General features: G+C 66.0%; 50 protein-coding genes (2 of these 50 cut by a window edge). 35 read left to right on the forward strand and 15 right to left on the reverse strand.

Features of this window, described 5'->3' with window-relative positions:
• The 4 genes from BMZ02_RS14865 to BMZ02_RS14880 form a co-directional block, all read right to left on the reverse strand.
• On the reverse strand, positions 1-259 hold the start of the coding sequence (locus BMZ02_RS14865) for a porin (protein ID WP_171909943.1). Its footprint begins 803 nt before the window's first position; only the first 259 of its 1,062 coding nucleotides appear in the window; the start codon lies at positions 257-259; the stop codon falls past the left edge of the window.
• Between the two features lie 318 nt (positions 260-577).
• Positions 578-1,207, reverse strand: a complete 630-nt coding sequence (locus tag BMZ02_RS14870) for a TetR/AcrR family transcriptional regulator (protein WP_171909944.1) — start codon at positions 1,205-1,207, stop codon at positions 578-580.
• Positions 1,188-2,051 carry a crotonase/enoyl-CoA hydratase family protein gene (locus tag BMZ02_RS14875; protein WP_091645312.1) on the reverse strand — a complete coding sequence of 288 codons (864 nt, stop codon included), beginning with the start codon at positions 2,049-2,051 and terminating at the stop codon, positions 1,188-1,190. The genes BMZ02_RS14870 and BMZ02_RS14875 overlap by 20 nt, the downstream gene beginning before the upstream one ends.
• A gap of 131 nt (positions 2,052-2,182) precedes the next feature.
• Positions 2,183-3,103, reverse strand: a complete 921-nt coding sequence (locus tag BMZ02_RS14880) for a methylenetetrahydrofolate reductase (protein WP_091645314.1) — start codon at positions 3,101-3,103, stop codon at positions 2,183-2,185.
• A 287-nt stretch (positions 3,104-3,390) separates the two neighbouring features.
• Between BMZ02_RS14880 and BMZ02_RS14885 the strand changes: the two genes are divergently transcribed.
• From BMZ02_RS14885 to BMZ02_RS14905, 5 genes are all read left to right on the forward strand, one after another.
• The gene (locus tag BMZ02_RS14885) at positions 3,391-3,912 is read left to right on the forward strand and encodes a DUF5943 domain-containing protein (protein WP_091645315.1); all 522 of its coding nucleotides are present in this window, start codon (positions 3,391-3,393) and stop codon (positions 3,910-3,912) included.
• 37 nt (positions 3,913-3,949) lie between these two features.
• Entirely contained in the window at positions 3,950-5,200 is a 1,251-nt protein-coding gene (locus BMZ02_RS14890) for a sarcosine oxidase subunit beta family protein (RefSeq protein ID WP_091645317.1), read from the forward strand.
• A gap of 100 nt (positions 5,201-5,300) precedes the next feature.
• Positions 5,301-5,588 carry a sarcosine oxidase subunit delta gene (locus tag BMZ02_RS14895; RefSeq protein WP_091645319.1) on the forward strand — a complete coding sequence of 96 codons (288 nt, stop codon included), beginning with the start codon at positions 5,301-5,303 and terminating at the stop codon, positions 5,586-5,588.
• A complete protein-coding gene (locus BMZ02_RS14900) occupies positions 5,585-8,548 on the forward strand; it encodes a sarcosine oxidase subunit alpha family protein (RefSeq protein WP_091645320.1) in 2,964 nt (987 codons plus the stop codon). The genes BMZ02_RS14895 and BMZ02_RS14900 overlap by 4 nt, the downstream gene beginning before the upstream one ends.
• Positions 8,549-8,552: 4 nt before the next feature.
• On the forward strand, positions 8,553-9,164 hold the full coding sequence (locus BMZ02_RS14905) for a sarcosine oxidase subunit gamma (RefSeq protein WP_091645322.1): 612 nt from the start codon (positions 8,553-8,555) through the stop codon (positions 9,162-9,164).
• Here BMZ02_RS14905 and BMZ02_RS14910 read toward each other — a convergent pair.
• Positions 9,139-10,242 (reverse strand): GlxA family transcriptional regulator, encoded by a 1,104-nt coding sequence (locus BMZ02_RS14910; protein ID WP_091645324.1) that lies wholly within the window; start codon positions 10,240-10,242, stop codon positions 9,139-9,141. The two genes, BMZ02_RS14905 and BMZ02_RS14910, sit on opposite strands and share 26 nt — an antisense overlap.
• Positions 10,243-10,529: 287 nt before the next feature.
• Between BMZ02_RS14910 and BMZ02_RS14915 the strand changes: the two genes are divergently transcribed.
• From BMZ02_RS14915 to cysQ, 6 genes are all read left to right on the forward strand, one after another.
• Positions 10,530-12,266: a formate--tetrahydrofolate ligase gene (locus BMZ02_RS14915; RefSeq protein WP_171909945.1), complete on the forward strand. Its 1,737-nt coding sequence runs from the start codon at positions 10,530-10,532 to the stop codon at positions 12,264-12,266.
• A 96-nt stretch (positions 12,267-12,362) separates the two neighbouring features.
• Entirely contained in the window at positions 12,363-13,370 is a 1,008-nt protein-coding gene (locus BMZ02_RS14920) for an NAD-dependent epimerase (RefSeq protein ID WP_091645325.1), read from the forward strand.
• 16 nt (positions 13,371-13,386) lie between these two features.
• Positions 13,387-14,730, forward strand: a complete 1,344-nt coding sequence (locus tag BMZ02_RS14925; protein ID WP_091645327.1) for a UDP-glucose dehydrogenase family protein — start codon at positions 13,387-13,389, stop codon at positions 14,728-14,730.
• A 101-nt stretch (positions 14,731-14,831) separates the two neighbouring features.
• Positions 14,832-16,598, forward strand: a complete 1,767-nt coding sequence (locus BMZ02_RS14930; protein ID WP_091645329.1) for an SLC13 family permease — start codon at positions 14,832-14,834, stop codon at positions 16,596-16,598.
• Between the two features lie 54 nt (positions 16,599-16,652).
• Positions 16,653-18,383, forward strand: a complete 1,731-nt coding sequence (locus BMZ02_RS14935) for a bifunctional sulfate adenylyltransferase/adenylylsulfate kinase (RefSeq protein WP_091645330.1) — start codon at positions 16,653-16,655, stop codon at positions 18,381-18,383.
• 142 nt (positions 18,384-18,525) lie between these two features.
• A complete protein-coding gene (gene cysQ, locus BMZ02_RS14940; RefSeq protein WP_091645332.1) occupies positions 18,526-19,290 on the forward strand; it encodes a 3'(2'),5'-bisphosphate nucleotidase CysQ in 765 nt (254 codons plus the stop codon).
• A 90-nt stretch (positions 19,291-19,380) separates the two neighbouring features.
• On the opposite strand, the gene galU is transcribed toward cysQ, so the two are convergent.
• Complete coding sequence (galU, locus tag BMZ02_RS14945; protein ID WP_091645333.1) at positions 19,381-20,253, reverse strand: UTP--glucose-1-phosphate uridylyltransferase GalU; 873 nt, start codon at positions 20,251-20,253, stop codon at positions 19,381-19,383.
• Between the two features lie 72 nt (positions 20,254-20,325).
• Complete coding sequence (gene pgi, locus BMZ02_RS14950; RefSeq protein ID WP_091645335.1) at positions 20,326-21,990, reverse strand: glucose-6-phosphate isomerase; 1,665 nt, start codon at positions 21,988-21,990, stop codon at positions 20,326-20,328.
• A gap of 194 nt (positions 21,991-22,184) precedes the next feature.
• On the opposite strand from pgi, the gene BMZ02_RS14955 reads away from it, so the two are divergent.
• A complete protein-coding gene (locus BMZ02_RS14955) occupies positions 22,185-22,787 on the forward strand; it encodes a hypothetical protein (protein ID WP_139209228.1) in 603 nt (200 codons plus the stop codon).
• A 37-nt stretch (positions 22,788-22,824) separates the two neighbouring features.
• Positions 22,825-23,553 (forward strand): proteasome-type protease, encoded by a 729-nt coding sequence (locus BMZ02_RS14960; protein ID WP_091645338.1) that lies wholly within the window; start codon positions 22,825-22,827, stop codon positions 23,551-23,553.
• A gap of 11 nt (positions 23,554-23,564) precedes the next feature.
• Here BMZ02_RS14960 and BMZ02_RS14965 read toward each other — a convergent pair whose 3' ends face one another.
• A complete protein-coding gene (locus BMZ02_RS14965) occupies positions 23,565-24,608 on the reverse strand; it encodes a zinc-binding metallopeptidase family protein (RefSeq protein ID WP_091645340.1) in 1,044 nt (347 codons plus the stop codon).
• Positions 24,609-24,973: 365 nt separating this feature from the next.
• Here BMZ02_RS14965 and BMZ02_RS14970 point away from each other — a divergent pair, with 365 nt between their 5' ends.
• Together BMZ02_RS14970 and BMZ02_RS14975 are read left to right on the forward strand one after the other, a co-directional pair.
• Entirely contained in the window at positions 24,974-25,477 is a 504-nt protein-coding gene (locus BMZ02_RS14970; protein WP_091645342.1) for a DUF411 domain-containing protein, read from the forward strand.
• Between the two features lie 97 nt (positions 25,478-25,574).
• Positions 25,575-25,940 carry a PilZ domain-containing protein gene (locus BMZ02_RS14975; RefSeq protein ID WP_091645343.1) on the forward strand — a complete coding sequence of 122 codons (366 nt, stop codon included), beginning with the start codon at positions 25,575-25,577 and terminating at the stop codon, positions 25,938-25,940.
• A gap of 59 nt (positions 25,941-25,999) precedes the next feature.
• On the opposite strand, the gene BMZ02_RS14980 is transcribed toward BMZ02_RS14975, so the two are convergent.
• Positions 26,000-27,448 carry a glyceraldehyde-3-phosphate dehydrogenase gene (locus BMZ02_RS14980; protein WP_091645345.1) on the reverse strand — a complete coding sequence of 483 codons (1,449 nt, stop codon included), beginning with the start codon at positions 27,446-27,448 and terminating at the stop codon, positions 26,000-26,002.
• 131 nt (positions 27,449-27,579) lie between these two features.
• On the opposite strand from BMZ02_RS14980, the gene BMZ02_RS14985 reads away from it, so the two are divergent.
• Positions 27,580-28,089 (forward strand): SRPBCC domain-containing protein, encoded by a 510-nt coding sequence (locus BMZ02_RS14985; RefSeq protein ID WP_091645346.1) that lies wholly within the window; start codon positions 27,580-27,582, stop codon positions 28,087-28,089.
• Here the strand turns inward: BMZ02_RS14985 and BMZ02_RS14990 are convergent.
• Complete coding sequence (locus tag BMZ02_RS14990) at positions 28,031-28,621, reverse strand: methyltransferase domain-containing protein (RefSeq protein WP_091645348.1); 591 nt, start codon at positions 28,619-28,621, stop codon at positions 28,031-28,033. The genes BMZ02_RS14985 and BMZ02_RS14990 overlap by 59 nt on opposite strands.
• A gap of 99 nt (positions 28,622-28,720) precedes the next feature.
• Here BMZ02_RS14990 and BMZ02_RS14995 point away from each other — a divergent pair, with 99 nt between their 5' ends.
• From BMZ02_RS14995 to BMZ02_RS15020, 6 genes are all read left to right on the forward strand, one after another.
• The gene (locus tag BMZ02_RS14995; RefSeq protein WP_091645350.1) at positions 28,721-30,382 is read left to right on the forward strand and encodes a BCCT family transporter; all 1,662 of its coding nucleotides are present in this window, start codon (positions 28,721-28,723) and stop codon (positions 30,380-30,382) included.
• A 152-nt stretch (positions 30,383-30,534) separates the two neighbouring features.
• Positions 30,535-31,902, forward strand: coding sequence for a tRNA (N6-isopentenyl adenosine(37)-C2)-methylthiotransferase MiaB (gene miaB, locus BMZ02_RS15000; RefSeq protein WP_091645352.1), 1,368 nt, complete (start codon positions 30,535-30,537; stop codon positions 31,900-31,902).
• A gap of 16 nt (positions 31,903-31,918) precedes the next feature.
• Positions 31,919-32,914 (forward strand): PhoH family protein, encoded by a 996-nt coding sequence (locus BMZ02_RS15005; RefSeq protein WP_091645354.1) that lies wholly within the window; start codon positions 31,919-31,921, stop codon positions 32,912-32,914.
• Entirely contained in the window at positions 32,911-33,378 is a 468-nt protein-coding gene (gene ybeY, locus BMZ02_RS15010; RefSeq protein WP_091645355.1) for an rRNA maturation RNase YbeY, read from the forward strand. The genes BMZ02_RS15005 and ybeY overlap by 4 nt, the downstream gene beginning before the upstream one ends.
• Positions 33,379-33,404: 26 nt before the next feature.
• Positions 33,405-34,295, forward strand: a complete 891-nt coding sequence (locus tag BMZ02_RS15015; protein WP_091645357.1) for a CorC family transporter — start codon at positions 33,405-33,407, stop codon at positions 34,293-34,295.
• A 63-nt stretch (positions 34,296-34,358) separates the two neighbouring features.
• A complete protein-coding gene (locus tag BMZ02_RS15020) occupies positions 34,359-35,210 on the forward strand; it encodes a methylated-DNA--[protein]-cysteine S-methyltransferase (RefSeq protein ID WP_091645358.1) in 852 nt (283 codons plus the stop codon).
• A 17-nt stretch (positions 35,211-35,227) separates the two neighbouring features.
• Here the strand turns inward: BMZ02_RS15020 and BMZ02_RS15025 are convergent, their stop codons facing one another.
• On the reverse strand, positions 35,228-36,301 hold the full coding sequence (locus tag BMZ02_RS15025; RefSeq protein WP_091645360.1) for a porin: 1,074 nt from the start codon (positions 36,299-36,301) through the stop codon (positions 35,228-35,230).
• 176 nt (positions 36,302-36,477) lie between these two features.
• Between BMZ02_RS15025 and BMZ02_RS15030 the strand changes: the two genes are divergently transcribed.
• Complete coding sequence (locus BMZ02_RS15030) at positions 36,478-37,266, forward strand: MipA/OmpV family protein (RefSeq protein WP_091645361.1); 789 nt, start codon at positions 36,478-36,480, stop codon at positions 37,264-37,266.
• 210 nt (positions 37,267-37,476) lie between these two features.
• Here BMZ02_RS15030 and BMZ02_RS15035 read toward each other — a convergent pair whose 3' ends face one another.
• The 3 genes from BMZ02_RS15035 to BMZ02_RS19045 form a co-directional block, all read right to left on the reverse strand.
• On the reverse strand, positions 37,477-38,427 hold the full coding sequence (locus tag BMZ02_RS15035) for an alpha-L-glutamate ligase-like protein (protein WP_091645363.1): 951 nt from the start codon (positions 38,425-38,427) through the stop codon (positions 37,477-37,479).
• Positions 38,424-39,965, reverse strand: a complete 1,542-nt coding sequence (locus BMZ02_RS15040) for an inactive transglutaminase family protein (protein WP_091645365.1) — start codon at positions 39,963-39,965, stop codon at positions 38,424-38,426. The genes BMZ02_RS15035 and BMZ02_RS15040 overlap by 4 nt, the downstream gene beginning before the upstream one ends.
• 230 nt (positions 39,966-40,195) lie before the next feature.
• A complete protein-coding gene (locus BMZ02_RS19045) occupies positions 40,196-40,348 on the reverse strand; it encodes a hypothetical protein (protein WP_171909946.1) in 153 nt (50 codons plus the stop codon).
• 213 nt (positions 40,349-40,561) lie between these two features.
• Here BMZ02_RS19045 and BMZ02_RS15045 point away from each other — a divergent pair, with 213 nt between their 5' ends.
• On the forward strand, positions 40,562-41,041 hold the full coding sequence (locus tag BMZ02_RS15045; protein WP_091645367.1) for a tellurite resistance TerB family protein: 480 nt from the start codon (positions 40,562-40,564) through the stop codon (positions 41,039-41,041).
• A gap of 49 nt (positions 41,042-41,090) precedes the next feature.
• On the opposite strand, the gene BMZ02_RS15050 is transcribed toward BMZ02_RS15045, so the two are convergent.
• Positions 41,091-41,543: a DsrE family protein gene (locus BMZ02_RS15050; protein ID WP_091645368.1), complete on the reverse strand. Its 453-nt coding sequence runs from the start codon at positions 41,541-41,543 to the stop codon at positions 41,091-41,093.
• A 214-nt stretch (positions 41,544-41,757) separates the two neighbouring features.
• On the opposite strand from BMZ02_RS15050, the gene BMZ02_RS15055 reads away from it, so the two are divergent.
• The 11 genes from BMZ02_RS15055 to BMZ02_RS15100 form a co-directional block, all read left to right on the forward strand.
• Positions 41,758-42,870, forward strand: coding sequence for an efflux RND transporter periplasmic adaptor subunit (locus tag BMZ02_RS15055; protein ID WP_139209229.1), 1,113 nt, complete (start codon positions 41,758-41,760; stop codon positions 42,868-42,870).
• Positions 42,871-42,900: 30 nt separating this feature from the next.
• Positions 42,901-46,011: an efflux RND transporter permease subunit gene (locus tag BMZ02_RS15060; protein ID WP_091645371.1), complete on the forward strand. Its 3,111-nt coding sequence runs from the start codon at positions 42,901-42,903 to the stop codon at positions 46,009-46,011.
• Positions 46,012-46,029: 18 nt separating this feature from the next.
• Positions 46,030-46,788 (forward strand): SDR family oxidoreductase, encoded by a 759-nt coding sequence (locus tag BMZ02_RS15065; RefSeq protein ID WP_091645373.1) that lies wholly within the window; start codon positions 46,030-46,032, stop codon positions 46,786-46,788.
• A gap of 167 nt (positions 46,789-46,955) precedes the next feature.
• A complete protein-coding gene (locus BMZ02_RS15070) occupies positions 46,956-47,618 on the forward strand; it encodes a nicotinamidase (protein WP_091645375.1) in 663 nt (220 codons plus the stop codon).
• 35 nt (positions 47,619-47,653) lie between these two features.
• Positions 47,654-48,880: a patatin-like phospholipase family protein gene (locus tag BMZ02_RS15075; protein WP_091645377.1), complete on the forward strand. Its 1,227-nt coding sequence runs from the start codon at positions 47,654-47,656 to the stop codon at positions 48,878-48,880.
• A 206-nt stretch (positions 48,881-49,086) separates the two neighbouring features.
• Positions 49,087-51,246, forward strand: coding sequence for an adenosylcobalamin-dependent ribonucleoside-diphosphate reductase (locus BMZ02_RS15080; RefSeq protein ID WP_091645379.1), 2,160 nt, complete (start codon positions 49,087-49,089; stop codon positions 51,244-51,246).
• Between the two features lie 20 nt (positions 51,247-51,266).
• A complete protein-coding gene (locus tag BMZ02_RS15085; protein WP_091645380.1) occupies positions 51,267-51,989 on the forward strand; it encodes a TSCPD domain-containing protein in 723 nt (240 codons plus the stop codon).
• Positions 51,990-52,359: 370 nt separating this feature from the next.
• On the forward strand, positions 52,360-53,469 hold the full coding sequence (locus tag BMZ02_RS18860) for a site-specific integrase (RefSeq protein ID WP_171909947.1): 1,110 nt from the start codon (positions 52,360-52,362) through the stop codon (positions 53,467-53,469).
• Positions 53,451-55,016: a tyrosine-type recombinase/integrase gene (locus BMZ02_RS15090; RefSeq protein ID WP_091645382.1), complete on the forward strand. Its 1,566-nt coding sequence runs from the start codon at positions 53,451-53,453 to the stop codon at positions 55,014-55,016. Before BMZ02_RS18860 ends, BMZ02_RS15090 begins: the two co-directional genes overlap by 19 nt.
• Complete coding sequence (locus BMZ02_RS15095; protein ID WP_091645384.1) at positions 55,013-57,202, forward strand: hypothetical protein; 2,190 nt, start codon at positions 55,013-55,015, stop codon at positions 57,200-57,202. Before BMZ02_RS15090 ends, BMZ02_RS15095 begins: the two co-directional genes overlap by 4 nt.
• Positions 57,186-57,292: the beginning of a hypothetical protein gene (locus tag BMZ02_RS15100; RefSeq protein ID WP_091645385.1), read on the forward strand. It continues 427 nt past the right edge of the window; 107 of the gene's 534 nt are visible here — the first part of the coding sequence; the start codon lies at positions 57,186-57,188; the stop codon falls past the right edge of the window. Before BMZ02_RS15095 ends, BMZ02_RS15100 begins: the two co-directional genes overlap by 17 nt.

The following is a 57,292-nucleotide window of genomic DNA, read 5'->3' on the forward strand; positions in this document are numbered from 1 at the left end:
GGAACGCTTCCAGTGCGCCGACGACGGCGAGGCCGTCATTGACCTGGTGCCGGGCGGAGATGCCCCAGTAGGAGGTGTCCTTGCCCCCGGAGCTCAGCTTGCCGGTCCACTCGTCTTCGCCGACCGGGTTCTCGGCGCCGCCGTAGACGTCGATGATGCCGTGGATCTCCACTTCGGTGTCCGCGTGGGCCACGCTGCCGCCCGCCAGGCAGAGGGCGCCGGCGCCCAGCGCGAGGGTTTTTCTGATCTGCTGTTTCAATGGATTGTCCCCTATGTCGTGATTGCCGCTGACGAATCCGTGCGGATACATCGGTGTATACGGTCTTCACGAAGCGTGCCAGTCACCGAAGCATGGCCAAATTGGCGTTAAATCAAGGGGATGGGGTGTGGGGCAGGCAGGGTGATGCAAAAAGGCAACACCTGTTGCTGCATCGTGGTGCATGGGCGGGGTGTTTGTGCACCGGTATGGGGAGGTCGCGGCGGTGGTGCGGTGGTGTTGTGTACGATTCTTCATTGTGTAACACGTGCACCCGCCCTGCCGCCGGGTGACCGGTGGCAGGGCGGGTGGCGTGGTGTTTCAGAGCTGCTGCAGGAAGTAGGTCATCTGCTCGTCCACGTTGCTCTCGAGCAGGCGCAGGCGACGGGTCTGATGCAGGATCAGCAGCCCCACCACCTGGGCGACCCCGTTGGTGGTGCGCAGCGCCGTGTCGTCATAACCGTCGTTGGCCAGTCCGTCCGCGATCAATCTGAACACGGTTTGCAGGCTGCAGTTGAGCGAGCGGTCCAGCTCCTCGCTCAAGCCGACGGGACGAGCCCCCTGGTAGAGGTAGAGGCCCAGGGTCAGCTCCAGTGGATAGGCGCGGTAGTAGTCGTAGAACGCCTTGATGCCGGCACGCCCCTGACTGCCCACCGGGGCGATGGCAATGGCGTCGCGGATGGCCTGTTGCAAGGATGCCAGCGACTGGGCCAGCACCTCTGCGTACAGCGACTCCTTGCCGCCGAAGTGGGGGTAGATCGCACCGGTGGTGCAGCCCGCCTCGCGGGCAATCAGCCGCATGGACGCGCCTTCCAGCCCACGCTCCTTGAAGACCCGCGCCGCGGCGGCAACGATGGCCTCGCGTTTGTCCTCGCGTTGCCCGTCGCCGTTGTTCCGCGGCGCTGGCGCCTCGAGCCCGCCCGTGCTGTCGTCAGCGCGGTCCTTCGTCATCGAACGGTCGGTTTTCTGTCCAGTCATAGCTTCCCTGATCGCGCTCCCTAACTGCCTGTTTCCAGCCGACGGATTCCGCCCGCTGCTTGAAGTTGAGGCCTTCCGGTGAATGCCTCGTGATGCCATCGAACACCGTCGCCATCATCTGTGTTGTCTCGAGGCCCATGTTCTCATAAGCCTGATTGATCATCAGCTTTTGCATCATCAACTGGTTCACGGGAACGGTCGCCATGCGCGCAGCCAGGGCCTCCGCCTCGCGGTCCAGCTTATCGGGTGGCGCGGCGCGATAGATGAGTCCCAGCCGTTCGGCTTCCGTGCCGGTGATACGGTCGCCCGTGAACAGCATGCGCTTGGCCCGTTCGGCGCCCAGGCGGTAGACCCACATGGCGGTGGTGGGGCAGCCCCAGACCCGCGTCGGCATATAGCCGATCTCCGCGGCGTCTTCCATGAGAATGATGTCGGAGCACAGGGCGATATCGGAACCTCCGGCCACGGCGAACCCGTGCACCTTGCAGATCACCGGGCGGTAGGAGCGCCAGAGCGTCATGAACAGCTCGGTGTTGCCCTTCATGAAGGCGTAATCCTTCATCGGATCCCACGGCATGGCCTGGGTGACGTTGCCGGTGCCGTTGGCCTCGGCGTAATAGGCCAGGTCGTAGCCGGCGCTGAAGGCGCGGCCGGCGCCCGAGAGCATGATCACGTGCACGCCATGGTCACCGTTGGCCCGGGCCACGGCGTCGGCCAGCTCCCGCGGCAGCTCGTCGTCGATGGCGTTGAGCACCTCGGGGCGGTTCAGGGTGATGCGGCCGATGCGGCCGTCTTTCTCGTAGAGCACCTTGGACATCGGACACCTTGTCAATAACATTGTTACGGATGTAACGCTGTTATAATTACAGGTGTCCAACACGGTCACAACCTGTCAGAAAAGACAGTGTAATCAGCGGCTCCTCGATCCCGGGGCACCCCCGGGCGGGGCTAGTAATAGCCCGCCGGCGTGCCTGCGGCCGTGTGCGCCTGGCCGGCGTCCCGGGGAGGGCAGGGGTGCAGCGTTGCGGCGGTGGCTTCTGCCCACGTTGCGGTCTCGGCGATCTGATTGAAGGTGTTCAGGTGGAACCCCGCCAGTGCGGGCGCCAGGGGGCCGTCGAATGCCGGCACCAGCGCCTCGGCCAGGGCGTCGGGCCGGTAGGTGCTGCCGCCCAGCAGTCGCGATGCCAGCCCGGCCTGCCGCCGCAGCACACGGGTGGAGGCACCGAGGCCGATGCGCATGGCCAGGCCCATCAGTTTCATCCGGTCGATGACGCCGGGCAGGCCCATGTAGACCGGCAGCCGCAGTCCGCGATCGTGCTGGTCCGCGAGCCACGACAGAATCGTGTCCGCATCGAAACAGATCTGGGTGACGGTGTAGTCCGCCAGCGCGTTCTTCACGTCCAGCGCCGCCTGCATCTGCTCCGGCGGAATGGTGGCGTGGGGCTCGGGGTAGGAGGGCACGCCGATCCGCCGCGGGCGGCGTGACAGGGTATCCAGGTCCTCCAGCAGCTCGCGACCGCCCGGATAGGGGCCCGCGGGCGAGGGTGCATCACCGCCGACGATGAACACGTCGTCCAGTCCGGCCGCGGCCAGGCGATCAAGGATACGCTGCAGGTCGCTGCGGCTGGTGACCAGGCGTGCGGCCACATGGGGGATGGCGTGAAAACCGGCGGCCGCCAGTCGCTCGGCCAGGTCCAGGGAGGCGTCAATGCCGTGCTTTGGCGAGCAGGTGACGGTCACGGTCGCGCCCCGGGGCAGGTGGGACGCCTGCTCCATCACGCCCGTGAGCGGGATCAACTCGTACCGGGGGCTGGCCAGCGCTTCCGCGCCCCGCGGTGTTGTCGCCACTGCCGTCGTTGCCTGCCACATGCCGTCATCCTCCCGGTCCGGAACCTTGATTGACGGTATGCAATCTAGCGCCGGGCGCCGCCGGTCATCCCCCTGCGGACGACAGCCAGTTAGCCGTGGGCGCCATGGAGGCGGGTGGTGTCGCGCCCGGTAAACCGGGTGTCGCGGCGCCTGTCGCAGGAAGGTAAACCGTGTTCGCCGCGGGACAGCGGGGCGGCTTCCGGCTTGTCTACCGTAAGTCCAGACGCTACCGCCCCGTGTCGGCGGCAGCGCCCCGCAGAGTGACTGGCTTCGGCCGGGAGGGCGTCATGGCATCCGTGCAGACCATCCCCGTGGAAATCGACGAGTCCTCCGGTGAGTGGCGCCTCAACGGAACCCCCGTGCTGGTGCTGCCGCGGGAGGACATGGCCCAGCTCCAGGGCACCGTGGCCGGCAGCCCGGCGGAGTCCGCCTGGCAGGCGGTGGCCCGGCGCTCCGCGCGTCAGTGGTGCGAGGCGGAGGCCGCCCGTTCCGGCGCCGACGCGGCCACCGTGTTTGCCCGCTACCTGGACAGTCTCGGTCAGCGTGGCTGGGGGCGGTTCGAGCTGCTGTACTGCCGCCCCGGTGACTGTGGTGCCGCCATTCGTGTCCACAATTCGCCGTTCACCGTCGCCGGCGCGCGGGGCCCGCGAACCTGCCGGACGTTCCTGGCCTGGTTTGAAGGGGCCATGGGCTGGGCATGTGATGACCCGGATCTCTTCGCCATCGCCGAGGAGCGGGCCTGTACCGCCAGCGGCGCCGAGGCGTGTGAGTTCGTGGTGCGGCCCGGCGTCGCCTCGGACGACGACTGAACACCTCACGTTTCACCCGCAGCCCGGGAGTCAGGTCATGCAGCGCTACTCGGCCCTCAATATCGCCCGCCACGCCGCCAGCGGCCACCGTCACTGGGAGCCCGCCTGGCGCCAGGCGGCCCCCCGGCGGCGCTACCGTGTGCTGATCGTCGGGGGCGGCGGGCACGGCCTGGCCACGGCCTATTACCTGGCAAAGGAGCACGGCATCACCGACGTCGCCGTGCTGGAGAAGGGCTGGATCGGCGGTGGCAACACCGCGCGTAACACCACCATCGTGCGTTCCAACTACCTGTGGAGCGCCTCCGCCGCTCTGTACGAGAAGTCCATGAAGCTCTGGGAGGGGCTGTCGGCGGATATCAATTTCAACGTCATGTTCAGCCAGCGCGGCGTGCTCAACCTGGGCCATACCCTGCAGGATATGCGCGACATCCGCCGGCGCGTGAATGCCAATCGCCTGAACGGGATCGATGGCGAGGTGCTGGACCAGGACGGGGTGAAGGCGCGGGTGCCGTTCATCAACACCAGCGCCGACATCCGCTTTCCGGTGCTGGGTGCCTCGTGGCAGCCCCGCGCCGGCATCGCCCGGCACGACGCCGTCGCTTGGGGTTTCGCCCGTGCCGCGGACAGCCTCGGTGTGGACGTGGTGGAGAACTGCGAGGTTACCGGCATCCGGCGCGAGAACGGTGCAGTGGTTGGCGTGGACACATCCCGCGGTCCCATCGACGCGGACCGGGTGGGCGTGGTGGTGGCCGGCCATGCGGGCGTGCTCGCGGAGATGGCCGGCTTCCGGCTGCCCATCGAGAGCCACCCGCTGCAGGCGCTGGTCTCCGAGCCCATCAAACCGATTCTCGACACGGTGGTCATGTCCAACGCCATCCACGTCTACGTCAGCCAGTCCGACAAGGGCGAGCTGGTGATCGGCGCGGGTATCGACGCCTACAACGGCTACGGCCAGCGCGGCAGCGTCCAGACCATCGAGCACTTCCTGGCGGCGCTGGTGGAGCTCTACCCGATCTTCAGCCGCATGCGGCTGCTGCGTCACTGGGGCGGCATCGTGGATACCTGCCCGGACGCCTCGCCCATTATCGGCAAGACGCCGGTGGGCGGGCTGTTCTTCAACTGCGGCTGGGGCACCGGCGGCTTCAAGGCGACGCCGGGGTCGGGCTGGGCCTTCGCCCATACGCTGGCCACCGGCGAGCCACACGCAATCAACGCGCCCTTTGGCCTGGACCGGTTCGAGACCGGGGCGCTGGTGGACGAACACGGCGCGGCGGCGGTGGCGCATTGATCCGAAACCCGGGCCGGAGCCGTAGGAGCGACGTGAGTCGCGACCTGGCCCTCGATCGCGACTTACGTCGCTCCTACAAGATTTCTGTGGAGAGACCCCCATGCTACTGATCCCATGCCCCTGGTGCGGTCCCCGCGACGAGAGCGAGTTCAGCTACGGTGGCGAGGCCCACATCCTCCGGCCGCGTGAGCCCGAGTCCCTGTCGGACGCGGAATGGGCGGATTACCAGTTCATGCGCACCAACACCTGTGGCTGGCACCGGGAGCAGTGGCTGCACGCCCACGGCTGCCGGCGCTGGTTCAACGTCGAGCGCAACACGGCCACTTATGCCATCCACGCGGCGTACCGTATCGGTGACACGCCGCCCGCGCGGGAGCAGGCATCATGAATCAGCCGCGCCGTCTGGCCCAGGGAGGCCTCGTCGATCGTGGTGAACCACTGCGGTTCGTCTTTGACGGCCGTGAGCTGGAGGGCTATGCCGGCGACACGCTGGCGTCGGCGCTGCTCGCCAACGGCATCAGCGTGGTCAACCGCAGCATCAAGCTGCACCGGCCCCGTGGCATCGTCGGCCATGGCCCGGAGGAGCCCAACGCCCTGCTGCAGATCGACCGTGGCGCAGTCACGCTGCCCGACCGGCGTGCGACCCAGACCGAGCTCTACGACGGACTGGAGGCGCGACCCGCCGTAGGCCGGCCGGAGCGGGATCCGGGCGCGGCCATGGGGGCGTTGTCGCCGTTCATGCCGGCGGGGTTCTACTACAAGACGTTCATGTCGCCCCAGGGCTGGTGGGAGCGGTATGAACAGGTGATCCGCCCGGCAGCGGGGTTCGGGTACGCCCCGGACGGGCCGGACCCGGACGTGTACGACCGCCGCAACGCCCATTGCGACGTGCTGGTGGCCGGCGGCGGCCCGGCCGGCTTGCAGGCCGCACTGACCGCGGCCCGGGCCGGTGCCCGGGTGATTCTCGCGGACGAGCAGGCGTGTTTCGGTGGCCATCTGCTTGCCAGCCGGGCGCAGATCGGTGATGCCCATGCGGCGGACTGGGTTGCCCGCGCGGTGGCGGAACTCGCGGACATGCCCGAGGTGACGCTGCTCCCGCGCACGGCGGTGTTCGGCAATTACGACCATGGATTCGCCGGGCTGGTGGAACGCCTGAACGATCACCTGCCACCCGGTGAGCGCGCTGGCCCGCGCGAACGCTACTGGCGTGTGCGCGCCCGGCAGATGGTGATCGCCGCCGGGGCCATCGAGCGGCCCATCGTGTTCGGCAACAACGACCGCCCGGGCGTGATGACGGCCTCCGCCGTGACCACCTACATCCGCCGCTACGGCGTGTGCCCGGGCCAGCGGGCGGTGGTGTTCGCCAATAACGACTCCGCCTACGCTGCCGTGGAGGCCCTGCAGGGGGCCGGGGCATCAGTGGTGGTTGCCGACGCCCGGGAGGAGGGCAGCGGCGTTGCCCTGGCCGCGCGCGCGGCCGGTGTGGACGTCCGCCTGGGCAGCGCCGTGCTGAGTGCGCACGGGCGCAAGCATGTCACCGCAGCGACCATCGGCGACCTGGCGCGTCAGGGGCAGCAGCGCGTGCCGTGTGACCTGATCGCCGTCTCCGGCGGCTGGAATCCGGCGGTGCACCTGCACTCACACATTCGCGGCCCGCTGCGCTTCGATCACGACCTGGCGACGCTGCTGCCGGCAGCGGGGCCGGAGCATGTACGCTCCGCCGGTGCGGCGGACGGGGTGTTCTCCCTTGCCGAGGTGCTTGCCAACGGCGCCGAGGCGGGGGCGACGGCCGCCGCGGCCCTGGGCTTCGAGCCGGCCATGGCCGAGACGCCGTCTGTCCATGACGACGACCCGGCTCCGGGTGCGTTGCGGGTCCTCTGGCGCGCCCCCGCCCCGTCGGCAGGCAAACTGCCGGCGTTCGTGGATCTGCAGAACGACGTCAAGACCTCTGACCTGGAGCTGGCCGTGCGTGAAGGCTACCGCTCCATCGAGCACGTCAAGCGCTACAGCATCATGGGGTTCGGCACGGACCAGGGGCGTCTGGGGAACATCGTCGGCTCCGGTATCGTCGCGGAACTCCTGGGTGAGAACGTGGAGGCCGTGGGCACCACCACCTTCCGCCCCGCCTGGACACCGGTGACCTACGGCGCGCTCGTGGGTGAAGAGCTGGGGGCGCTGTTCCAGCCCGAGCGCACCACGCCCATGCATGACTGGCACGTGGCCCGGGGTGCGCTGTTCGAGGACGTGGGGCAGTGGAAGCGCGCCTGGTACTACCCGCAAGCCGGTGAATCCATGGACGAGGCCGTGCGGCGCGAGTGCCTCGCCACCCAGCGCGGCATCGGTGCGCTGGACTACTCCACCCTGGGCAAGATCGACATCCAGGGGCCGGATGCCGTCACGCTGCTGGAGCGCGTCTACACCAACAACTGGCGCAGGCTCGCGGTGGGGCGGTGCCGGTACGGCATCATGCTGGACGAGAACGGGACGGTCCTGGACGACGGCGTCACCGCCCGGCTCGGCGAGCACCACTACCTGATGTACACCACCACCGGTGGCGCCGCCACGGTGATGGGGTGGCTGGAGCGCTGGCTGCAGACGGAGTGGCCGGAGCTGGATGTATATCTCACCTCGGTGACCGACCAGTGGGCGATCATGTCCCTGGCCGGGCCGTACAGCCGCGATCTGCTGCGGGATCTCGGCACCGACATCGACCTGGATCCGCAGGCGTTCCCGTTCATGGCGGTGCGCGAGGGGCACGTGGCCGGTGTGCCGGCCCGGGTGCAGCGCGCCAGCTTCAGCGGCGAGCTGACCTTCGAGATCAGTGTGCCGGCGGACCACGGGCTGTTCCTCTGGGAGGGCGCGTTCGCCCTGGGCGAGCGGTACGGCATCACCCCCTACGGCACCGAGGCCATGCACGTGCTGCGTGCCGAGATGGGGTTCATCATCGTCGGCCAGGACACCGACGGCGCCGTGAGCCCGCTGGATCTTGGCATGCAGGGGGTGATCAGCGATCGCAAGGACTGTCTCGGCAAGCGCTCGCTGAGCCGCCCGGATTTCCGCCGCGACGACCGTCCGCAGCTGGTGGGGCTGACGCCGGACGACCCGGAGGTGGTCGTCCCGGAAGGCGCCCAGCTCGTACACGACCCGGATCAGTCAACGCCGGTGCCGCTGGAAGGGTGGGTGACCTCCAGCTACTACGGCGCCCGCATCGGCCATAGCTTCGCCCTGGCCATGGTCAACGGCGGCCGCGCGCGCCATGGCGAACGGCTGACGGCGTGGGATCTGGACGCCGGCCCCATCGCGGTCACCGTGACCGCTCCGTCCTTCTACCAGCCGCCCCAGGAGTAGCGCCATGACCGACGTACCGGCCCGCTCACCGTTGACCGACCCGGACCTGCCGGCGTTCGCAGGCGTGGCGTTGCGATCCGTCGTGCCCGCAGACATTCTCAACCTCCGCGGCAACGCCGACGAACCGGCGTTCGTGGATGCGGTGACCTCGGCGCTGGGGTGTCCGCCCCCGGTCACGCCCAACACCTGGGCGGCCGGGGAGGGGCTGCAACTGCTGTGGGCGGGCCCGGACGAGTGGCTGGCGGTGGTCGAACCCCATGGACCGGCCGGCCGCCTGGAGGCGGTTCGCGGGGCGCTGGGCACCACCCGGGGGGCGGTGACGGCGCTGGGCGCGGGGTACGCCATGCTCGAACTCACCGGTGAGCGCAGCCGTGCGGTGCTCGCCCGGGGTACGCCGCTGGATCTTCACGCGCGGGAGTTCGCAGCCGGCCAGTGTGCCCAGACCCGTCTCGGGCATGGCACGGTCGTGCTCTGGGCGCTGGACGGAGCGCCCACGTTCCGGCTGTTGATCCGCCGCAGCATGGCCGGCTACCTGCGCGACTGGCTCACCGCCGTGGCGCGGCGGACGGAGTCCCGTGACGGCGCCGCGTCTACTCCGCCTCCTCCAGGGGCGTGAACTCCGAATCGGCGGACACGGGTTCGGGGTTTGAAACCAGCGCCGCGGGTTGCTGCGCGTGCAACGGCGCCGCCCCGGCGACCAGGCGCTGGCGCCGCAGCCGACGCTCTTCAGAGGGCGAGCGACCCTGGCGCTCGTGGTAGCACTTGGTGAAGTGCGGAGGCGATACGAAACCGCACGCCAGCGCCACGTCGGTAATGGGCATCTCCGTTTGCAGCAGTAGCTGGCGGGCGCGCGCCAGGCGCAGATCCATGTAGTAGCGCGTCGGCGGGCAACCCAGGTGGCGCTGGAACAGCCGCTCCAGCTGTCGCCGGGACAGGCGTGCATGGGAGGCCAGTTCGTCCAGGGTCAGGGGCTCGTGGAGATTGGCCTCCATCAGCGTGACCACTTCCACCAGTTTCGGTTGACTGGTACCCAGGCGCACCTTCAGCGGCGTGCGCTGGCGTTCGGTGAAATCGCGGATGCGCTCGTGCAGGAACTCTTCGGCGATGCGCTCCGCCAGATCCGCGCCATGCTCCCGGGCGATCAGCGTGAGCATCATGTCCAGGGGGGCGACACCGCCGGAGCAGGTGTAGCGATCACGGTCCAGCACGAACAGCTCGGAGCAGAACTCCACGTCCGGGAACAGCAGCGCTTCGTGAATGCTTGAGATGTGTTCCCAGTGCAGGGTGCACCGGTAGCCATTCAGCACCCCTGCGCGTGCCAGGATGTAGCCGCCGGTGCACACCGAGCCCAGGGGTACATGACGGCGGGCGAGCCGGCTCAGCCACGCCAGGGTGTCGCGGTCGATGTGTTCCTGCACGTCCACGCCGCTGCACACCAGCGCCATGTCGAGGCCCAGGTCCAGCGCCTCGCGCAACCCGGTCTCGGGCGTGACCGACAGTCCGTTGCTCGCCGCCACCGGCTCGCCGGTGCGGCTGATCATGTGCCAGGAATAAAGGGGTTTCTCGGTGAGCTGGTTGGCCATGCGCAACGGCTCCAGTGCCGACGAGAAGGCCATCTGCGAGAAACCGGGAATCATCAGAAAGCCGATCCGCCGGGGCGTGCTGGTGACACTGCCGCGATCCGTGGTGTTCATTGCAACCCTTCCTCCTTCTTCCGTCCGCCATGATCGGCTTTTCTGTTCGCGTAGCGTTTTTATCCCCCAGCGACGGCAGGATCGCTTTCCCAGGAACGTCTCCGGCTTTCCGCAAAGCGTCTCGAATCAGAATAAACCGTTTTTTGAATCGCTGTTAAGTCGTCAATCTAAAACGGGTTGTCGTGCAGAAACCCTTGAATGACGCCTGCAGGACACTCATCGCCCATCCGGGCCGCAATAATGCCATCACAAGTCGTGATCAACGCCCGTCAAGAGCAGGAGGAACCATGGCAACGAGCGTGAAAGAGGTGGAAGCGGCGGTCGCGGATGTGCTGCCCAGCAACCTGGAGATTGCGCGGCACACGCCGAGGCGGCCCATTGGTGAGATCGCAGCCGCCATGGGGCTGGACCAGGATTACGTGGAGCCCTACGGCCACGATGTCGCCAAGATCGACCTGACCGCCATGCACGCCCTGGCGGATCGACCGCGGGGCAAGTACGTGGTGGTCTCCGCCATTACGCCGACGCCGCTCGGGGAAGGCAAGACCACCACCTCGATCGGGCTGGCCCAGGGTTTCCACCATATCGCCCGCTCGGCGGCCGTGGCGCTGCGCCAGCCCTCCATGGGCCCCACCCTTGGCATCAAGGGCGGCGCAGCCGGTGGCGGCTACAGCCAGGTCATCCCCATGGAGCGGATCAACCTCCACCTCACGGGGGACATTCACGCCGTGTCGTCGGCGCACAACCTGCTCTCGGCGATGATCGACAACCACCTGCACCACCGGCGGGGGGTGGACCTGGATCCGCAGCAGATCAGCTGGAAGCGGACCATGGACATCAACGACCGCGCCCTGCGCAACATCGTCACCGGCCTGGGCTCCAGCGCCGACGGATTCACCCGCCAGAGCAGTTTCGAGATCACCGCTGCGTCCGAGGTCATGGCCATTCTCGCCCTGGCGCATTCGCTGAGTGACCTGCGGGCCCGGCTGGGCCGGATCGTGGTGGGGTACACCCGCAGCCATCAGCCGGTCACCGCCGAGGACATCGGTGCTGCCGGTGCCATGACGGCGCTGCTCAAGGACGCACTCAAGCCCAACCTGCTGCAGACCCTGGAGCATACGCCGGCGCTCATGCATGCCGGGCCGTTCGGCAACATTGCCCATGGCAACTCGTCGATCGTTGCCGACCGCATCGCGCTGCGCACCAGCGACTACCTCATCACCGAAGCCGGTTTCGGTGCCGACATGGGCGCGGAGCGGTTCTTCAACATCAAGTGCCGGGCCTCCGGCATGGTTCCGGACGCGGCGGTGCTTGTCGCCACCGTGCGCGGTCTGAAATTCCACTCCGGGCGCTTCCGGGTCGTCCCGGGGCGGCCGTTGCCGGAGGAGATGACCGCGGAGAATCCCGACGACGTCTACGCCGGCGCCGACAACCTGCGCAAGCAGATCGACAACATCCGTGCTCACGGCATTGCGCCGGTGGTGGCCATCAATGTCTTCCCGACGGACTACGCCTCCGAGCACGAGGCCATCCGCGACGTGGCCGAGCAGGCCGGCGCCCGGGTGGCGCTGTGCACCCACGTGCGTGACGGCGGGGCCGGTGCCGCGGAGCTGGCGGAGGCCGTGGCGGCGGCCGCGGAGGAGCCGAACCGCTTCGAGTACCTGTATCCGGACGACATGCACCTGGATGACAAGATCAAGCGCATCGCCACGCGCATCTACGGGGCGGGCGGCGTCGAGTTCAGCGCCGAGGCGCGCAGGCAGATCGACAGTTACCAGTACCAGGGGTATGGCGACCTGCCCGTGTGCATTGCCAAGACGCATCTCTCCCTGTCGGCCGACGCCGGCAAGCAGGGGGCGCCCACGGGTTGGGTGCTGCCGGTGCGCGAAGTGCGGTTGTCCGCCGGAGCCGGTTTCGTCTACGCCCTGTGCGGCGAGATGCGCACCATGCCGGGCCTGGGTACGGACCCGGCAGCCGCCCACATCGACATCGACGAGAACGAGCAGATCGTCGGCCTGTTCTGAACGGCCGTTCACCGGTGGTCGCACGGCCACCGGAGGGTTACCATGTCACGACCCACCGCGGGGCCTGCGGTGGGTCGTTTCGTTTGGGGGCAGGCAATGAAGATTCTGGTCACCGGCGCAGCCGGTTTCATCGGCTTTCACGTGGCGCAGCGGCTGCTCACGCGCGGCGATACCGTGGTGGGGCTGGACAACCTCAACGACTACTACGATGTCAGCCTCAAGGAAGCGCGGCTCGCGCACCTGCAGGGCCACGACCGGTTCCGGTTCGTACACCTGGACGTGGCCGACGGCCCGGGCATGGCCGCGCTGTTTCGTCACGGTGGCTTCGACCGGGTGATTCACCTGGCCGCCCAGGCCGGCGTGCGGTATTCGCTGGAGAACCCGCACGCCTACGTGGATAGCAACGTGGTCGGCTTCATGAACGTGCTCGAGGCCTGCCGTGAGGCCGGTGTGGAGCACCTGGTCTACGCTTCCACCAGCTCCGTCTACGGCGCCAACACCGCCATGCCGTTCTCGGTGCACCAGAACGTGGATCACCCGCTGTCCATGTATGCCGCCACCAAGAAGGCCAACGAGCTCATGGCCCATACCTACGCCCACCTGCACGGGCTACCGGTGACCGGTCTGCGCTTTTTCACCGTCTACGGCCCCTGGGGTCGGCCCGACATGGCGCTGTTCAAGTTCACCAAAGCGATCCTGGCGGGCGAGCCCATCGACGTCTACAACTACGGCGACCATCGCCGCGATTTCACCTACGTGGACGACATTGCCGAGGGCGTGGTCCGTGCCACCGACCACGTGGCCGCCCCGGATCCGCAGTGGTCGGGCGACGCGCCCGATCCCGCGTCCAGCGCGGCGCCCTACCGGCTCTACAACATCGGCAACAACCGGCCGGTGGAGCTGATGCGCTATATCCAGGTGCTCGAGGAGTGCCTGGGCCGTGAAGCCGACAAGAACCTGCTGCCCATGCAGCAGGGCGATGTGCCCGACACCTGGGCGGATGCCGAGGAGCTGGTGCGGGATGTGGGTTATCGGCCGGACACGCCGGTGGAAGAGGGCGTGAAACGGTTCGTGGCCTGGTACCGGGATTACTACAGGGTTTGATAAGGAACGGGACGCCATGAAGATCACGATTTTCGGCAGTGGCTATGTGGGGCTGGTCACCGGCACCTGCCTGGCGGAAACGGGCAACGACGTCCTCTGCGTGGACGTGAACGCGGACCGGGTGGCGCGGCTCAACCGCGGCGAGGTGCCCATCTACGAGCCGGGGCTGGACGACATGATCGCCGCCAACCGCAACGCCGGACGCCTGCGGTTCACCACCGACGTGGCCGAGGCCGTTGGCCACGGGCTGCTGCAGTTCATCGCCGTGGGTACACCCTCGGAGGAAGACGGCTCCGCCGATCTGCAGTACGTGCTGCAGGTGGCGAAGAGCATCGGCGAGCACATGGACGGTTACCGGGTGGTCGTGGACAAGTCCACGGTGCCCGTCGGCACCGCCGACCGCGTGCGCGCCGTGCTCTCGGAGCAGCTCGCTGCCCGGGGCATGGATGTGCCCTACGCGGTGGTCTCCAACCCGGAGTTCCTCAAGGAAGGGGCCGCCATCAACGACTTCATGAAGCCCGACCGCGTGGTGGTCGGCAGCGACGACGGGCGTGCCACGCAGCTCATGCGCGATCTCTACGCGCCGTTCGGGCGCAAGCAGGAGAAGGTGCTGGTCATGGACGTGCGCTCGGCGGAGCTGACCAAGTACGCCGCCAACGCCATGCTCGCCACCAAGATCAGTTTCATGAACGAACTGGCCGGGCTGGCCGAGCGGCTGGGCGCGGATATCGAATCCGTGCGCCACGGTATCGGCTCCGATCCCCGTATCGGCTACCACTTCATCTACCCGGGCTGCGGCTACGGCGGCTCCTGCTTCCCCAAGGACGTCAAGGCGCTGGCCGGCACCGCCCGCGAGGTGGATTACCAGCCCCTGATCCTGGACGCCGTGGAGGCCGTGAACGCGCGCCAGAAGACCGTGCTGTTCCAGCGCCTGTACGAGCATTTCCACGGCCACCTGGAAGGCCGCACCATCGCGTTGTGGGGGCTGGCGTTCAAGCCCAACACCGACGACATGCGCGAGGCGCCCAGCCGCACGCTCATGGAGGCGCTGTGGCAGGCCGGCGCAAGGGTGCGCGCGTTCGATCCGGAAGCCATGGATGAGACCCGCCACCTCTACGGGGAGCGTGACGACCTGGCGCTGTGCGACTCCGCCTACGACACCCTGGAGGGGGCTGATGCGCTGGTGCTGTGCACCGAGTGGCAGCAGTTCCGCAGCCCGGATTTCGATCGCATCAAGGCGGCGCTGAAGCAGCCTGTACTGGTGGACGGGCGCAACGTGTACGACCCGAAGCGCATGGTGGATGCGGGCTTCACGTACTACGCCATCGGCCGGGGCGAGAGCGTGCGGACATTCAACTGACCGTATTCCTTTTATATCTGACTGTATGACCAATCATTCCTTTGTCTTCTAAGGAAGGGCGGGTACAGTTCAGCGCTTTGCGATCAGAGGAGTAGCCTGCCTTGGGATGGGAGGCGTGGTTGACTGTTGCCGTCGTCGTCGGCGTGCTGGGGACGCTGATCCTCACGCGAATGGCGGCGGATATGGTCTTCCTTGGCGGACTGACCATCCTGCTGCTGGCAGGGGTTCTGGATCCGTCGGAGGCCTTCCGCGGGCTTGCGAACCAGGGCCTGATCACCGTTGCAGTGCTCTACGTGGTGGTCTCCGGTCTGCAGGAGACCGGGGGCATTCACTGGGTGGTGCAGCGCCTGCTGGGGCGGCCGCGATCCCTGGCCCACGCCCAGGTGAAGCTCATGACGCCGGTGGCGTTCATGAGTGCGTTCCTCAACAACACGCCGGTGGTGGCCATGCTCATCCCGGCGGTGAACGAGTGGGCACGCAAGTTCGGCCTGTCCAACTCCAAGCTGATGATCCCCCTCAGCTACGCGGCGATTCTCGGCGGCACCTGCACCCTCATCGGCACCAGTACCAACCTGGTGGTCAACGGCCTCGTGACCGAGCGCACCGGCGAGGGCATGCGCATGTTCGACCTCGCCTGGGTCGGTGTGCCCGTGGCGGTGGTGGGGCTTGCATTCATTCTGCTCACCACGCGCTGGCTGCTGCCCGAGCGCCAACCCGCCATGAGCCGCATGAGCGACCCGCGCGAGTACAGTGTGGAAATGCTGGTGGACACGGACGGCCCGCTGGTGGGCAAGTCCATCGAGAGCGCCGGCCTGCGCCACCTCTCCGGCATGTTCCTGGCCGAGATCGACCGCAACGGCTCGGTACTGCCGGCGGTGTCGCCGCGGGAGAAGCTCCAGTCGGGGGACCGTCTGGTGTTCGTCGGCGTGGTGGAGTCGGTGGTGGAGCTGCAGAAGATCCGCGGCTTGACGCCGGCAACGGAGCAGGTGTTCAAGCTCGAGGGGCTGCGTTCCCAGCGCATCATGATCGAGGCGGTGGTCTCGGGCAGCTGTCCGGTGGTGGGCAAGACCATCCGCGATGGCCGCTTCCGTTCCCGGTACAATGCCGTGGTCATCGCCGTGGCGCGCAACGGCGAGCGGTTGGGCGGCAAGATCGGTGACATCGTCATTCAGCCCGGCGACACCCTGCTGCTGGAGGCCCGCCAGTCGTTCGTGGACCAGCAGCGCAACAGCCGCGACTTCTTCCTGGTGAGCCAGGTGGAGGATTCGTCGCCGCCGCGCCACGAGCGCGCACCGCTGGCCATCGGGCTGTTGGGCGTCATGGTGGTCACCGCCGGGTTCGGCTGGCTGAGTATGCTGGAGGCGGCGCTGCTGGCGGCCGCCGGGATGCTCGTCACCGGCTGCTGCACGGTGGAGACCGCCCGGCGCAACATCGACTGGTCCGTGCTGCTGGTGATCGCCGCCGCCTTCGGCCTGGGCGCCGCCATGGACCAGACCGGCGTCGCGCTGGCCACGGCGCAGACGGTCATGGGGTTCGTGGGTGATGCGCCGCTGCTGAATCTGGCGGCGATCTACCTGCTCACGGCCGGTTTCACGGCGGTGATTACCAACAACGCCGCCGCGCTGCTGATGTTTCCCATCGCGTTCGCGGTGTCGTCGGATCTGGGCGTGAGCGTCATGCCCTTCGTGGTGGCGATCATGCTGGCGGCGTCCGCCAGTTTCGCCACGCCCATCGGCTACCAGACCAACCTGATGGTCTACGGGCCCGGGGGCTATCATTTTTCGGACTTTCTGCGCCTCGGGCTGCCGCTCAACCTGGTGACGGCGCTGGTGGCGATTCTGGTCATCCCGCTGGTGTGGGGATTCTGACCCCCGCGGGACCCTGATTCATACTTGCACGACGGAATAAAGAGGACACGGTTCATGAGTGACGCATCGAAAGACCTGACGCCGCCCCACGGCGGCACCCTGAAAGAGCTGCTGGTGGATTCGGACCGCGCGGCCGCACTGCGCGAGGAAGCGCGCGACCTGCCATCCTGGGATCTCACCGAGCGCCAGGTGTGCGATATCGAGCTGTTGCTCAATGGTGGCTTCTCGCCGCTGGACGGCTTCCTGCGCGAGGCCGATTACAACGCCGTGTGTGCCGACATGCGCCTGGCGGACGGCACCCTCTGGCCGATCCCGATCAACCTGGACGTCACCGAGGAGTTTGCCGGCAGCCTCAAGGCCGGCGCCCGCATCGCCCTGCGCCATCCCGAGGGCATGGTGCTCGCCATCATGACCGTCGAGGACAGCTACCGCCCGGACGTCCGCAAGCAGGCGGAGCAGGTCTACGGCGCGGCCGATGAGGCGCATCCGGAGGTCTTTCGCCTGTTCCACCAGACCAATCCGGTCTACCTGGGTGGCCCGCTGGAGGGCATCGAGCTGCCGCCGCACCACACCTTCAAGCACCTGCGCCACACGCCGCGGGAGCTGCGCGAGTGGTTCGCCAAGATGGGCTGGAACAACGTGGTCGCCTTCCAGACCCGCAACCCCATGCACCGGGCGCACGTGGAGCTGGCGAAGCGCGCATCGCAGAAGGGCGAGGCCAACCTGCTGATCCACCCCGTGGTGGGCATGACCAAGCCGGGTGACGTGGACTACTTCGTGCGCGTGCGCTGCTACCAGGAAGTGGTCAAGCACTTCCCCGAGCAGACCACCCAGCTCAGCCTGCTGCCGCTGGCCATGCGCATGGGCGGCCCGCGCGAGGCCGTGTGGCACGCCATCATCCGCAAGAACCACGGGTGCACGCGGTTCATCGTCGGCCGCGACCACGCCGGCCCGGGCAAGAATAGCGCCGGCGAGGACTTCTACGGCCCCTACGACGCCCAGGAGCTGGTGCGCAAGTACCAGGACGAGCTGGGCATCGTCATGCAGCCGTTCGAGGAGATGGTCTACGTGGAGGACATGGCGCAGTACGTCCCGCGCTCGGAGGTGCCCGAGGACGCCCGCGTCCTGAACATCTCCGGCACCGAGCTGCGCCGCCGGCTGAAAGAAGGGCTGGAGCTGCCGGACTGGTTCTCCTACCCCGAGGTCATCACCAAGCTGCGGCAGGCCTTCCCGCCGAAGCGCCAGCAGGGGTTCACGGTGTTCTTCACCGGCCTGTCGGGGTCGGGCAAGTCCACCATCGCCAACGTGGTCATGGCCAAGCTCATGGAGCACGGCACGCGGCCGGTGACCATGCTCGACGGGGACCTGGTGCGCAAGCACCTCTCCAGCGAGCTGGGCTTCTCCAAGGAGCACCGGGAGATCAACATCCGCCGCATCGGCTTTGTCGCCAGTGAGATCACCAAGAACGGCGGTGTCGCCATCTGCGCGCCCATCGCCCCCTACCGCGCCACGCGCCGGGAAGTGCGCGAGATGGTGAGCCAGGGCGGTGGTTTCATCGAGGTGTACGTGGCCACGCCGCTGGAAGTCTGCGAGGAACGCGACCGCAAGGGGCTGTACGCCAAGGCGCGCGCCGGGCAGATCAAGCAGTTCACCGGTATCGACGATCCCTACGAGGAGCCGGAGAACGCCGAGGTGGTCGTGGATACGTCCCGCTACTCCGCCGATGAGCTGGCCCAGCAGGTGATCCTGCACCTGGAGAAGCAGGGCTACATCGACCTGGACTGACCGACTACGGCGGGCGCAACCCGCAGGGTAGACCGTAGTGGACCGTAGGGTGGACCTTCAGGTCCACCATCGCGGAGACCCCTGGTGGACCTGAAGGTCCACCCTACGGGCCTACGGTCCACTATCCGACCATGGAGCGAGCATGACTCAACCCGATTTCGAGACCGTCGTTGCCATCGCCCGCCGCGCGGGCGATGCGATTCTCGCGGTCTACAATGGCCCCGACTTCGACGTGGAAACCAAGGACGATGACTCGCCGCTCACCGCGGCGGACCGGGCCGCCCACGCCATCATCGACCGCGAACTGCGGGCGCTCACGCCGGAGATCCCGGTGCTGTCCGAGGAGGGTGCCGACGTCCCCGCCGCCAAGCGCCAGCAGTGGCCGCGGTTCTGGCTGGTGGACCCGCTGGACGGCACCAAGGAGTTCATCAAGCGCAACGGTGAGTTCACCGTGAATATCGCGCTGGTGGAAGGCGGTCGCCCTGTCTGGGGCGTCATCCACGCCCCGGCGCTGGACACCACCTATGGGGGGGGAGTGGGTTCGGGTGCCTGGAAGCAGACCGGTGCCGACGGCGCGCGCGAGCCGCTGGCGGTGCGTACGCCCGATGACGGCCACGCCGTGGTCAAGAGCCGGTCCCACCCCAGCGGCGAGCTGGCGGCGTTCCTGGAGCGGATCACCGTCGCCGATGAAGTGCCCGTGGGCAGCTCGCTGAAGTTCTGTGTGGTGGCCGAGGGGCGGGCGACGCTCTATCCGCGCTTCGGGCCGACCATGGAGTGGGACACCGGCGCCGGCCAGGCCATCGTCGAGGCCGCCGGCGGGCGGGTGGTGATGGCGGAGGACGAAACCACGCCGCTCACCTACAACAAGGATGACCTGCGGAACGGGTTTTTCATCGTCTCGGCTTGATGGCCGGAAATCGCGACTGACGTCGCTCCTACGCGCCCGCGAAACCTGATGTAGGAGCGACGTCAGTCGCGACCCCCGAATTCTGCCACTTCACCCCCGGCTCTTCAGATACTCCGCAAACGCCGGCCCGAGCTCCGGGTGCTGGAGTCCGTACTCCACCGTGGCCTTCAGGTAGCCGAGCTTGCTGCCGCAGTCGTAGCGCCTGCCGGTGAACTCGTGCGCCAGCACCCGTTCGTGGCCCAGCAGGGTGGAGATGGCATCGGTGAGCTGGATCTCGCCCTTGGCGTCCGGGGGTGTGTCACGGAGCAGGTCGAAGATGCGCGGTGTGAGCACGTAGCGCCCGACCACGGCGAGGTTGGAGGGCGCCTCCGCCGGGTCCGGCTTCTCGACGATGGCGTCCACCGCCGAGAGCCCGTCGGAGAAGTCCCGTGCGCTGACCACGCCGTAGCTGCCGGTCTCCTCCATGGGCACGCGCTCCACCCCCAGCAGCGAGCACTGGTGATCGTCGAACTCGCGCACCATCTGCGACATGACCTTCTCGCCCTGGCCGTCGATCAGGTCGTCGGCGAGGATGACCGCGAACGGCTCGTCGCCGACCACGGGCTGGGCGCAGAGCACCGCATGGCCCAGGCCGAGGGCCTCACCCTGGCGGATGTAGATGCAGTTCACGCCCTCCGGCACGGTGCTGCGCACCAGCTCCAGCATCTTGTGCTTCTGCTTGGCCTCCAGCTCCACTTCCAGCTCGTAAGCCTTGTCGAAGTGGTCCTCGATGGCGCGTTTGGTACGGCCCGTGACGAACACCAGCGTATCCGCGCCCGCCGCCACCGCCTCTTCCACGGCGTACTGGATCAGCGGCTTGTCCACCACCGGCAGCATCTCTTTCGGACTTGCCTTGGTGGCCGGCAGGAAGCGTGTGCCGAGGCCGGCCACGGGGAACACGGCCTTGCGAATGCGTTGGGTCATGAACGGGTCCTTCCCTTGCTCGGTGTTGAGGATTGGCTTGGAAAATAGAGCCTGGCGGCAGCCGGCGCAAGCCTAGCTGCGATGCCGGTGCAGGTACGCCAGCAGTCCGCGGGTGGAGGGGTCCGCATCGTCGGCATCGCGCTCGCCGGTGATGGCCGGCAGCAGCTCCCTGGCCAGCTTCTTGCCCAGCTCCACGCCCCACTGGTCGAACGGGTTGATGCCCCAGATCACGCTCTGCACGAAGACCTTGTGCTCGTACAGGGCCACCAGCTCCCCGAGGGTGCCCGGGTCCAGGCGGTCGAAGAGAATGGTGTTGCTGGGCTTGTTGCCCGGGTGCACCTTGTGTGGAATCGCCTGCTCGATCCGCTCCGGCGGCACACCCGCCGCCTCCATTTCGCGCCGCGCCTGGTCGGCGGTCTGCCCCTCCATCAGCGCCCGGGTCTGGGCGAAGCAGTTGGCCAGCGCCAGATCGTGGTGCTCCGGGTATTCCGCGGAGCCGTGCACCGGTGCCAGGAAGTCGGCCATGACGGGCCGCGTGCCCTGATGCAGGAGCTGATAGAAGGAGTGCTGTGCGTTGGGGCCCACTTCGCCCCAGACAATGGCGCCGGTGTCGTAGTCCACCGGCGTGCCGTCTCGGGTCACACACTTGCCGTTGCTCTCCATCTCCAGCTGCTGGAGATACGCCGGAAAGCGGTGCAGGCGGTGGTCGTAGGGCAGCACCACATGCCCCGGCGCACCCAGGAAATTGGTGTACCAGACGCCGAGCAGCCCCATCAGCACCGGCATGTTGTGGCGCCAGGGTGCGGTGCGGAAGTGCTGGTCCATGGCGTGAAAGCCGTCCAGCATCGCCTCGAAATTCTTCATGCCCACGGCAATGGCCAGGGGCAGCCCCACGGCGGAGGGCAGCGAGTAGCGGCCGCCGACCCAGTCCCAGATGCGGAACCGGTTCTCCTCGCGGATGCCGTACTCCGCCATGGCGGCGTCGTTGGACGACACGCCCAGGAAGTGCTGGCCGATGGCGTCCGTATCGGCGACCTGGCGCACGAACCAGTCCCGCGCCGTACGCGCGTTGGTCATGGTGTCCAGGGTGGTGAACGATTTCGACGAGATGATGAACAGGGTCGTCTTCGGGTTGACCCGCTCCAGCACGTCGGTGACGTGGACGCCGTCGATGCTGCTGACGAAGTGCATGCGAATGGCGTTGGTGCGGTAGGGGGCCAGTGCTTCCGTGGCCATGACGGCGCCCAGGTCGGAGCCGCCCACGCCCACGTTGACCACGTCGGTGATCACGCGACCGGTACAGCCGCGGTACTCGCCGCGGTGCAGGCGGTTGACGAACAGGCGCATGCGCGTGAGCTCGCGGTCCACATCCGGCATGACGTCGCGGCCGCCCACGTACATGGCGCCGTTGCCGCGGTTGCGCAGGGCCATGTGCATGGCCGCGCGGTTCTCGGTGCTGTTCACCGGCTCGCCGGTGAACAGGTGCTCGATCCACTCGCCAAGGCCGCAACGGGCCGCAAGGCCCGTGAGGTGCTCGAGGGTGTCGCCGGTGATCAGGTTCTTGGAGTAATCCAGAAACAGCCGGTCCGTCTCCATGCTCAGACGCTGATCGCGCTGGGGGTCCGCCTGGAACAGGTCACGGATGCGCTCGTTACGGATGAGCCCCGCGTGTGCGCAGAGCGTCTGCCACTCGGGCAGTCCGGTCAGGGAGGGGTGCGAGGCTTGGGAGTCCGCCATGGTCTGGGATGCCGCTGGATCGACTGTGTGTTGATTGCCGCCGCGGGTGCCCCCCGGCCGGGTTAAGCTGGGGACGTGCGCAGGCGCGTTTCCCAGTGGCGAAAGTGTACATCATGACGATCCTGAACGATCCCTCAACCGGTGCTTGCCATGCCTTCCGCCCTGGCACACAATCCCCGCGCATGATGTTGCTGTTGACCCGTCTTCGCTCTGCGTCGCCGCCGGTGCTGTTGTCGGCGCTGCTGGCGCTCGCCGCCGCGTCCCTGCCGGGCGCGCTCTCCGCCGATGAAGTCCCGCGCGTGGAAATGGATCCGCCCGAGTCGTCCGTGACCAGTCGGTGGGGCGTTGGCGTGGCCCATGGCGTGCAGTGGTACGCGGATGAGGATGACGGAAATGGTGAATCCGGCACGGTCAACGCCGTGCAGATCACGTATCGTGCGCTGCTGGACACCGAGCGCGAGGGGCGCTGGCTGTTCGAGCTCGGTTTCGAGCACGCGGTGTCCGGCGACCGGCCCGAGATCGCGCCGGGCCAGTTCCGGCGGGTGCGCTCCAACGGCGTGTTCTACCGGTTCAGCCGCTATTTCGGCAGCTCGCCGGTCTACGTAGGCGGGCGCGCCGGCATGAGCCGGGTGCGCGGCCCGGAAGACAAGAGCAATCTGGATCTGGTGCTCGGGTTGCAGGCGGGCGTGTCGCTGACATCCTGGCTGGATGCCGGCGTGGAAGCCGTGGCCGCTGCCCCCGGTGCCGACGGCGGACAGCCGGCCGACGTCCGTGGCGTCGTCACGGTGGCGTTCTGAGCGCGCGCCGTGCCATTCACTCTGGGAAGGTAACGCCATGACTTACTGTCTTGCGGCATCCGTGAATGCGGGTTTGGTGTTCGCCGCGGATTCGCGCACCAACGCCGGCCTGGATCACATCAACACCTACCCAAAGCTGCACCCCTTTGTCTGGGAAGGGGAGCGCGCGCTGGTTCTGCTCAGTGCCGGCAATCTGGCGACCACGCAGTCGGTGGTGGCGGAACTCCAGCGGGAATCGCAATCCGGCGGCCCGCTGTACGAGGCCCGCTATCTTGATGAGGCGGCCGAGTACGTGGGCCGACTCAGCCAGCGCGTCCAGTCCCGCCACACGCCGGAGGGGCCGGGTGCCAGCAGTGTCTCGCTGGAGGCCACGTTCATCCTGGGGGGGCAGATCGGTGACCAGGAGCCGGGGCTGTTCCTGGTCTATCCCCAGGGCAACTACATCACCTGCTCCGATGAACAGCCGTTCCTGCAGATCGGTGAAACCAAGTACGGCAAACCGATCCTCGACCGCATCATCGAGCCGTCCCTGTCACTGGAGGATGCCGCGCGGTGTGCGCTGGTCTCCATCGATTCGACCATGCGCAGCAATCTCTCCGTCGGGCCGCCCCTGGATCTCATGATCTACCAACGCGACTCCCTGGAGTTTCCCCGGGCGCTGCGCTACAAGCTGAACTCGCCGTACTTCGCCTCCATCCGCAAGCAGTGGGGCGACGGGCTGCGGCGGCTGTTCGACGAGCTGCCGCGGTTCGACTGGGAGAAGTAGCCGGAGCCGCGTCACTCCTCGCCCATGCCGGTGGCGTGAATGACCTGGTGGATGAACTCCAGCTTGCTGCACACCCCCGGGCTGAAGGTGAACGGGTAGGTGTCGGGCGCGCCGACGCTGCGGGCGAGGGCGTTCATGATCACCGTCAGCCGCATCCACTCGCCCAGCAGTTGCCGGAAGTCGGTGATGTTGTAGAGAAACCGCCGGTACTGCTCGTGTTCGGCGATGATCAGCCCCAGGTCGGCGGCGGTCTCCAGGGTGTCCCGCAGGTGCAGGTAGTGCGCCCAGGTCTCGGCCCAGTCCTCCCAGGGATGGGCGCTGGCATAACCGGAGATGAACGCCTCGCGCCAGTCGCTGCGCGGCTGCTCATGGTGCGCCTGCAGCGCGGCCCGGTAGTCGGCGCGCTCGTCGCCGAAGCGGCGGCGGAACTCGTCGTGCCAGCCACTCCCGGCAATGAGCCGCTCCCAGTAATAGTGCCCGCTCTCGTGGCGCAGATGGCCGAGCACCGTCCGGTAGGGCTCCGCCATGAGCACACGTGTGCGTTCGCGGTAATCGTCATCCGCCTCGGCGATGTTCAGGGTGATCACGCCGCCGGCGTGGCCGGTCATGACCAGCGCGTCACTGCTGGTGCTCGCCATGAACTCGAACGCCAGGCCGTGCTCCGGGTCCGCGTGGCGGTCGATCACGGGCAGCCGGAGGCGCAGCAGGCCGTAAACGAGGTAGCGTTTGGCCCGTTCGATGACTCGCCAGCGCCGGTTGTTGCCGTCTACCGCCAGGTCCGGAATCACCGTGGTCAGGCGGCAGGAACGGCAGAGATTGCCGTCGTCCCCGGCCTCGATCATCCAGTTGCAGCAGATGGCGGTCTTGCGGTTACCGCAGTCGCGCAGTGGCGGGGCCTGTTCGTTCTCGGCCAGACGCCACGCGCCGTCCGCGTCCGGTTCCAGCGGCGCCACCCGGATACTGCCCGGAATAAACCCCAGATGTCGCCCGCATGCCAGGCAGGAGGTGTTGTCGAAGAAAAGCCGGTTGCCGCAGATACAGGTTGCGTGTTGCATTCGCTCGCCGCTGTTGCCGAGTGGTGCCCCCTGGCCCGAGTCTACTCTGATTCGGGCCTTGATTGGGGCGTCCGCGGCGGGCTGTCGGCCCATTCATGGTCGCGGCCACGATGATCACTATTTGTGCACCTGATCACGGAGCAAGACCGCCTGGTCCCTCTAGACTGTCGCAAAACGGGAACAGACCACGCGGCCGCCACGATGTCGCGGGCTGAATGGGCAGGGGGCTCATATAATATGGATAGGTTGATGCTGGCCATGCGCCGGGGGCTGGGGCGTATCAGCCTCAAACCGGCGGGCTTTCGCGGACGGTCTTTTCGGAATGGAACATCCGGTCTCCTGGAGAGCACCGGTGGAGAGCAATCATGGGTGGAACTGAGAGAGGAAACGTTTCCGCTAAGGCGAAACTGGCGTTCGCAGCACTCGCCGCGGGGGCCCTGGCCTGGGCCGTTCTGATCGGCTCCAGCGCGGTGGCGGCGGAACCGGCCGATCAGATCAAGGTCTACAAGACCCCGGGGTGCGGCTGCTGTACGGCCTGGGAAGACTACCTGCGTGACGAGGGTTTCGAGGTGGTCTCCCGGGACGTCAACCAGCACGAGCTCAACGCCATCAAGCAGGAGCAGGGCCTGGGGCGCGAACTGGCGTCCTGTCATACTGCGTTCATCGGTGATTACGTCATCGAGGGGCATGTACCGGCGGAGGACATCCGGCGGCTCATCGAGGAGCGCCCCGACGTGGACGGCATTGCCGTCCCCGGGATGCCCGTCGGGTCCCCGGGCATGGAGATGGGGGACAGGCAGGATCCCTACGACGTGGTGACGTTTGTCGACGGCCGCAAGATGGATGTGTTTGCGAGTCATCACCAGTAACGTGCAGGCTGTGTAACGTTTCCTTAACGGTCGTTTCTGCGGTACAAATGCAGGATACGAACACAGGTGAGCTCCAGGGCGACTGAGGGAGGAGCCAATGGCAATCGCTGATGACGTGCGGCGGACACCGCGAGAAGTGGTGGACCAGTACATGCGGGTGTTTCGCACGGATACCGGTGAGCTGGTCGGCTACCTTGCCGATATCAGTATCTACGGCCTGATGCTGCAGAGCCAGTCACCCTTGATGCTGAGCGATGGTGAAGAGCGGGTGGCACTGCGCCTGGAGCTGGACACGCCCATCGACAAGGCCAGTGAGCTGACCTTCGAGGCCCGCCCCGTGTGGTCGCGCAAGGAAGGGAGTTCCGTGTTTCACCACACCGGTCTCGAGTTCGTCGAGCTGCCGGAGGACGATCAGCGCCGTGTCCAGACCCTCATGGAAACCTACCGCCTGACCACCGTCTGAATCACTGACGCGCCCGGGGCGGCGTTCCAGCCGCCCCGGATCGATCCCTACCCGCCGGTCTACGGCAGATTCGGGAAGTGCAGCCCGGCCATCTGCTGCATCACGCGCACCACCTGGCAGCTGTAACCGAACTCGTTGTCGTACCACACGTACAGCACGCACTTGTCGCCGTTGACCAGCGTCGAGGTGGAGTCCACCACGCCCGCGTGCCGGGAACCCACCAGGTCGGTGGAGACGATTTCCGTGGACGCCGTGTAGTCGATCTGTTCCTGCATGTTCGAGTGCAGGGCGATCTCGCGCAGGTACTCGTTCAGCGTCTCCTTGCTGGTCTCCCGTCCCAGGTTCAGGTTGAGCACGGCCAGCGACACGTTGGGCGTGGGCACGCGGATGGCGTTGCCGGTGAGTCGGCCCTTGAGCTCCGGCAGCGCCTTGGCCACGGCCTTGGCCGCACCGGTTTCCGTGAGCACCATGTTCAGCGCGGCGCTGCGCCCACGGCGGGAGCCCGGGTGGTAGTTGTCGATGAGGTTCTGGTCGTTGGTGTAGGAGTGCACCGTCTCCACGTGGCCGTGTTCGATGCCGAACTCGTCGTTGATCGCCTTGAGCACCGGCACGATGGCGTTGGTGGTGCAGCTCGCGGCGGAGACGATGCGGTCGTCGGCCTTGAGGTCGCCGTGGTTCACGCCGTGGACGATGTCCGGCATGTCGCCCTTGCCCGGCGCCGTGAGCAGCACCTTGCCGGCGCCCTTGGCCTTCAGGTGCAGGCCGAGGCCCTCCGGGTCGCGCCACTTGCCGGTGTTGTCAACGATCAGGGCGTTGTCGATGCCGTACTGGGTGTAGTCGATCTCGTCCGGGGAATCAGCGTAGATCACCTGGATGAAGTTGCCGTTGACCAGCAGGGCGTTGGCGTCTTCCAGCACGTTGATGGTGCCGTCGAAGGAGCCGTGTACGGAGTCGCGCCGGAGCAGGCTGGCGCGCTTGGCGATGTCGTGGCCCTTGCCCTTGCGCACCACGATCGCCCGCAGGCGCAGCTTGTTGCCGCTGCCGGTGCGCTCGATCAGCTGCCGCGCCAGCAGGCGGCCGATGCGGCCGAAGCCGTACAGCACCACGTCCTGGGGCTCGGTCAGCTGCAGCGACCCGCGGCCCTCGACGATGCTCTCCAGCTTGCGCTCCAGGTACTGGCGGATGGTCTCATCCTTGGCGGCGTCGCTCAGGTAGCCGCTGGTGAGCTTGCCCAGGTCAAGGCGCGCCGGCGAGAGCTCCATGGCGGCGAGCTCCTGGAGCACCGGCAGGGTGTTGTGAACCGACAGCCCCTCCGGTTCATACTGCTTGACGAAGCGGTGCGCCTTGAGGATGTCGATGGGCGTGCAGTTGATCAGGGGGCGTCCGTAGATCCGCAGAACCACCCCGCGGTCCCGGTACAGACGGCCGATCAGCGGCAACATCTCCTCGGCGAGTTCCTGGCGCTGGGTCCAGTCGTTAAGATAGGAATCTTGCTGTTGCTGGTTCATGTGCACTCCATAACCCGTCGGGACGGTGGCGAATGAGCGCTGTTGGCACTCGACATCGGGTGGGTCTCGCGAGGTGCGCGATTGTATAAAAATCAGATGCTTTAGGGAACCGGAATAGGGAGGTCGCCGGCATGCGGCGCGAAATCGTCACGGAAATCCATATTCAGGCGCCGCCAGAGGCGGTCTGGGAGGTGCTTCTGGACTTCCCGGCCTATCCGCAGTGGAACCCGTTCATCACCGGGATCAGTGGCGTCGCGGACACGGCGTCGCGGCTCGCGGTCACCATCCAGCCGCCGGGGAAGCGTCCCATGGTGTTCCGGCCGGAAGTGCTGCGCGCGCTCCCGGCCCAGGAGCTGAGCTGGCTGGGGCGGGTCGGTATCCCCGGCCTGTTCGACGGCGAGCACCGGTTTCTGCTGGAGCGGGACGAGGAGCGCGGTGGCACCCGGTTCCTGCATCGGGAGACCTTCAGCGGCATTCTGCTGCCGCTGCTGTGGTGGACCATGGCCAAGCCCACGCGGGCGGGGTTCGAGGCCATGAACCGGGCCCTGAAGCAGCGCGCGGAAGGCACCCCGGCGCAGCCGGCTAGCGTCGACGCAGCCGATACCCCAGCTCGTGAAACCCGGCTTCATGAGGCACGGTGAAGTCGGCCTCCGCCGGCCAGATCCAGTCTGCATCCGTGAACAGTGCCCGCATCTGCTCAGGCGATGAGTGAAAGGGCGGGCCGTTGCGCCAGGGGGTCTGTGCGAACAGCGCATACAGCGTGCCGCCGGGCCGTACCCACTGGCGCAGGCGCTCGGCGTAGTCGGGGCGCAGGGCCGGGTCGAAAGCGCACAGGCAGGTCTGCTCGTAGACCGCGTCGAACGGGCCGTCCGGATGCATGTAGGTGAACACGTCGCCTTCGACCACGTCCGCCGTCAGGCCTCGGGCCGCCAGGCGTTCGCGCAGCGCGGCCAGGGGCTCGGGGACGATGTCCAGGGCGGTCACGCTGAACCCGTGCGCGGCGAGTAGATCCACCTCGTAGCCATTGCCGCAGCCGGGCACCAGAATCCGGCCGGGTGTCATGTGGCCGGCGTCCAGCCAGCGTCGCAGGGCCGGGCTGGCGTCGCCACGGTCCCAGCCGGTCTTGCCTTCCAGCCAGCGTTGATGCCAGTAATTTGCCTGGTCGGTTGCCATGATCGTTCCCGCAGGGGTTGACGCAATAGGGCATGATGGGGCCTTTTACGCGTTTTCGCCAGCGCGGACGGCGGCAGCCCATCATCGCGGAGGCAGTGCATGTACAACCAGGCAGAACGTGGTCCGCTCAAGGGGATGAACCCGCGCCTGACGCTCATCGCCACCCTGTTCGTCGTCGCTGCGATGGTCTACGGCGCCTTCTTCACCGCCACGCTCGGGGACACCCTTGGCGCCATGCGCGCCGTGCTGGATCCGTTCCTGGAGTGGTACTACGTGCTGCTGGTGGCGTTTCTGCTGTTCTTCATGGCGTGGCTCGGCATGGGGCGCTACAAGAACGTGCGGCTGGGCAGCGATGCCGAGGAGCCGGAGTTCACCTTCTTCTCCTGGGTGGCCATGCTGTTCGCCGCCGGCACCGGTGTCGGCATTCTCTTCTGGGCGGTGGCCCAGCCGATCATGCAGTTCCAGGGCAACCCGTTCGTGGACGAAGGCGGCACCGCCGAGGCGGCCACGGTCTCCCTGCGGCTCACCTATTTCCACTGGGGGCTCAACGGCTGGGCCATCTTCTCCTTCGTCGCGCTGGTGCTCGCCTATTTCGCCTACCGCCGCGACCTGCCCCTGACCATCCGCTCGGCGCTGAACCCCTATCTCGGCGACCGTCGCCTCGGGCTGCGGGGCGACCTGGTGGATACCCTGGCGGTGTTCGGTACGGTGTTCGGCATCGCCACCACCCTGGGCCTCGGGGTGCAGCAGATGAACTCCGGCATGGGCGTGGTGTTCGGGCTGGACGCCTCCGTCACCCTGCAACTGGTGATCACCGCCGTGATCGTCGGCATTGCCACGGTGTCGGTGGTCTCGGGTGTCCAGCGAGGCGTGCGCTGGCTGTCGGAATTCAACTTCTGGCTCAGCATCGTGGTGGTGGTGTTCCTGCTGCTGTTCGGGCCGACCCAGTACCTGATCGGCATTACCATCGAGGCTGCGGGTGATTACCTGCAGAACCTGCTCGCGCTGACGTTCCACACCAATGCCACCCGCGACGACGGCTGGCAATCCGAGTGGACGGTGTTCTACTGGGGCTGGTGGCTGGCCTGGTCTCCGTTCGTGGGCATGTTCATTGCCCGCGTCTCCCGCGGGCGGACGTTCCGCGAGTTCGTCATGGGCGTGCTGCTGGTGCCCACGGTCATTACCATGGTCTGGCTGGGCCTGTTGGGCGGCACGGCACTGCACCACGAGCTGTTCGGTGACGGCGGCATCATCGAGGCGGTGGACGCCGATGAGGCGGTCGCCCTGTTCGCCACGGTGGAGGCGCTGAACCTGGGCCTGCTCGGCACGGTCGCGTCCGGTGCGCTGCTGGTGCTCATCGCCACCTACCTGATCACCTCCGCCAACGCCGGCACGCTGGTGGTCACCACCATTCTCTCTGGCGGCGACCCGGAGCCGCCGCGCTTCCACCGCATCCTCTGGGGCGTCATCCTCGGGCTGCTGACCGCCGTGCTGCTGCTTGCCGGCGGGCTGGAGGTGCTGCAGGCGGCGGTGATCATGGCGGCGCTGCCGTTTTCGGTGGTGATCATGCTCATGATCGCCGGGCTGTTGCGCGCCCTGCATGACGAGCGCTTCGCCGCGAGACAGGGGCATCGCACCGAGGCACCGCGCGAGCCGTGGGCGGATCTGGACGATGCCGGCCGGGCGTGCGCCGTCTCGTTCCATGACCCCGATTGCGAACCGGTGCCGGATCCGGGGGGCGGTCAGAAGGAAGAGGCGTGACGGTGGATTGCGGACAAACTTGCCGTGACGCCCCGGCCCCGGTTACCCTTCGCCGGCTATGCCGTTGAAATGACTCGAAGGTCCTCCCGGGGTTCTGGGCAGGGCCTCGTGTTGGTTCTACACTATCCGGGCGAGAGCTTCAGTCAGAGCGCATGAACCAGAAAGTCTACGTCAAGACCCACGGCTGCCAGATGAACGAGTACGACTCCGCCAAGATGGCGGACGTGCTGGTGGACGAGCGGGGCTACGAGCGGGTGGGTGATCCGGCCGAGGCCGATCTCATCCTGCTCAATACCTGCTCCATCCGGGAGAAGGCCCAGGAGAAGGTGTTCTCCCAGCTCGGCCAGTGGAAGCAGCTCAAGGACGCCAACCCCGATCTCATGATCGGCGTCGGCGGCTGTGTCGCCTCCCAGGAGGGGGAAGCGCTGCAGAAGCGCGCGCCCTTCGTGGATCTCGTGTTCGGCCCCCAGACCCTGCACCGCTTGCCGGAGATGGTCGACCGCGCCCGGGATGAGCGCAAACCCCAGGTGGATATCTCCTTCCCCGAGATCGAGAAGTTCGACCGCCTGCCCGAACCCCGCGCCGAGGGCCCCACGGCGTTCGTGTCCATCATGGAGGGCTGCAGCAAGTACTGCAGCTTCTGTGTGGTGCCCTACACCCGCGGCGAGGAAATCAGCCGGCCCTTCGACGACGTCATCGCCGAAGTGGCCGATCTCGCGGAGCAGGGTGTACGCGAGGTGAACCTGCTGGGGCAGAACGTCAACGCCTACCGCGCCGAGATGGCCGATGGCACGGAAGCGGATCTGGCGCTGCTGATCAACTACGTGGCCGCCATCGACGGCATCGACCGCATCCGCTACACCACCTCGCACCCCATGGAGTTCAGCGACAGCCTCATCGAGGCCTACGCCGAGGTGCCGGAGCTGGTGGACCACCTGCACCTGCCGGTGCAGAGCGGGTCCGACTTCGTGCTCAAGCTCATGAAGCGCAACCACACTATCGACGCGTTCAAGGACAAGGTGCGTCGCCTGCGGGAGATCCGCCCGAATATCAGCATGTCCTCGGATTTCATCATCGGCTTCCCCGGAGAGGACGAAGAGGCGTTCGAGGAGACCATGGCGCTGGTCGAGGAGATCGGTTTCGATACGTCGTTCAGCTTCATCTACAGCGCCCGGCCCGGCACGCCGGCTGCCTCGCTGTCGGACACCACGCCCCACGAGATCAAGAAACAGCGGCTGCAGCGGCTGCAGGCCACCATCGAGGCCAACGCCCGGCGCATCAGCCAGGCCATGGTCGGCACCGTGCAGACCGTGCTGGTGGATGGCCGCTCCAAGCGCAACGACAACGAGATCGCCGGGCGCACCGAGAACAACCGGGTGGTCAACTTCCCCGGCCATCCGCGGCTGATCGGGCGCTTCGCCCAGGTGCGCATCACCGAAGCGTTGCCCAATTCCCTGCGCGGTGAGATGGTGGGCTTTCACGATGACGAGCCGGCGATCGGTGCCGCCGTAACCGCTTGAGGTCTGTGACAGGATTTTGAAAGGACAACCCGAAGCCCTGGATTTCACCCTTGAGCCGGCAGACAACGACCGGCTCGCCAACCTTTGCGGCCAGTTCGACGAGAACCTGCGCCAGGTCGAGCGCCGACTGGGCGTCGAGATCAGCAACCGCGCACACCGTTTCCGGGTGATCGGTGATCAGGCCGCTGTCAGTGCGGCGGTGAACGTGCTGCAGGATCTCTACAACGCCTCCGCCGAAGAGGAACTGTCCCCGGAGAACGTGCACCTGTTCCTGCAGGATTCCGCCGTGGAAGAGCGCGTGCGCGAGGGGCACGAGAAGGCGCGTGGCGAAGAGGTGGTGATCCGCACCCGCAAGGCGGAGATCCGCGGTCGCGGGCCAAACCAGCAGGGCTACCTGCGCAACATCCGCGACAACGACCTCAACTTCGGTGTCGGCCCCGCCGGCACCGGCAAGACCTACCTGGCCGTGGCTGCTGCCGTGGAGGCGCTGGAGAGTGACGCGGTGCGCCGCCTGGTGCTGGTGCGCCCGGCGGTGGAGGCGGGCGAACGCCTGGGCTTCCTGCCCGGTGACCTGGCCCAGAAGGTGGACCCGTACCTGCGGCCGCTGTACGACGCGCTGTTCGAGATGCTCGGCTTCGACCGCGTGGCCAAGCTCATCGAGCGCAACGTCATCGAGATTGCGCCGCTCGCCTACATGCGTGGCCGCACTCTGAACCAGTCGTTCATCATCCTCGACGAAGCGCAGAACACCACCGTGGAGCAGATGAAGATGTTCCTCACCCGCATCGGCTTCGGCTCCACCGCCGTGGTCACGGGGGACGTCACCCAGGTGGACCTCCCCAAGGGCACGGCGTCCGGCCTGCGCGATGCCGTGGAAGTGCTGCGGGATGTCGAGGGCGTGAGCTTCACCTTCTTCTCCGCGGCCGACGTGGTGCGCCATCCGCTGGTGCAGCGGATCGTGCAGGCATACGACCGCATCAGCGAGGCCCGGGACGGGAACAGCGGCGCATGATCGATGTGGCTTACCAGGTGGCGTGTGACGGGCCGTCGCTGCCGGACGAGTCCGCCGTCACCCGCTGGGTGGAGGCCGCACTGGCCGGGCGTCGCGACGCGGCCGAAGTGGTGGTGCGTGTGGCCGGCGAAGAGGAGGCCCGCGCGCTCAACCGGGACTACCGCGGCCGCGATTACGCCACCAACGTCCTCTCGTTCCCGTTCGAGGCGCCGCCCGGATTCGACGATCTCCCCGAGCTCGGCGATCTGGTGATCTGCGCCGAAGTGGTGGCGCGCGAGGCGGCGGAACAGGACAAACCCGTCCAGAATCACTGGGCGCACCTGGTGATTCACGGCACGTTGCATTTATTGGGCTACGATCATATTGAGGAGGCGGAGGCCGCCGTCATGGAAGGACTGGAACGGGACATCCTGGCGGCCCTGGGAATCCCGGATCCCTACCGGGGCGAGGCTGCCGACCTCTGATCTTCATGGTGATGGCGCGGGAGCCGATGAGCAACGAGGACCGAAGTAGTAGCAGTGACCACCGCTCCTGGCTGGATCGCATCAGCCAGGCCATCTCGGGCGAGCCGCGGGACCGCGACAGCCTGGTGGAGATCCTCAGGGACGGGCAGCGGCGCGGTCTGCTGGATGCTGATCAGCTCGCCATGATCGAGGGCGCGCTGCACGTCTCCGAGATGCAGGTGCGCGACATCATGATTCCGCGCTCGCAGATGGTCGTGGTGCGGCGCGACGCGACCACCGACGAGCTGCTGCCGCCGGTGATCGAGTCCGGGCACTCGCGGTTTCCGGTGATCGGCGAGAGTCGCGACGACGTCATCGGCATTCTCATTGCCAAGGATCTCCTGCAGTTTGCCTCCGCCGGGAATGCGTCCACGTCCTTCGACATGCGCGAGGTCATGCGGCCGGCGCTGTTCGTGCCCGAGAGCAAGCGCCTGGACGTGATGCTCAAGGAGTTCCGTGCCAGCCGTAACCATCTTGCGGTGGTGGTCGACGAGTACGGCGGTGTCGCCGGCATGGTCACCATCGAGGACGTCCTGGAGCAGATCGTCGGCGAGATCGACGACGAACACGACGTGGGTGATGACACCTACATCCTCAGCCGCCGGGACGAGGGCAGTGTGATCAAGGCGCTGACACCGGTTGAGGACTTCAACGAGCACTTCGGCACCAGCCTCAGTGATGACGAGTTCGACACCATCGGCGGCTACGTGGCGCATGCGTTCGGTCACGTGCCGGTACGCGGCGAGACGGTCAGCCTGGAGGGGCACCGGTTCGAGGTGGTACGCGCCGATAACCGCCGCATCCATTTGCTGATGGTGCGCCCGGAGGAGCCGGCCGCCCGGGACGAGAAGCCCGGCCGGCGTTCTGTCAGTCACTGATTGCCGCGGCGCAGCGCAGGAAACGGGTCGCATTGCCCGCCGGTTCATGGAGATACTACTCCCATGAACGCAGCCACCCAGCCAACATCCGGAGACCGTCGCGTGGCCACCGCCATCCACTGGCTCGTGGCGCACGCGGAGACCCGCCCCGGCCTGGACGACGTCGCCCGGGCGGCGGGGCTGGCGCCGTCGCACTTCCAGCGGCTGTTCCGCCAGGAGGTGGGCATCAGCCCGAAACGGTTTCTGCAGTACCTGCTGGGCCGGGAGGCCAGCCGGCGCCTGGCTGCGGGCGAGTCCGTGCTGGACGCCACCTACGGCAGCAGCCTCTCCAGCCCGGGGCGGCTGCACGACCTGGCCGTGACCCTGCACGCCATGACGCCGGGTGAGCTGCGCGATGGCGGGAGGGGGCTGACCATCCACTGGGGGTGTCACGACTCGCCCTTTGGCCCCGTGGGGCTCGCCATGACCGACCGGGGCATCTGCCACCTGGCCTTCGTCGGCGCCGCGCCCGATGCCAATGCCTTCCGCGGCACGCTCCAGGCGGCCTGGCCCGGCGCGCGACTGCTCCAGGATCACGCCCGCACGGCCCAGCCGCTGACCCAGTTCCTCGGCGCGGGTGGCTACGGTCCGTTGAGCCTGCACGTGCGTGGCAGCAACTTCCAGCTACAGGTCTGGCAGGCGCTGCTGACCATCCCCGCCGGGGCGACCACCACCTACCAGGCGCTGGCCAGCGCGGCGGCGCGGCCCGGTGCCGCCCGGGCCGTGGGCACGGCCGTGGGGGCGAATCCGGTGGCCATGGTCATCCCCTGCCACCGGGTCATCCGCACATCGGGCGCTCTCGGCGGCTATCGCTGGGGACTCAACCGCAAGCGTCTGTTGCTGGCCGCTGAAGGCAGCCTTGCCCGGGGCGCGTGAGCCGTCGGGGCGGATCACTAGAAGTCGAAGCGCAGACCGGTGGTGAATACGGTGAGGTGGCGGCTGTCGTAGCCGCGCCCCCGGTCCTGGTACTGTACCCCGGTGTACCAGCGCATGCCCTGGCTGAACAGGCGGTTCAGGGCGATGGTGTAGTTGTAGATGTCGAAATCGTCATCGTCGGCGTCCATGTAGCCCCAGGCCAGCCAGAGCATGCGCATGCCGTACGCCTGGCTGAGGCCGACCATGTGGTGCCGGGTGTCGAAGTCAAAGGTTTCCTCGGGCGTGATCGGGTTGAGGGTGAGCGTGCCGCTGTCCCGCTCGACACTGGCGTCGTCGATGCGGTCGCGCACGCGAACCTTCTCGTACTGGTAAGCCAGGCTGGCCTCGCCGGTGTCGAAGCGGGCGCCCAGCTTCCAGTTGCGGTTCTCGCCGGCCGGCAGGCTGTCGTCGCGGCTGTAGGCGCCGATCAGCTCCCACGGCCCCTCCCGGTAGATCCCGCCCACCAGCAGGTCGTCGCCGCTGCGGTCCACGTCGTCGTCGGAGCGGTCATCAAAGCCGTACTGGATCAGCAGCTCGATGCCCGCAAGCGAGTGGGTGCGGTACTCCACCAGGCTGTTGATGAAGCCGTCGTTGCCGTAGGCGCCCCCGGTCATGCCGCCGGCGCGGCGCTGCTGGAGTTCGGTGGCGTTCATGAGATCCCAGTGAATGCCGCCCACCTGCTTGTAGGCACCGGGCAGGCGCCCGGCACGCAGCTGGCCCGCCGTGCCCTGAATGCCCACCCAGGCCTCCCGGGCGCGGAACGGGTTGCTGCTGTCCTCGTCGTCATTGCCGAACGTGTCCGGGTCCAGCCCCACCTCGGCGCGGCCCAGAGCCGCGGTGGAACCGGCGATGGCCTGCCGGGCCGCAATGCCGATACGGCTCTGGCCCTTGTCGTCGCCGATGGTGCCGCCGTGCCCCTGGGCGGAACTGTCGAAGTAGGTGTAGCCCACCTGCAGGCGGCCGTCGATCTCCACGTCCACCGCCGCGGCCGGGCCGGCCATGGCGGCGACCGCCGCCAGCGCCAGGCCCCGCGCAATCCCTGTTGTACGCATTGTCTCCCCCTGCCCGGGCGCGGTCCGCGCCCCGATGATCAGCCCGCATTGTTGCCGAGGGGCGCGCCGCCCGCAACCGGCGGGCGTTTCCCGGGGGGTAGCCCGGCCGGTATACTGCGCCGGAGTGCACCCCGCACCCTGCACCCCACACCCCGGCCAACCGTGGACTGCTGACCATGCCCAAAGGCGTGACCCGTGAAGGATTCACCCGCTGGCGCTGCCTGGCACTGCCTGGCGTGCTTCTGGCGCTGTTGCCATCACTGGTTCAGGCACAGGCCGGCGGCCCGCCGGGCGGCTGGTCCGTGGGCGCCGCCGCGGTGGTGTCAGGAAAGCCCTACGGCGATGCCGACTACGACGTCATTCCGGTGCCGTTCTTCGGCTATGAAGGCGAGCGCGTGTTCTGGCGCGGGCTTGCTGCCGGGTGGCGCGGGCCGTCGGGCGATCGTGTGCAGACCGCCGCACTGGTGCGGGCGAACATGCAGAGTTTCGATGGCTCCGACGACCGCCTGCTGGAGGGAATGGACAGCCGGCGGCGGACGGCCGAGGGTGGCGTACAGGTCTCGGGCGGGCCGCCGTGGCTGCGCTTGCAGGCCAGCGTGTACCAGGAGCTGCTGGGGCGCCATGATGGCCAGGTGCTGGAGCTGCAGGCCTCGGTGCCTGTTCCCGTGGGGGATTGGGTCGTGATCCCCTCCATCGGTGGCGACTGGCAGAGCGCCGACATGACGGCCTACTACTACGGGGTGGAAGAGGGCGAGCAGGACGCCAGCATCGGCCGTTCCGCCTATTCACCCGGTGCCGCGTTCAACCGGACCGTCGGGGTTGGTCTGCGCTACCGCGGGCACGATCGCATGGGCGTCATCGTGCAGGTCCGGCGGGAGTTCTTCGACGGCACGCTGCGCGACAGCCCCATTGTCGAGGGCGGTGGCCGCTGGTCGGGAGTTGTCGGGGTCAGTTGGCAGTTATAACGCCGCAAAAAAAGAAGGCAGGGGGGTCAAACCCTGCCTCAACGCGCTCAGACCCCTTGGAGGTGGAGTCATTCTGTGCCCTCCGCGGCGGCACTCCGTTGCGCCGGTAGAAGGAGGATTGGACTACTGCAGCTCACCTTGATTCAGTGTGAGATTACAGCGTTACAATCCTGGCGTGCTGAGGCGTGGTTCACAAATCCCGTTGGTTGGTCAGTCCGGGTTCTCGACAAACAGTTCGCGGGCGAGGGCGGCCCGCGCCTCGGCATCCCCGGGGATGGATTCCAGGGCCTCGACCCGACGCAGCCGTCGCAGCAGGCTGGTGCGATTGGCCAGCTGGATGCTGAGCCCCGGGCGCGCATTGAGCTCCAGCATCAGCGGGCCCTGAAAGCGGTCGAGGACGATGTCCACGCCCAGGTAGCCCAGTTGCGCAAGGGAGTGGCAACGCGCCGCCAGGATCAGCAGGTTGTGCCAGTCGGGGATCTGGATCCCGGCGATGGGCGACCCGGTGTCGGGGTGTTCGGTAATGTCCCGGTCCAGGCACACGGCGGTGGTGGTACGGCCCGTGCCAATGTCCAGCCCCGCCCCCACGGCGCCCTGGTGGAGGTTGGCCTTGCCGTCGGAGCGGCGGGTGGGCAGGCGGACCATGGCCATGACCGGCACGCCCCGGAAGACCACCGTGCGGATGTCCGGCACACCCCGGTAGCTGATGTCGTCGAACAGGGGGTCGAACTGGACACGCTGCTCGATCACCGCCTGGTCCGGCTGGCCGCCCAGGCTGTGCATGCCGCTGAGGATGTTGGAGACGTGGTGGTCCACGTCCTGCTGTTCCATGAGGACGCCGCTGGCCCGGCGATAGCGGCCGTGCTGGCTGCCGGCCACCACCAGGATACCGCTGCCGCCGCTGCCGTGCGCGGGCTTGATGACGAAGTCATCCCGCCCGGCGAGGATGTCCGGCAGCTGGCGAATCTGGCGCTCGATCTCGATGGTGCCGTACAGGGCGGGCACCTGGATGCCGGCCTCCTCGGCCAGCTTCTTGCTACGCAGCTTGTCGTCCACGAACGGGTAATGCCGGCGGTCGTTGTACGCCATGATGAATTCGGCATTGCGGCGGTTCATGCCCATCACTTCCGCCTCGCGAACCCGGCGCAGGAAACCGATCATGGTCTTGGCTGCTCCCGGAAGAGCGCCCGGAACCGCCACAGCTCCGTGAGACGGAAGCCGGAGTAGCGGCCCATGAGCAGCATGATCGCCAGGATGATCAGCATCGACTCCGGGAACATGAAGGCGATGTGCGCCAGCGGCGGGTAGTTCATGACGCCGTAGCCGATCACCGCGACGAACAGGCTGCCCAGACCCTGCTGAATGGCGTCACGGGCGCCGTTCTCCTCCCAGACCAGCGACATGCGCTCGATGGTCATGGCGAGAATGACCATGGGGAACAGGGCGATGGAGAGGCCGTACTCGATGCCCAGGTGGTGGCTGACCACACTCATGCCCATCATGAGAAGCACCACGGCCACCAGCACCGAAGCCACACGCGGCACCAGCAGCAGTTGTAATCGCTCCAGGTAGAAGCGGAATGCCAGCCCGCAGGCGACGATGCTCGAGAACAGAATGATGCCCCACAGGAGCTGGGTTTCGCGGAAGGCCAGCGCGATCAGCACCGGCATGAACGTGCCGAAGGTCTTGATGCCCACCACGTTGCGCATGAGCACCACGATCAGCGCGCCGATGGGCACCAGCACCAGGGTCTGGTAGATGTTCTGGGTATCCACCGGCAGGCCCAGCAGGGAGAAGTCCAGCACCCGGGAGCCGAGAATGTCGGCACGGCGCTCGGCCACGTCCACGACAGCACGCACGGTGCGCGCGGAGGAGAACCCGTATTCGCGGATGCTGGCGCCGCTTGCACTCACGATGGGCGCGTCCCCGCGATACCAGACCAGCTGGTCCTCCTGGTAGCCGCGTTGCCCGGTGCGGGCGTTGAACGGGATCCACTCGGTGCCGTTGTGGACTTCCAGGTAGGGCACGGTACCCGCCCGGCGCATGCCCTCGCGCAGCTCCAGCACATGGCTGACGCGGGCGGGAATCCGTGCCCCGGCGAGGATGTTGGCGATGTTCTGCACGTGCATCAGGTCTTCCTCGACCCCGCCGCGCAGCACCTGGATGTGCTCGTCCGGACTGTCGGCGTTGTAGCGGTCCAGCAGGCGGCGGGTGAACGACGCAATGTCGGCCGACTCCTGCCGGACTTCCTCCAGTACCGTGAACGCCGCCGAGCCGTAGGGCTCGCGATACTCCGGCACGGTCGGGAAGGACGGTTGATCACCCTCGATGGCATCCCGGTCACCGTCGGGGGCGGAGGCGATCTGGAGCCTGTAGTAGAGGGTGTGCTGCCCGTTGGCCCGGCGCGTGGTCCAGAGCGCCTGCCGGTTGGTGCCGTCGCTGTCGCGGGAAAGCCCGAAGCGCCCGGAGACGAAGTCCTCGCTGAGCACGTTGAACCCTGGCGGGTTCGTCGGCAGCATGAAATCCACCTGGCTGGGGCCGGTGTCCGCATCCAGGCTGATTCGGGACTCGACAGTCCATATTGTGGTTTCTTCGTCCGGCGTCAGTGGCAGTCCCAGGTTGGCGACCTTGTGCCACATCATTGCGGCGCCGACCGCGATCAGCAGAGCGGCGAGAATTTTGAGCTGCAGATTTTTCAATGCCCGAGCCTTTGCTAAGCAGCTTGTAAAGGGCGGGGGATCAGTCGCGCAACTGTCCCGGCCGCATGGCATTCATCACGTTTGGATCAGCTCACCGAGGCCGGGATCCATAGCAGGAGCGCTGGTTCGGTGGTAGCTGTCGCCGGGGAGAGTCTGTGGGGAGGGGGGAAAAGCGTCAAAGCGTCGCTTAAAGGCGACGGACCCGGGCAGCCCCGGGTCCGTCCTGGCGATTACCAGTCGTCGTCATCGCCGCCGAAGTCATCCTGCTCATCCATGTCCTGTTCCATTTCCTCGAACTCGTCCTCATCGACGGGTTCGCAGGCAGTCAGAGCAAACATGCCAGTCATGAGAAGAATGGCCAGAAGCATCGTTAGCCGTTTCATGTTGACCTCCATCAGTCGTTGAACGGTGGGCGGTTGCCCGTCAATGAGGTTTACAGCAGGAACCATGCCAGCGGGTCCGGTGTCATAACCGCGCGGGTTTGCGCTGCGGAGGCTGTCTTGCACCGGCCGACCTGTGTCACGCTGTGTAGCAATTTGGCACATGTGCCTGGCTGGCAACGGTCATTCCCTGGTTTATCGTCTGGAGGGCACTCCATGCTGGATGCCATTAACCGCTTCTTCGCCGATTATCTTGCCGCGCCCGCCGATGGCGCTGGGTCCGCGGAAGATGAAGAACACCGGCTGCAGCTGGCGACGGCCGCGCTGCTGATCGAGGTGACCCGCGTCGAGCGGCGCGACGACCCGGACGAGGCGGCTGCCACGGAGCGTGCGGTGCGCGAGAAGTTCGGGCTGGATGCCGAGGAGACGGTCGCGCTGCTTGAGCTGGCGCGCGAGGAGATCGAGCGCTCCGTCTCCTATTACGAGTTCACCTCGCTGATCCACGAGCATTTCGACGCCCACAGCAAGGCACGGATCATCGAGCTGATGTGGCGTGTGGCGGCCGCCGACGGCCACGTGAACAAGCACCAGGAAGCGCTGGTGCGGAAGATCGCGGATCTACTCTACGTGCCGCACAAGGCGTATATTGCGGCGAAGCTGCGCGGTTTGTCCGCGGAGGGAATCGAGTTGGCGTGATACAGCTGGCTTCGGCCCCGGAGCCCCGGAGCCGAAGTGGTCGAACCATTCAGTAGCTGATGACCCGGGTGTCGCCGTCGGAGATCATCTCCGCCTGCTCTTCCGGATTGTTCACGGTGACCTCTTCCAGCAGATCCTCTTCTTCGTACTGGCGATAGCCGCTGTTGGGGAGGAACAGGTGGCACACTTCGGCGGTGGCGCCAAAGCTCATGGCCTCCTGCATCAGCTCCTTGGCGGAGATGTCCCGCGGCGCCAGGGCGGAGGGGATGTTCTCCTCCAGGGCCAGTTCGGCGGCTTCGCCGCAGAGGATGATATGGACGGAGTGGTCGCGCTGTGCCAGCTCGGAGGCCATGGACATGGCCATGCCCTGAACCTGGTCCTCGTCGCTGTTGACCAGCATCAGGATGTCTCTGCCGTCGTCGTCCGCCTGGACCGGCCCCGCCAGCAGGCCCAGCGCCGTCAGACCGGCGATCAGCAATGTGCGTACTTGTGGAATCATCATGTCGTAGCCTGGTTGTCCGGTGGTGTAAAGCAGGTCATGCTGCCGTTCGGTTATCAGAATTGGGGGCAGCGCCCCATTATATCAAAACCATTTCACCGCTTCGCGGTCGGAATGCCTGTCATGACGGTGTCGGTGGTGCGGGCCACCGCACACGCCGTCGACGATACATGGGCCTGCCCGTACCGGTGCGACAGCCACTGACGGAGAAAGTGTCGTGCAGAATCGAATGCGTTGGGTCATCCAGTTCGTGGTTGTCGCGCTGATCGCGGTCGCGGCGGCCGGAGGCTGGATCTGGCTGGGGCAGGCCGGCAACGGTGACGATGCCGATGGCGCCGGCGGGCGCGGCCCCGGTGGTGCTCTTCCCGTGGAGGTTGCCCGCGCCGAACGCAGGCAGGTTCAGGACACGGTGCAGGCCGTCGGCACCATGCTGGCCCGGGAGTCGGTGGAGATCGTGACCGAGGTGGCCGGCCGCATCGTCGAGGCGCCGGTGCGCGAAGGGCAGCAGGTGGAGGCGGGCGAGCCGCTGTTCATTCTCGATCAGGTGCGCGAACAGGCGGATCTGCGGGAAGCGCGCGCCCAGCGCGACGATGCCCGTAACCGCTACCGGCGCTCCGTGGCCCTGTATGAAGAGCGTGATGTGCCCGAGGCGGAAGTGGACGAGCGCCGTGCCGCGCTGGAGTCGGCGGAGGCCCGCGTGGAAGTGGCGGAGAGCCGCCTGCGGGATCGCACCATCACAGCCCCTTTCGACGGCATCGTCGGCCTGCGCGAAGTGAGCCCGGGCGCTTACGTGGAGCCGGGGACCCTGCTGACCACCCTCGATGATCTGAGCGTTGTCCGGCTCGATTTCTCCGTGCCCGAGCGCTTTCTGAGCGGCCTGGTGCCGGGGCTGGACGTGCAGGCCCGCAGTCTTGGCTACGGTGACGAGGTGTTCGCCGGCGAAGTGGCGCGGCTGTCCTCCCGGATCGACCCCATCACCCGCTCCCTGCGCGTGCAGGCCGAATTCGACAACGAGGAGGGCCGGCTCCGCGCGGGCATGTTCATGACGGCACGCCTGGTGCTCGCCGAGCGCGAGGCGCTGATGGTGCCGGAAGAGTCCGTGCTCAAGGAGGGCACCGGTAGCTACGTGTTCGTGATCGTCGACGACCAGGCCCGCCGCATCGAGGTCACCACCGGCCGCCGTGAGGGCGGCTACGTGGAAGTGACCGGCGACCTGGCCGATGCCGACGACGTGGTGATCGCCGGGCTGCAGACCGTGCGGGACGGTGCCGACGTCCGGGTGCTGAACGAGGGCGAGGAGGGTGATCATGGCGACATGGCGGCGCGGTAACCGGCCCCGCGCCGGCGTGGAGGGTGGCCGATGATCATCTCCGACGTCTCCGTCAAACGGCCGGTGCTGGCCACCGTGGTCAGCCTGCTGATCGTGGTGCTCGGCATCGCCTCCCTGACCCAGCTGCCGGTGCGCGAGTATCCGAACATCGACCCGCCCGTGGTGTCCGTGGCCACCAGCTACGTGGGGGCCGCGCCCCAGGTGATCGACACCGAGATCACCGAGCGCATTGAAGGCGCCATCAGCCGCGTGGACGGCATCCGCTCGATCACCTCCGAGAGCCGCGATGGCAGTGGCGAGACCACCATCGAGTTCGAGCTCAGCCGCGACATCGACAACGCTGCCAACGATGTGCGCGACGCCATCGCCCGGGTTGCCGACGACCTGCCCGAGGACGCCGACACGCCGGTGGTGACCAAGACCGAGGCCGACGCCCGGCCCATGATGTGGCTGGCAATGACCTCCGACCGCCTGTCGCCGGTGGAGCTGACCGACATCATCGAGCGCCAGGTGCAGGACCGCATCTCGGTGCTGGAGGGCGTGGCGGACATCCGCATCGGTGGCGAGCGCCGCTACGCCATGCGCGTATGGCTGGACCGCGAGAGCATGGCCGCGCGCAACGTCACCGTCGACGACATCGAGAACGCCCTGCGCCGGAACAACGTGGAGCTGCCCGCCGGGCGAGTGGAGTCCGTGCTGCGTGACCTCTCGGTGCGCACCGACACCCGCCTGAACGAGCCCGAGCAGTTCGAACGCATCGTGCTGCGCACCGAGGGCGGTGTGCCCATCCGCCTCGGCGAGGTGGCGCGCGTGTCCCGCGGCGTGGAAGACGACACTTCCATCCTGCGCAACAACGGCCGCACGGCCGTGGGGCTGGGCGTGATCCGGCAGTCCCAGTCCAACGTGATCAGCGTCTCCGACGCCGTTCAGCAGGAGCTGGAGTTGCTGGAGGGCACGCTGCCCGCGGACGTGCAGCTCCAGATCAGTTACGACGAGTCGGTGTTCATCCGCGAGTCGATCCGTGAAGTGCTGATCACCCTGAGCATTGCCGTGGGGCTGGTGGTGCTGGTGATCTTCGTGTTCCTGCGCTCGTTCCGGGCGACGCTGATCCCGGCGGTGACCATCCCCGTGGCGGTGATCGGCGCCTTCTCGGTCATGGCGCCGCTGGGTTTCTCCATCAATGTGCTCACGCTGCTGGCGCTGATCCTCGCCATCGGCCTGGTGGTGGACGACGCCATCGTCATGCTGGAGAACATCCAGCGACGCATCGACGACGGCGAGCCGCCGCTGCTGGCGTCGTACCGTGGCGCCCGGCAGGTGGGCTTTGCCATCGTCGCCACCACGCTCACGCTGATCGCCGTGTTCGTGCCCATCGCGTTCATGGAGGGCAACGTCGGCCGGCTGTTCACGGAGTTCGGACTGGTGCTGGCGGCGGCGGTGGCGTTCTCGAGCATCGTCGCGCTGACCCTGGCGCCGGTGCTGTGCTCCAAGTGGCTGCGCCCGCCCACGGGCGAGGGGCGGCTGCACCGGGCGACCGAGCGCGTGTTCACGGGGCTGACCAACGGCTATCAGGCCCTGCTGTCCCGGGCGCTGAACCTGCCGCTGATCGTGCTGGCCGTGTGCGTGGGCGCGGCGCTGATGGCCTACCAGCTCTTCCAGGTATTGCCGGAGGAGCTCTCGCCCACCGAGGATCGCAGCGTCATCATCATCCCCAGCAGCGCACCGCAGGGGTCGACGGCCGAATACACCGATCGCCAGGTGCGCCGCATTGAAGAGGTGGTGCAGCCGTACGTGGACAGCGGCGAGGCGTGGCGGGTGTTCTCCATTGTCGGCTTCCGGGGGCGGGTGAACAGCGGTTTCACCATTCTGGGCCTGACCCCGTGGGACGAACGCGAGCGCGGCCAGGAGACCATCGCCTCCGAGATCATGCCGCAGCTCATGGGCATCCCCGGCGTGCGCGCCTTCGCCGTCAACCCGCCGGGGCTGGGGCAGAGCGGGTTCGAGCAGCCGGTGCAGTTCGTCATCGGCGGCTCCAGCTACGACGAGCTCGGCGAGTGGAGCCAGCGCATCCTCGACCGGGCGCGGGAGAACCCCAACCTGCAGGGGCTGGACGCGGACTACGAAGAGACCCGCCCGCAGCTCAACGTGGGCCTGAACCGCGACCTGGCCGCGGATCTCGACATCCCGGTGGACGAGGTGGGGCGCACCCTGCAGACCATGCTCGCCTCGCGGCAGATCACCACCTACCTGGACCGGGGGCGCGAGTACGACGTGATCGTCCAGGCGGAAGACGCCGACCGCGCCTCGCCCACGGATCTGGAGAACATCTTCGTGCGGGCCGGGGGCGGCAATGGCTCCGATCTGGTGCCGCTGTCCAGCCTGCTCACCATGAACGAGATCGGCTCGCCCCCGGTGCTCACGCGGGTGAACCGGCTGCCCTCGGTGACCATCCAGGCGTCCCTGGCCGAAGGCTACGATCTCGGCAGCGCGCTGGACTACCTGGAGCGCATCGCCGCCGAGGAGCTGCCCGACGAGGCGCAGACCAGCTATCTTGGCCTGTCCCAGGAGTTCATGGAGACCTCCGGCGCCATCTACATCACCTTCGCCCTGGCCATGCTGGTGGTGTTCCTGGTGCTGGCGGCGCAGTTCGAGAGCTTCATCCACCCCGGCATCATCATGGTGTCGGTGCCGCTGGCGGTCACCGGCGCGCTGGCGGCGCTGTTCTTCACCGGCATCACGCTGAACATCTACAGTCAGATCGGCATGATCCTGCTGATCGGGCTGATGGCGAAGAACGGCATTCTCATGGTGGAGTTTGCCAACCAGCTGCGCGATCAGGGGCGCACGGTGCGCCAGGCCATTCTGGAAGGCGCGACCCTGCGCTTCCGGCCCATTCTCATGACCGCCGTCTCCACCGTCTTCGGCGCGCTGCCGCTGGTGCTCTCCACCGGCGCCGGGGCCGAGAGCCGGGGCGCCATCGGCGTGGTCATCATCGGCGGGCTCACCTTCGCCACGCTGTTGACACTGTTCCTGACGCCGGTGCTATATGACCTGTTCGCGCGCTTCACCCGCTCCACCAACGCCGTCGCCCACGATATCGACGAGCTGGAGGCGGACGAGCGCGCCCGCGAACCAGCCTAGAAAAACGAGGAGAACATCATGACGGGCACCGTACTCATCACCGGCGGCACATCCGGCTTCGGCGCGGCCACGGCGCGGCGTTTCCGCGACAACGGCTGGAAGGTGGTCATCACCGGCCGCCGCGGTGACCGCCTCGCGGCCATGCAGCAGGAGCTGGGCGGCCCCGAGTACCTGCACACCCTGCAGTTCGACATCACCGACCGCCAGGCCACCGAGCAGGCCCTGGCAAGCCTGCCGCCGGCGTTCGCCGAGGTCGACGTGCTGGTGAACAACGCCGGGCTCGCCCTGGGCCGCGAGCCCGCCCAGGAGTGCAGCATGGACGAGTGGGAGACCATGGTGGAGACCAACATCATGGGCGTGCTGCGCCTCACCCGCGCGCTGCTGCCGGGCATGGTCGAGCGCAACCGCGGGCATGTGATCAACCTCGGCTCCGTGGCCGGCAACTGGCCTTATCCGGGCGGCAACGTGTACTGCGGCACCAAGGCGTTCGTGCAGCAGTTCAGCCGCGCCGTGCGCTCCGATCTCCAGGGTACCCGCGTGCGCGTCACCAACCTGGAGCCGGGCCTGTGCGAGACGGAGTTCTCCACCGTCCGCTTCCGTGGCGACAGCGACAAGGCCGCCAGCCTCTACGAAGGCAACGACCCCATCCAGCCCGAGGACATCGCCGAGGTGATCTGGTGGGTCACCAGCCTGCCCGCGCGGGTGAACGTGAACACCCTGGAGGTCATGCCTGTCACCCAGAGCTGGAATCCGCTGGCGGTGAAGCCGGTGGCGTGAGGCCGTCTGGCCTGGGCCTGCTGTCGCGACTGACGTCGCTCCTACACGGTGGCACCGACCCGTAGGAGCGACGTCAGTCGCGACCCACCGAATCACCCTTGTGAACCCCGCGCCACACCCGGATACTGGATCTGTACAGACAAGGCGACCCGGACGGAGGGCGCACCATGACGGGCAACGAGCTGTTCAGCGACCCCGATCACACGGCCCTGCTGCTGGTGGACATCCAGCCGGACTTCATGGCGGGCGGGCCGCTCGCCACCGCCAACGGCGACGCCATTCTGCCCGGCGTGCGCCGGATCATGGAGGCGCGGCCCTGCGGCGTGATGGTCGCCACCCAGGACTGGCACCCGCCGGGGCACGTCTCGTTCGCCAGCTCCCACGCCGACCGCACCCCCTTCGAGACCATCGAGCTCCACGGCCACGAGCAGGTGCTGTGGCCGGATCACTGCGTGCAGGGCACCGCCGGCGCCGAGCTGGCACCGGGCCTGCCGTGGGATCACGTGGATCTCGTTCTGCGCAAGGGCTGTGACCCGCGGGTGGACTCCTACAGCGGCTTTCGCAACAACTGGAACGCCGCCGGCAAGCGGCCACCGACCGGTCTCGCCGGCTACCTGCGGGAGCGTGGCGTGCACACGGTGCTGGTCTGCGGGCTGGCGCGGGACGTCTGCGTCCAGTGGACCGCCGAGGACGCGGCCGCCGCGGGCTTCCGGGTCGGCTTTTTGTGGGACCTCACCCGCCCCGTGACCCATGACAACGACGATGATTGCCTCCAGGCGTTGCAGGCGGCCAACGTCGATGTGCTGGAAACGGCGGACCTGTTCCACTAGGGTGCCGGTTTTTCCGGCGGGAGGGGAGCAGCGGCATGATCTGGCGGGCAAAGGACGCCTCGGCACCCGGGCCGGATGCAGGCCCGTGTGTGGGTCTGATTCTCTCCGGCGGCGGCGCACGGGCCGCCTACCAGGTGGGCGTGCTGCGCGCCATCGCCCGGATGTTGCCACGCCACGCCGGCAATCCGTTCCCGGTGATCTGCGGCACCTCCGCCGGTGCCCTGAATGCCACCGCCCTGGCCACCCACGCCACCCGCTTCCGCCAGGGCGTGCGCGGGCTGGAGGAGGTCTGGGGCGGCTTCACCGCCGAGCAGGTCTACCGCACCGACGCGCTCGGGGTCTCGGCCCGCGCCATGAAGTGGCTCTCGGCCCTGTTCCTGGGCGGCGTGGGCGCTCACCGTCCGGTGTCCCTGCTGGACAACCGCCCCCTGCGCGAACTGCTTGGCAACCTGATGCGCTTCGAGCGCATCGAGGAGGCCATCGCCAGCGGCGACCTCCGCGCGCTCAGCATCACCGCGTCGCGGTACACCGGCGGCGAGTCCGTGTCGTTCTTCCAGGGCGACCGCAGCATCAGCGAGTGGGGGCGGGCGCGGCGGCTGGGTGTGCGCACCCAGCTCGGCCTCCAGCACCTGCTCGCCTCCAGCGCCATCCCGGTGGTGTTCCCCGCCGTGCGCATCGGCGACAATTTCTACGGCGACGGCTCCGTGCGCCAGCTCGCCCCCATCAGCCCGGCCCTGCACATGGGCGCCGACCGGGTGCTGGTGATCGGCGTGAGCGGCCGGGTGGGGGCCCTGCCGCCCGACCGTGTGCCCGAGCGCTACCCCTCGGTGGCCGAAATCCTCGGCCACATGCTGGATTCCGCCTTCATCGACATGCTCGAAGGTGATCTCGAGCGGCTGGAGCGCATCAACCGCACCGTGGACCTCATCCCCGAGAAGGCCCGCAACACCCAGGAGCTGCCCCTGCGCCGGGTCGAGGCCCTGAAGATCTCCCCCAGCAAGGAGCTGGATGAAATCGCCGCCGAGCATGCTCACGAGCTGCCGCGCTCGCTGCGGTTCTTCCTCAAGGGGAGTGGGGCCACCAGTGGGGCCGGCTCCACCGTGGCGAGCTATCTCCTCTTCGAGCAGGGATTCTGTCAGGCGCTCATCGATCTGGGCTACAAGGATGCCCTCCAGCGCGAAGACGAGATCCTGCGATTCCTCGGCCACGACCCCGCCGTGGTCTACGGGCGCTCCGGCGCCGTCCCCGCCGACCTGTGGTGATTCACCCTTCCTGAACCGGTCGTTCGAAGCCTCGATTCCGGGGTGTGTCAACCGTTGACTTGCACACAGGATATTCTAAGATGCTCTCCATTCACCCCAATATATAGGGGTTGGCTGGAACAAGTTGTTCATATCTTGTGGAACAACCTGTGGATAGCCAACTCAAGTCGTTGATGAAAAACCAACAGTCATGGGAGTACTGACGGATGACGAGTGCAGCCGAGGCCCGGGATGTGCCGAAGGACGTAACCGAGATCGAAATCCAGAGTGCGTCCTGGGATATCTGGGATAAGAAGTACCGCCTGAAAGCAAAGGATGGCCGGGTGATCGACGAGACCGTCGATGACACCTACAAGCGGGTGGCGCGCTCCCTGGCTCAGGTTGAAACCACCAAGAAGAAGCGCGAGGAGTGGTACGGCAAGTTCCTGTGGGCGCTGCGCCAGGGCGCGATCCCGGCCGGCCGCATCACCTCCAATGCCGGCGCCGAAGAGCACAAGCCGGCCACCAGCACCATCAACTGCACCGTCTCCGGCACCGTCGGCGACTCCATGGACGACATCCTGCAGAAAGTGCACGAAGCGGGGCTGACGCTGAAGGCCGGCTGCGGCATCGGCTACGAGTTCTCCACCCTGCGGCACAAGGGCGCCTACGTCTCCGGCGCCGGCGCCTACACCAGCGGCGCGCTGTCGTTCATGGATATCTACGATCGCATGTGCTTCACCGTCTCCAGCGCCGGCGGCCGTCGCGGCGCGCAGATGGCCACCTTCGACGTGGGCCACCCGGACGTGCTCGACTTCATCCGCGCCAAGCGCGAAGACGGCCGCCTGCGCCAGTTCAACCTCAGCCTGCTCATCACCGACGAGTTCATCGAGGCCGTGCGCAACGACGCCGACTGGCCCCTGGCCTTCCCGGTGAGCCCGCGCGAAGTGGAAGTGGACAACATCGACCTCAATGATCCGTCCACCATCATCTGGCGCTACTGGCCGCGCAAGGAAGGCTACGTCACCAACGAGGAAGGCCTGGTCGCGTGCCGCATCGAGCGCACCGTGAAAGCGAAGCGCCTGTGGGACATGATCATGACCTCCACCTACGATTTCGCCGAGCCGGGTTTCATCCTCATTGACCGCGTCAACGAGATGAACAACAACTGGTTCGACGAGGACATCCGCGCCACCAACCCTTGCGGCGAACAGCCCCTGCCGCCCTACGGCGCATGCCTGCTCGGTTCCGTGAACCTCACCAAGTTCGTGCGCGAGCCGTTCACCGAGAACGCCTACTTCGACTGGGACACCTACCGCGACGTGGTGGCGGTATTCACCCGCATGCTCGACAACGTCGTGGAAGTGAACGGCCTGCCGCTGCCCGAGCAGCAGAAGGAGATCATGCGCAAGCGCCGCCACGGCATGGGCTTCCTGGGCCTGGGCTCCACGGTGACCATGCTGTGCATGAAGTACGGCGATGCCGACTCCGTGGCCTTCACCGAAGAGGCGTCCAAGCAGATGGCCCTGCAGGGCTGGCGCACCGCCGTGGATCTGGCCGACGAGAAGGGCCCGGCGCCGATCATGGACGAAGACTTCACCGTCACCAAGGAGATGCTCGCCAAGCGCCCGCGCATGGCTGAAGACGGCTACAAGGCCGGTGACACCGTGAAGGGCCGGGTGCTCATGGCCCGCTACAGCCACTACATGGAGAAAGTCGCCGAGGCCGACCCGGAGACCGTGGACGCCATCGCCGAGAAGGGCGCGCGCTTCACGCACCACAGCTCCATCGCGCCCACGGGCACCATCTCCCTGTCCCTGGCCAACAACGCCAGTAACGGCATCGAGCCGAGCTTCGCGCACCACTACTACCGCAACGTGATCCGCGAAGGCCGGAAGTCGAAAGAGAAGGTGGACGTGTTCAGCTTCGAGCTGCTGGCCTACCGCTCCTTCATCGACGCCTCGGGCCTGCCCCAGGCAGCGGACGCCAACAGCGCCGGCCTGCCGGAATACTTCATCACGGCGGACGACGTCACGCCCAAGCAGCACGTGGATATCCAGGGCGCGGCCCAGAAGTGGGTGGACTCCTCCATCTCCAAGACGGCCAACGTGCCCACGGACTACCCCTACGAGGACTTCAAGGACATCTACATGTATGCCCATGAACAGGGCCTCAAGGGCTGCACCACCTTCCGCTTCAACCCGGAAGCGTTCCAGGGCGTGCTGGTGAAGGAAGAGGATCTGGCCAACACCACCTACCGCTTCGAGCTGGAAGACGGCAGCGTGGTCGAGGCCCAGGGTGGCGACGAGATCGAGTACGACGGCGAAATGCACACCGCCGCCAACCTGTTCGACGCCCTGAAAGAAGGCTACTACGGCAAGTTCTGAGCCCACGGAGGAAACGCACCATGGCTATCAAGATCGACAGCAAAATCGTGGGCTACGAAGTCGCCAAGCCGGACGACGGCGAGGCCAAGCCCACCAACGCCCCGGCGACCACCGAGGCCGCCAACGCCCCCGACATCGAGCACATGCACGAGTCCGTGCAGCGCCCGAACGAGCTCGAGGGCAGCACCTACAAGATCAAGACGCCGCTGTCCGAGCACGCGCTGTACGTCACCATCAACGACATCGTGCTCAACCCCGGCACCGATCACGAGATCCGGCGGCCGTTCGAGATCTTCATCAACTCCAAGAACATGGATCACTTCCAGTGGATCGTCGCCCTCACGCGCATCGTCTCCTCGGTGTTCCGCAAGGGCGGCGACTGCACCTTCCTGGTGGAAGAGCTGCGCTCCGTGTTCGACCCGCGTGGCGGCTACTTCAAGAAGGGCGGCCGGTTCATGCCGTCGCTCGTGGCCGAGCTGGGTGACGTCATCGAGACGCACCTGAAGAAGATCGGCATGATCGAGCCCGAAGAGCTGGACGACCACCAGAAAGCGTTCCTGGAGAAGAAAAAGGCCGAAGCGGCCGGCCACAACCCGGCCATGGACGCCGCCGCGGCCGAGGCCCCGGGCGAGGGCGATTTCCCGGAGAACGCCCAGCTCTGCAAGAAGTGCAACGTCAAAGCCGCGATCCAGATGGACGGCTGCATGACCTGCCTCAACTGCGGGGACAGCAAGTGTTCATAGCGGTCTAAACTGTATACTTTCAACCGCCTTCAATTCGACACTAATAGGCCCCTAAATAAATGTTATTTAGGGGTTTTTCTTTTTTGACTCCAGTGAGATAGGAAAAACAGAGCGCTTGACAATGCGTGTAAAGTGTGTCATTAAGTGTATACTTTTCGTGTTGTTGAAGTAAGCTTCTGAAAAAAAGGAAAAATTAGTGGGAAGGTCTGGGGCTGGCACAGTAATAAGTAAACAAAAAGGTGGCGCGAGTGTGCCCAAAGCCCCTTTCAAGGTCAGTTCTGTCACTATCCCCGGTGCCGGCATTCGGCACGTCCTAACAAACCGTGGCACTGGTTTCCCAATGCGCGCTGCCTCGATCTATGAAGCGCATTTGGCACAAAAGACGGACTCCCATAATACGCGCATCAGGGAGCTGGCTTTCTTTACCTACTTGTACTCCTGGGCGGAGCGGCGCAACGTCGATCTCGATAGGTTGCTGCTGTCAGGCGAGGGGCTAACTCTCCCTCAAGTGCGTTCCTTTGCAGCGTGGCTCAGAGCACCACGCGCCCAGCCCAATGGAGTCATCCCACAGGGAAAACGGCGGACGATCAATGCGGCGTTCGGGGCCTGCTCGGTCATTTGCACTTGGTTCATAAGGCAGTTTGCTAACCCAGCGGCGAACAGAGCACGGCGCGCGATCGACGTGGAAATGCTGGTACAAGCCCAGAAGCAGGCGTGGAAAGACGTTCGTATCAAAGTAAGGCAAGATCCTGTCGCCCCTGATATGACCGAAGATGAAGTTGCTGCCGTTGAGCGATTTCTCAAACCGGAGAGCCGATCCACAGCCGTCGGCCAAGCCATCGCCATGCGCGATTATCTTATGTGGCGAATGGCTATCGAGTTGGGAATGCGAAAGGGCGAGATCTTAGCGATGCGAACAATGGACTGCCCCACTCGTGCGGCGCCTTACTTCAAGATAGTTAGAATCGAAGAGCGTGGCCCTGACTCTACCGATCCACGTAAGAATCCGCCGCGCCCGAAAACACTCTCGCGCGACCTGGGTCTCATTGTAGAAAACACGGTTTTTCCCAAGCTTGTGGCGGATTACATCTCGGCTTATAGATTCAGAATGGTTGAGCGGAATGGCAAGAAGACCAAGAAATTCCTGCTGTCACACAACTTCCTAATTGTCGCCGGGAGCGGCGAGCCGCTCTCGATACGGGCTGCAGATGATGTAGCGAAGGCAATCAGTGCCGGAGCTGGTGTCGATTTCAATTGGCACCTAGCTCGTCACGCCTTCTTCAACCGCGCCTATGCAGGTGTGACGGATATCGAGGATCGGGACGAGTACAGCGCAAAGATGGCTGACCTAGTGTACTGGGGTGGTTGGGAGAGCGAGAAAAGTCTTGAGATCTATACAAGGCGGGCGAGAGCCGATAGAGCGCGCCATGCATTGCGAACTTGGCAGAAAGGGGATGATCGATGGATAGCGCTGGCCTGAAAGAAAATTTCCAGACAGGGCTCTTTGAAGGAGAGGATGGCCGGTGCTTTCTGCGCTGCGAGTTCAACCCGGCTGAGCCGATATGGATCGACGTGACCGACGAGTCATGGCGCGCGGTATATGCCGGAAAGTCGCACGAACTCAATTGGGCTGAGGTCGGCTTACCGGTTGAGCTTACGTTTAGTCTTAAGCAGGTCATGCGGGAGCGCATGAAACGTCGCGCGCCGTCTTATCTTTCGCGGGTTGACCTTACATTAAAGAGTTGGGGGCAGGCTGCGGCTGCCGTTAAGTCGGATCTTTCCAATGGGCTTGGCGTCATCTCGACGTTAACTTGGCTGAACATGTGGGAGAAAATGCGCCCGGATGTTCGGAGCATCTTTCGCTCTCTGTACCAAGAGCTGGCAGACAGGAGACTCGCCGGCGCCGATTATTCGCTCGCCAAGGAGATGAGTCGGTGGAAAGCTAGGAGCGATGTGCGGCAGCTGCGCCATGTGACGACGTGGGATGTCGAAAGTGGCTCGTTTACGTCTTCGGAGTGGGAGCTGATTCGTGAGGCGCTCAATCGCGAAGAACTCAATGAGAGCGATATGGACTGCGCGACCCGAATCTTTGCTCGGATTCTTAACGAAACGCTCAAGCGACCACAGCAGGTTCTTTCGATGAAAAAGGACTCGCTCTGGATCGCCCCCTCAGGGCGTGAGTTCTTTCTGCGTATCCCAAAGGCCAAAGGACAGGCTGCCGAAATGCCAGTTTCTTGGCAGATAACCGAGACACTGGCAAGGGCGATTCAAGACTATTCCGAGCGTCCACAGATCCTTTCACTACAGCAGCGTTTCGATCGGCTAATCGTGATGCCCGGAGCTAGCGGCGAGGGCTTAGGGTGGATGACGTATAGGCAAGTTGACGTCGCGTTCGCCAAAGCTCGCCTGCATTCTTGGGCTCAGCGGCAGGGAATTATCAGTCACCGAACCGACAGAAGCATCAATCTAACGCCATACCGGATTCGCCATACCGGAGCTACGTCGATGGCATTACAAGGCGTGCCCAGGGATCAGATCCAGGAAGTGCTGGAGCATGACGGGCCAACGTCTGCTGATGCATACATTCAAGCTGTAGGCTCTGATCTGATGCCTGCGCTGGAGCGTGCCACGGATCGTGGTGTCGGCAAACTATTCGCTGAGCTGTGCAACTCCTACTTCTTCAAGGGGGCGGTCGTCGACCAGGTTGAACGCCGCCCTATTCACATACCAATCATCGCCGATGAGGTAGCGCAGCCGGCTGTTGTCGGGGCCTGCGGTAAGGACGGGGCGTGCACCGAACATCCTTTTTGGGCTTGCTACAACGGTTGCCCACACTTTCTGGCTTGGCGCGATGCCCCACATCGTGAAGCGTTGGCATACGTTGAGTCCGAGCTAGGGCGTTGGAGCGAAGCAGAAGGCGGTAGGGAGCGTAGCAAGCTAGGCAAAGATTTCGACCGCGTCGGCGCTGCGATCCATGAAGTTATTCGCCAAGTCGAAGAATCTCACGCCCATGAGGTGGGGCAATGAACGCCGTTGATCTTACGCATTGGCTGGCGGATAAAGAGGCCAGTGACATCTTCGTGGAGATTAGTGGCGATCTTCTGACGATAGTGCCGGAAGGATTCGATCTTCAGGCAGATGTTTGGGATATATTGCCCTGGCTTAAAAGGGTTGGAAACAAGAATCAGAGTAAGGTTTATTTCGACGTCATTGTTCATTATGAAATGAAGATGATTTGCAAGCTTTGGGTGTTGCATGCTCGGCGGACTCGCAATGTGGCCTCGCGTAGCTCCGTTTTTGGAAGGATCGTCGCCTTTGAGGCGCTTTCCCATGTGTTAGGGGCCCGGAGTTTCAAGACGCTCAAGACGGATGATTTCAATGCGGCGGAGCGTCGAATCTCTGATAAGTATAGATCTCCTTATCGTTTTTCGAGCTTCCTCCAGCTGGCTTCGAACTGGCTTTCTGTTTCGTTCAATATGCGCTTGGACTACAAGAACCGGTTAGAAAACCGGGCCGCACATGGTCGCCACTCAACCGAGAAAGAAAGGGAAGAAAAACTCATCCCAATTGAGATCGTTCGAGCTATGTTCGAAGCACGGCATCGGGAAGACCTGATCGCGAAGGACAAATTCCTCTTGTCGGTGCTAGCAATTACGATCGCTGCTGGGTTTCGCGTGGGCGAACTAGTTATGTTGCCGACCAATTGCCTGCTAAAATTCGATGGTGCCCTTCATCTTCTGCATCATCCTGAGAAAGGAGGTCGGCCCGTCCCTCGCCCTATTCACCCTCTACTTGCTGATATGGTCGAAGACGCTGTCAACAAGATCATCACGGAGACAAGCGAAGCGCGGGAAGTGGCGAAGAGGTTAGGTGCGAATCCTCAGCTCGATTGGAGTGAAATCCTCAATGAGCCTACTGCCTTTAGGTATTTTACGGCGAAATGGGCGCACGCATGGACGAGCGATCCAAACCACCTGATGATTAACCCAGCTGGGGCCTGGTACACCAAGGGCAGGTGTTTTATCGATGCAATTGGTGCCTACGAGGCGGCGGGCCGAAATCAGTCTCAGGCGGCCAAGAACCTGGGTCTTAATCGAGGCGTGTTCACGAGCCTAATGGCGAACCAAGAAGCGGCTCGTCGCGGTGAGTTGCCACCTGTGTCCAATGGTAAAATGCGTGGACAGGCGCGGGAAAGTTGGGATACTGATCAGCGCGTACTCTCTATCTTGAGGCTCGAAGAACACTGCGGGACAGCGTTGACGCGGCCGCGGCGCGACGTCGTTCAGGACATCATAGACAAGGCGCAAGCACTACAGTTACAGGGGAGGGGCTACCCAAAGCCACCATTCGATACGGCACTGGAATCGCGCTTTCGGCGACAAGTGCGCCCTTTGATCAAGGACAGTAACGGGGAAGGGATCCTTTATCAGGACGAGGCACTTCTGATCATCCAGAAGTACGCGCTCTCTGCTCGGCGCGGAACTAAGGAGGGGGATTTCTCCTCGGTCTCTGAATCTACAATCGCTCGTTGGCTGACTGGTGAGGCGCGTTCTCGAGGCACCGCCAACCATGAAGACAGTGTTTTCAATCGCTTAGGGATTCTCGATCCGAGAACCGGCGAGGTCGCGAAGTTCACGACGCACGATATCCGCCACTGGCTTAACACGATCTACCAGAACGGCGGTCTTTCCGAAGATCAGATTGCGCTGATCTTCAATCGAACGAACAAGCAGCAGAACGCCACCTATGATCAAACCAGTAGCAAAGTGCGGGCGGCTCGCCTGAAGCAGGCGGTTCGGAATAAGGTTGCGGTCGGACAGGTCGCCGAAAGCTACAATCTTTTGGCCGAGTTCTCGAGGGAGGACGCCGAGGATTATCTTGAAGCGGTGCTTCGTATGGTCAATCCAATGCCGCATGGCGTGTGTACCCTCGATTGGGCCACCACTCCATGCCCGCACCACCTCAGCTGCTTTAGCTGTAGCGACGAGAAACCGTGCGAGCATCTCGTTGTTGAACCTGGGCATGATCAAACAACTGAGGAGCTGAAGCGCATGCAGCGCGAATCTCAACTGGTCGCCGGTGCAATCGCCGCTCAGGGCGTCGAAGACTCCCCAACGCTCGATCACTTTAAACGCATCAGTCAAAACGTTGGCATCATGCTAGATCAGATCCGCCAGAGAGGTGAGGAGGACGCGGATGACGGAGTCGCCTGAGGATTCACGGCGGGCCAAAGCAAGGCCGCAGCTGCGAGGTGAGGCGCTGAAGCGACGGATCGAGGCAGTGATTCGTGAGCTAGCCGCTAA

Source organism: Aquisalimonas asiatica (assembly GCF_900110585.1).
Taxonomy (GTDB): domain Bacteria; phylum Pseudomonadota; class Gammaproteobacteria; order Nitrococcales; family Aquisalimonadaceae; genus Aquisalimonas; species Aquisalimonas asiatica.

Coding starts and splice junctions, on each gene's coding strand:
- BMZ02_RS14870 (WP_171909944.1), bottom strand. CDS start 1,207: ATGACGAAGGACCGCGCTGACGACAGCACGGGCGGGCTCGAGGCGCCA.
- BMZ02_RS14875 (WP_091645312.1), bottom strand. CDS start 2,051: ATGTCCAAGGTGCTCTACGAGAAAGACGGCCGCATCGGCCGCATCACC.
- BMZ02_RS14880 (WP_091645314.1), bottom strand. CDS start 3,103: ATGTGGCAGGCAACGACGGCAGTGGCGACAACACCGCGGGGCGCGGAA.
- BMZ02_RS14885 (WP_091645315.1), top strand. CDS start 3,391: ATGGCATCCGTGCAGACCATCCCCGTGGAAATCGACGAGTCCTCCGGT.
- BMZ02_RS14890 (WP_091645317.1), top strand. CDS start 3,950: ATGCAGCGCTACTCGGCCCTCAATATCGCCCGCCACGCCGCCAGCGGC.
- BMZ02_RS14895 (WP_091645319.1), top strand. CDS start 5,301: ATGCTACTGATCCCATGCCCCTGGTGCGGTCCCCGCGACGAGAGCGAG.
- BMZ02_RS14900 (WP_091645320.1), top strand. CDS start 5,585: ATGAATCAGCCGCGCCGTCTGGCCCAGGGAGGCCTCGTCGATCGTGGT.
- BMZ02_RS14905 (WP_091645322.1), top strand. CDS start 8,553: ATGACCGACGTACCGGCCCGCTCACCGTTGACCGACCCGGACCTGCCG.
- BMZ02_RS14910 (WP_091645324.1), bottom strand. CDS start 10,242: ATGAACACCACGGATCGCGGCAGTGTCACCAGCACGCCCCGGCGGATC.
- BMZ02_RS14915 (WP_171909945.1), top strand. CDS start 10,530: ATGGCAACGAGCGTGAAAGAGGTGGAAGCGGCGGTCGCGGATGTGCTG.
- BMZ02_RS14920 (WP_091645325.1), top strand. CDS start 12,363: ATGAAGATTCTGGTCACCGGCGCAGCCGGTTTCATCGGCTTTCACGTG.
- BMZ02_RS14925 (WP_091645327.1), top strand. CDS start 13,387: ATGAAGATCACGATTTTCGGCAGTGGCTATGTGGGGCTGGTCACCGGC.
- BMZ02_RS14935 (WP_091645330.1), top strand. CDS start 16,653: ATGAGTGACGCATCGAAAGACCTGACGCCGCCCCACGGCGGCACCCTG.
- cysQ (WP_091645332.1), top strand. CDS start 18,526: ATGACTCAACCCGATTTCGAGACCGTCGTTGCCATCGCCCGCCGCGCG.
- galU (WP_091645333.1), bottom strand. CDS start 20,253: ATGACCCAACGCATTCGCAAGGCCGTGTTCCCCGTGGCCGGCCTCGGC.
- pgi (WP_091645335.1), bottom strand. CDS start 21,990: ATGGCGGACTCCCAAGCCTCGCACCCCTCCCTGACCGGACTGCCCGAG.
- BMZ02_RS14960 (WP_091645338.1), top strand. CDS start 22,825: ATGACTTACTGTCTTGCGGCATCCGTGAATGCGGGTTTGGTGTTCGCC.
- BMZ02_RS14965 (WP_091645340.1), bottom strand. CDS start 24,608: ATGCAACACGCAACCTGTATCTGCGGCAACCGGCTTTTCTTCGACAAC.
- BMZ02_RS14970 (WP_091645342.1), top strand. CDS start 24,974: ATGGGTGGAACTGAGAGAGGAAACGTTTCCGCTAAGGCGAAACTGGCG.
- BMZ02_RS14975 (WP_091645343.1), top strand. CDS start 25,575: ATGGCAATCGCTGATGACGTGCGGCGGACACCGCGAGAAGTGGTGGAC.
- BMZ02_RS14980 (WP_091645345.1), bottom strand. CDS start 27,448: ATGAACCAGCAACAGCAAGATTCCTATCTTAACGACTGGACCCAGCGC.
- BMZ02_RS14985 (WP_091645346.1), top strand. CDS start 27,580: ATGCGGCGCGAAATCGTCACGGAAATCCATATTCAGGCGCCGCCAGAG.
- BMZ02_RS14990 (WP_091645348.1), bottom strand. CDS start 28,621: ATGGCAACCGACCAGGCAAATTACTGGCATCAACGCTGGCTGGAAGGC.
- BMZ02_RS14995 (WP_091645350.1), top strand. CDS start 28,721: ATGTACAACCAGGCAGAACGTGGTCCGCTCAAGGGGATGAACCCGCGC.
- miaB (WP_091645352.1), top strand. CDS start 30,535: ATGAACCAGAAAGTCTACGTCAAGACCCACGGCTGCCAGATGAACGAG.
- ybeY (WP_091645355.1), top strand. CDS start 32,911: ATGATCGATGTGGCTTACCAGGTGGCGTGTGACGGGCCGTCGCTGCCG.
- BMZ02_RS15015 (WP_091645357.1), top strand. CDS start 33,405: ATGAGCAACGAGGACCGAAGTAGTAGCAGTGACCACCGCTCCTGGCTG.
- BMZ02_RS15020 (WP_091645358.1), top strand. CDS start 34,359: ATGAACGCAGCCACCCAGCCAACATCCGGAGACCGTCGCGTGGCCACC.
- BMZ02_RS15025 (WP_091645360.1), bottom strand. CDS start 36,301: ATGCGTACAACAGGGATTGCGCGGGGCCTGGCGCTGGCGGCGGTCGCC.
- BMZ02_RS15030 (WP_091645361.1), top strand. CDS start 36,478: ATGCCCAAAGGCGTGACCCGTGAAGGATTCACCCGCTGGCGCTGCCTG.
- BMZ02_RS15035 (WP_091645363.1), bottom strand. CDS start 38,427: ATGATCGGTTTCCTGCGCCGGGTTCGCGAGGCGGAAGTGATGGGCATG.
- BMZ02_RS19045 (WP_171909946.1), bottom strand. CDS start 40,348: ATGAAACGGCTAACGATGCTTCTGGCCATTCTTCTCATGACTGGCATG.
- BMZ02_RS15045 (WP_091645367.1), top strand. CDS start 40,562: ATGCTGGATGCCATTAACCGCTTCTTCGCCGATTATCTTGCCGCGCCC.
- BMZ02_RS15050 (WP_091645368.1), bottom strand. CDS start 41,543: ATGATGATTCCACAAGTACGCACATTGCTGATCGCCGGTCTGACGGCG.
- BMZ02_RS15060 (WP_091645371.1), top strand. CDS start 42,901: ATGATCATCTCCGACGTCTCCGTCAAACGGCCGGTGCTGGCCACCGTG.
- BMZ02_RS15065 (WP_091645373.1), top strand. CDS start 46,030: ATGACGGGCACCGTACTCATCACCGGCGGCACATCCGGCTTCGGCGCG.
- BMZ02_RS15070 (WP_091645375.1), top strand. CDS start 46,956: ATGACGGGCAACGAGCTGTTCAGCGACCCCGATCACACGGCCCTGCTG.
- BMZ02_RS15075 (WP_091645377.1), top strand. CDS start 47,654: ATGATCTGGCGGGCAAAGGACGCCTCGGCACCCGGGCCGGATGCAGGC.
- BMZ02_RS15080 (WP_091645379.1), top strand. CDS start 49,087: ATGACGAGTGCAGCCGAGGCCCGGGATGTGCCGAAGGACGTAACCGAG.
- BMZ02_RS15085 (WP_091645380.1), top strand. CDS start 51,267: ATGGCTATCAAGATCGACAGCAAAATCGTGGGCTACGAAGTCGCCAAG.
- BMZ02_RS15090 (WP_091645382.1), top strand. CDS start 53,451: ATGGATAGCGCTGGCCTGAAAGAAAATTTCCAGACAGGGCTCTTTGAA.
- BMZ02_RS15095 (WP_091645384.1), top strand. CDS start 55,013: ATGAACGCCGTTGATCTTACGCATTGGCTGGCGGATAAAGAGGCCAGT.